This window comes from Streptomyces sp. P17 (assembly GCF_032436805.1).
GTDB lineage: Bacteria > Actinomycetota > Actinomycetes > Streptomycetales > Streptomycetaceae > Streptomyces.
On sequence record NZ_JAVRBF010000001.1, the window covers coordinates 170,098 to 226,067 of the forward strand.

The 55,970-nt window shown below is 70.7% G+C and carries 51 protein-coding genes, 1 tRNA gene and 5 pseudogenes (2 of these 57 only partly in view); 29 read left to right on the top strand and 28 right to left on the bottom strand.

Going from position 1 to position 55,970, the window contains the following annotated elements; genetic code table 11:
- Positions 1-91 carry the 3' portion of an aminotransferase class V-fold PLP-dependent enzyme gene (locus RMT89_RS00795; protein WP_315881922.1) on the top strand. Its footprint begins 1,280 nt before the window's first position, so 91 of the gene's 1,371 nt are visible here — the last part of the coding sequence; its start codon lies off the left edge, out of view; it ends in the stop codon at positions 89-91.
- A complete protein-coding gene (locus tag RMT89_RS00800) occupies positions 88-1,497 on the top strand; it encodes a SidA/IucD/PvdA family monooxygenase (protein ID WP_315881923.1) in 1,410 nt (469 codons plus the stop codon). The genes RMT89_RS00795 and RMT89_RS00800 overlap by 4 nt, the downstream gene beginning before the upstream one ends.
- Before the next feature lie 18 nt (positions 1,498-1,515).
- On the opposite strand, the gene RMT89_RS00805 is transcribed toward RMT89_RS00800, so the two are convergent.
- Positions 1,516-3,312 carry a 5'-nucleotidase C-terminal domain-containing protein gene (locus tag RMT89_RS00805; RefSeq protein ID WP_315881924.1) on the bottom strand — a complete coding sequence of 599 codons (1,797 nt, stop codon included), beginning with the start codon at positions 3,310-3,312 and terminating at the stop codon, positions 1,516-1,518.
- 181 nt (positions 3,313-3,493) lie between these two features.
- Here RMT89_RS00805 and RMT89_RS00810 point away from each other — a divergent pair, with 181 nt between their 5' ends.
- On the top strand, positions 3,494-4,186 hold the full coding sequence (locus RMT89_RS00810; RefSeq protein WP_315881925.1) for an SIMPL domain-containing protein: 693 nt from the start codon (positions 3,494-3,496) through the stop codon (positions 4,184-4,186).
- A 136-nt stretch (positions 4,187-4,322) separates the two neighbouring features.
- Positions 4,323-5,759, top strand: coding sequence for a pyruvate kinase (gene pyk / locus RMT89_RS00815; RefSeq protein WP_315881926.1), 1,437 nt, complete (start codon positions 4,323-4,325; stop codon positions 5,757-5,759).
- Positions 5,760-6,132: 373 nt separating this feature from the next.
- Here pyk and RMT89_RS00825 read toward each other — a convergent pair.
- Positions 6,133-6,215, bottom strand: a tRNA-Leu gene (locus RMT89_RS00825).
- A gap of 101 nt (positions 6,216-6,316) precedes the next feature.
- Here RMT89_RS00825 and RMT89_RS00830 point away from each other — a divergent pair.
- On the top strand, positions 6,317-6,973 hold the full coding sequence (locus RMT89_RS00830) for a response regulator (RefSeq protein ID WP_315881927.1): 657 nt from the start codon (positions 6,317-6,319) through the stop codon (positions 6,971-6,973).
- A 69-nt stretch (positions 6,974-7,042) separates the two neighbouring features.
- Here the strand turns inward: RMT89_RS00830 and RMT89_RS00835 are convergent, their stop codons facing one another.
- From RMT89_RS00835 to RMT89_RS00865, 7 genes are all read right to left on the bottom strand, one after another.
- Positions 7,043-7,759, bottom strand: coding sequence for an ABC transporter ATP-binding protein (locus RMT89_RS00835; RefSeq protein WP_315881928.1), 717 nt, complete (start codon positions 7,757-7,759; stop codon positions 7,043-7,045).
- The gene (locus RMT89_RS00840) at positions 7,756-8,598 is read right to left on the bottom strand and encodes an ABC transporter ATP-binding protein (protein ID WP_315881929.1); all 843 of its coding nucleotides are present in this window, start codon (positions 8,596-8,598) and stop codon (positions 7,756-7,758) included. The genes RMT89_RS00835 and RMT89_RS00840 overlap by 4 nt, the downstream gene beginning before the upstream one ends.
- A gap of 6 nt (positions 8,599-8,604) precedes the next feature.
- A complete protein-coding gene (locus tag RMT89_RS00845) occupies positions 8,605-10,410 on the bottom strand; it encodes an ABC transporter permease subunit (RefSeq protein WP_315881930.1) in 1,806 nt (601 codons plus the stop codon).
- Positions 10,411-10,414: 4 nt separating this feature from the next.
- The gene (locus tag RMT89_RS00850; protein WP_315881931.1) at positions 10,415-11,344 is read right to left on the bottom strand and encodes a branched-chain amino acid ABC transporter permease; all 930 of its coding nucleotides are present in this window, start codon (positions 11,342-11,344) and stop codon (positions 10,415-10,417) included.
- 150 nt (positions 11,345-11,494) lie between these two features.
- Complete coding sequence (locus RMT89_RS00855; protein WP_315881932.1) at positions 11,495-12,724, bottom strand: branched-chain amino acid ABC transporter substrate-binding protein; 1,230 nt, start codon at positions 12,722-12,724, stop codon at positions 11,495-11,497.
- Positions 12,725-14,019: 1,295 nt separating this feature from the next.
- Entirely contained in the window at positions 14,020-14,508 is a 489-nt protein-coding gene (locus RMT89_RS00860; protein ID WP_315881933.1) for a hotdog fold thioesterase, read from the bottom strand.
- A 39-nt stretch (positions 14,509-14,547) separates the two neighbouring features.
- On the bottom strand, positions 14,548-16,827 hold the full coding sequence (locus tag RMT89_RS00865; RefSeq protein ID WP_315881934.1) for an FdhF/YdeP family oxidoreductase: 2,280 nt from the start codon (positions 16,825-16,827) through the stop codon (positions 14,548-14,550).
- Between the two features lie 178 nt (positions 16,828-17,005).
- On the opposite strand from RMT89_RS00865, the gene polA reads away from it, so the two are divergent.
- Positions 17,006-19,732, top strand: a complete 2,727-nt coding sequence (polA, locus tag RMT89_RS00870) for a DNA polymerase I (protein WP_315881935.1) — start codon at positions 17,006-17,008, stop codon at positions 19,730-19,732.
- Between the two features lie 311 nt (positions 19,733-20,043).
- Here polA and RMT89_RS00875 read toward each other — a convergent pair whose 3' ends face one another.
- The gene (locus RMT89_RS00875) at positions 20,044-20,877 is read right to left on the bottom strand and encodes a DUF4184 family protein (protein WP_315881936.1); all 834 of its coding nucleotides are present in this window, start codon (positions 20,875-20,877) and stop codon (positions 20,044-20,046) included.
- 285 nt (positions 20,878-21,162) lie between these two features.
- Between RMT89_RS00875 and RMT89_RS00880 the strand changes: the two genes are divergently transcribed.
- The 3 genes from RMT89_RS00880 to RMT89_RS00890 all read left to right on the top strand — a co-directional run bounded on the left by RMT89_RS00880 (position 21,163) and on the right by RMT89_RS00890 (position 24,151).
- A complete protein-coding gene (locus tag RMT89_RS00880) occupies positions 21,163-22,869 on the top strand; it encodes a lytic murein transglycosylase (RefSeq protein ID WP_315881937.1) in 1,707 nt (568 codons plus the stop codon).
- Positions 22,870-23,002: 133 nt separating this feature from the next.
- The gene (locus tag RMT89_RS00885; protein ID WP_315881938.1) at positions 23,003-23,137 is read left to right on the top strand and encodes an SPW_0924 family protein; all 135 of its coding nucleotides are present in this window, start codon (positions 23,003-23,005) and stop codon (positions 23,135-23,137) included.
- A 21-nt stretch (positions 23,138-23,158) separates the two neighbouring features.
- On the top strand, positions 23,159-24,151 hold the full coding sequence (locus RMT89_RS00890; RefSeq protein ID WP_315881939.1) for a DUF3068 domain-containing protein: 993 nt from the start codon (positions 23,159-23,161) through the stop codon (positions 24,149-24,151).
- Here the strand turns inward: RMT89_RS00890 and hrpB are convergent.
- Positions 24,141-26,690 carry an ATP-dependent helicase HrpB gene (gene hrpB / locus RMT89_RS00895; protein ID WP_315881940.1) on the bottom strand — a complete coding sequence of 850 codons (2,550 nt, stop codon included), beginning with the start codon at positions 26,688-26,690 and terminating at the stop codon, positions 24,141-24,143. The genes RMT89_RS00890 and hrpB overlap by 11 nt on opposite strands.
- Before the next feature lie 4 nt (positions 26,691-26,694).
- The gene (locus tag RMT89_RS00900; RefSeq protein ID WP_315881941.1) at positions 26,695-27,582 is read right to left on the bottom strand and encodes a class I SAM-dependent methyltransferase; all 888 of its coding nucleotides are present in this window, start codon (positions 27,580-27,582) and stop codon (positions 26,695-26,697) included.
- Between the two features lie 319 nt (positions 27,583-27,901).
- On the opposite strand from RMT89_RS00900, the gene rpsA reads away from it, so the two are divergent.
- The 4 genes from rpsA (at position 27,902) to RMT89_RS00920 (ending at position 31,764) form a co-directional block, all read left to right on the top strand.
- The gene (gene rpsA / locus RMT89_RS00905) at positions 27,902-29,404 is read left to right on the top strand and encodes a 30S ribosomal protein S1 (RefSeq protein WP_315881942.1); all 1,503 of its coding nucleotides are present in this window, start codon (positions 27,902-27,904) and stop codon (positions 29,402-29,404) included.
- A 177-nt stretch (positions 29,405-29,581) separates the two neighbouring features.
- Complete coding sequence (locus RMT89_RS00910; RefSeq protein WP_315881943.1) at positions 29,582-30,520, top strand: PAC2 family protein; 939 nt, start codon at positions 29,582-29,584, stop codon at positions 30,518-30,520.
- Positions 30,521-30,724: 204 nt separating this feature from the next.
- Positions 30,725-31,333, top strand: coding sequence for a dephospho-CoA kinase (coaE, locus tag RMT89_RS00915; protein ID WP_315881944.1), 609 nt, complete (start codon positions 30,725-30,727; stop codon positions 31,331-31,333).
- 50 nt (positions 31,334-31,383) lie between these two features.
- Complete coding sequence (locus RMT89_RS00920) at positions 31,384-31,764, top strand: tetratricopeptide repeat protein (RefSeq protein WP_315881945.1); 381 nt, start codon at positions 31,384-31,386, stop codon at positions 31,762-31,764.
- Positions 31,765-31,767: 3 nt separating this feature from the next.
- On the opposite strand, the gene RMT89_RS00925 is transcribed toward RMT89_RS00920, so the two are convergent.
- On the bottom strand, positions 31,768-32,028 hold the full coding sequence (locus RMT89_RS00925) for a DUF6343 family protein (protein WP_315881946.1): 261 nt from the start codon (positions 32,026-32,028) through the stop codon (positions 31,768-31,770).
- A gap of 67 nt (positions 32,029-32,095) precedes the next feature.
- On the opposite strand from RMT89_RS00925, the gene RMT89_RS00930 reads away from it, so the two are divergent.
- Both RMT89_RS00930 and RMT89_RS00935 read left to right on the top strand, forming a co-directional pair.
- Entirely contained in the window at positions 32,096-33,007 is a 912-nt protein-coding gene (locus RMT89_RS00930; RefSeq protein WP_315881947.1) for an acyltransferase domain-containing protein, read from the top strand.
- A 66-nt stretch (positions 33,008-33,073) separates the two neighbouring features.
- Entirely contained in the window at positions 33,074-33,508 is a 435-nt protein-coding gene (locus tag RMT89_RS00935) for a DoxX family protein (RefSeq protein WP_315881948.1), read from the top strand.
- An 83-nt stretch (positions 33,509-33,591) separates the two neighbouring features.
- Here RMT89_RS00935 and RMT89_RS00940 read toward each other — a convergent pair whose 3' ends face one another.
- Positions 33,592-34,104, bottom strand: coding sequence for an RNA-binding S4 domain-containing protein (locus RMT89_RS00940; RefSeq protein ID WP_315881949.1), 513 nt, complete (start codon positions 34,102-34,104; stop codon positions 33,592-33,594).
- 66 nt (positions 34,105-34,170) lie between these two features.
- On the opposite strand from RMT89_RS00940, the gene RMT89_RS00945 reads away from it, so the two are divergent.
- Complete coding sequence (locus tag RMT89_RS00945; RefSeq protein ID WP_315881950.1) at positions 34,171-34,893, top strand: uracil-DNA glycosylase; 723 nt, start codon at positions 34,171-34,173, stop codon at positions 34,891-34,893.
- Here RMT89_RS00945 and RMT89_RS00950 read toward each other — a convergent pair.
- The gene (locus tag RMT89_RS00950) at positions 34,836-35,438 is read right to left on the bottom strand and encodes a GntR family transcriptional regulator (protein WP_315881951.1); all 603 of its coding nucleotides are present in this window, start codon (positions 35,436-35,438) and stop codon (positions 34,836-34,838) included. The genes RMT89_RS00945 and RMT89_RS00950 overlap by 58 nt on opposite strands.
- Positions 35,439-35,512: 74 nt before the next feature.
- Between RMT89_RS00950 and RMT89_RS00955 the strand changes: the two genes are divergently transcribed.
- Complete coding sequence (locus RMT89_RS00955; RefSeq protein WP_315882006.1) at positions 35,513-36,223, top strand: aspartate/glutamate racemase family protein; 711 nt, start codon at positions 35,513-35,515, stop codon at positions 36,221-36,223.
- 1 nt (position 36,224) lies between these two features.
- On the opposite strand, the gene RMT89_RS00960 is transcribed toward RMT89_RS00955, so the two are convergent.
- Positions 36,225-36,668, bottom strand: a complete 444-nt coding sequence (locus RMT89_RS00960; RefSeq protein ID WP_315881952.1) for a GNAT family N-acetyltransferase — start codon at positions 36,666-36,668, stop codon at positions 36,225-36,227.
- Positions 36,665-37,075: a RidA family protein gene (locus tag RMT89_RS00965; RefSeq protein WP_315881953.1), complete on the bottom strand. Its 411-nt coding sequence runs from the start codon at positions 37,073-37,075 to the stop codon at positions 36,665-36,667. Before RMT89_RS00965 ends, RMT89_RS00960 begins: the two co-directional genes overlap by 4 nt.
- Before the next feature lie 145 nt (positions 37,076-37,220).
- Between RMT89_RS00965 and RMT89_RS00970 the strand changes: the two genes are divergently transcribed.
- The 3 genes and pseudogenes from RMT89_RS00970 (at position 37,221) to RMT89_RS00980 (ending at position 40,427) form a co-directional block, all read left to right on the top strand.
- Positions 37,221-37,604, top strand: a complete 384-nt coding sequence (locus RMT89_RS00970) for a hypothetical protein (RefSeq protein ID WP_315881954.1) — start codon at positions 37,221-37,223, stop codon at positions 37,602-37,604.
- A gap of 6 nt (positions 37,605-37,610) precedes the next feature.
- Positions 37,611-38,381 (top strand): annotated as a pseudogene (locus tag RMT89_RS00975) (nucleotidyltransferase family protein).
- A gap of 147 nt (positions 38,382-38,528) precedes the next feature.
- Entirely contained in the window at positions 38,529-40,427 is a 1,899-nt protein-coding gene (locus RMT89_RS00980) for an FUSC family protein (RefSeq protein WP_315881955.1), read from the top strand.
- On the opposite strand, the pseudogene RMT89_RS00985 reads toward RMT89_RS00980, so the two are convergent.
- Positions 40,426-41,358 (bottom strand): annotated as a pseudogene (locus RMT89_RS00985) (endonuclease/exonuclease/phosphatase family protein); the annotation flags it as partial. The gene RMT89_RS00980 and the pseudogene RMT89_RS00985 sit on opposite strands and share 2 nt — an antisense overlap.
- Positions 41,359-41,486: 128 nt before the next feature.
- Between RMT89_RS00985 and RMT89_RS00990 the strand changes: the two are divergent.
- The 3 genes and pseudogenes from RMT89_RS00990 to RMT89_RS01000 form a co-directional block, all read left to right on the top strand.
- Positions 41,487-41,720 (top strand): annotated as a pseudogene (locus RMT89_RS00990) (amidohydrolase); the annotation flags it as partial.
- Between the two features lie 104 nt (positions 41,721-41,824).
- Entirely contained in the window at positions 41,825-42,514 is a 690-nt protein-coding gene (locus tag RMT89_RS00995) for a DUF899 domain-containing protein (RefSeq protein ID WP_315881956.1), read from the top strand.
- A gap of 144 nt (positions 42,515-42,658) precedes the next feature.
- Positions 42,659-42,841, top strand: a complete 183-nt coding sequence (locus tag RMT89_RS01000; protein ID WP_315881957.1) for a hypothetical protein — start codon at positions 42,659-42,661, stop codon at positions 42,839-42,841.
- A gap of 10 nt (positions 42,842-42,851) precedes the next feature.
- Here RMT89_RS01000 and RMT89_RS01005 read toward each other — a convergent pair.
- The 3 genes and pseudogenes from RMT89_RS01005 to RMT89_RS01015 all read right to left on the bottom strand — a co-directional run bounded on the left by RMT89_RS01005 (position 42,852) and on the right by RMT89_RS01015 (position 45,952).
- Positions 42,852-44,712, bottom strand: a pseudogene (locus tag RMT89_RS01005) (ABC transporter ATP-binding protein).
- Positions 44,713-44,927: 215 nt separating this feature from the next.
- On the bottom strand, positions 44,928-45,347 hold the full coding sequence (locus RMT89_RS01010; RefSeq protein ID WP_315882007.1) for a hypothetical protein: 420 nt from the start codon (positions 45,345-45,347) through the stop codon (positions 44,928-44,930).
- Between the two features lie 5 nt (positions 45,348-45,352).
- On the bottom strand, positions 45,353-45,952 hold the full coding sequence (locus RMT89_RS01015) for an ATP-binding protein (protein ID WP_315881958.1): 600 nt from the start codon (positions 45,950-45,952) through the stop codon (positions 45,353-45,355).
- Positions 45,953-46,154: 202 nt separating this feature from the next.
- Here RMT89_RS01015 and RMT89_RS01020 point away from each other — a divergent pair, with 202 nt between their 5' ends.
- Together RMT89_RS01020 and RMT89_RS01025 are read left to right on the top strand one after the other, a co-directional pair.
- The gene (locus tag RMT89_RS01020; RefSeq protein ID WP_315881959.1) at positions 46,155-47,015 is read left to right on the top strand and encodes a helix-turn-helix transcriptional regulator; all 861 of its coding nucleotides are present in this window, start codon (positions 46,155-46,157) and stop codon (positions 47,013-47,015) included.
- The gene (locus RMT89_RS01025) at positions 47,016-47,270 is read left to right on the top strand and encodes a DUF397 domain-containing protein (protein WP_015661207.1); all 255 of its coding nucleotides are present in this window, start codon (positions 47,016-47,018) and stop codon (positions 47,268-47,270) included.
- Between the two features lie 86 nt (positions 47,271-47,356).
- Here RMT89_RS01025 and RMT89_RS01030 read toward each other — a convergent pair whose 3' ends face one another.
- Positions 47,357-47,575: a hypothetical protein gene (locus RMT89_RS01030; protein ID WP_315881960.1), complete on the bottom strand. Its 219-nt coding sequence runs from the start codon at positions 47,573-47,575 to the stop codon at positions 47,357-47,359.
- Between RMT89_RS01030 and RMT89_RS01035 the strand changes: the two are divergent.
- A pseudogene (locus RMT89_RS01035) lies at positions 47,531-47,818 on the top strand (carboxymuconolactone decarboxylase family protein); the annotation flags it as partial. The gene RMT89_RS01030 and the pseudogene RMT89_RS01035 overlap by 45 nt on opposite strands.
- 5 nt (positions 47,819-47,823) lie before the next feature.
- Here the strand turns inward: RMT89_RS01035 and RMT89_RS01040 are convergent.
- The 3 genes from RMT89_RS01040 to RMT89_RS01050 all read right to left on the bottom strand — a co-directional run bounded on the left by RMT89_RS01040 (position 47,824) and on the right by RMT89_RS01050 (position 50,725).
- On the bottom strand, positions 47,824-49,311 hold the full coding sequence (locus RMT89_RS01040) for a glutamate synthase subunit beta (protein ID WP_315881961.1): 1,488 nt from the start codon (positions 49,309-49,311) through the stop codon (positions 47,824-47,826).
- Between the two features lie 91 nt (positions 49,312-49,402).
- Entirely contained in the window at positions 49,403-49,882 is a 480-nt protein-coding gene (locus RMT89_RS01045; RefSeq protein WP_315881962.1) for an anthrone oxygenase family protein, read from the bottom strand.
- A 147-nt stretch (positions 49,883-50,029) separates the two neighbouring features.
- Positions 50,030-50,725: a DUF2293 domain-containing protein gene (locus RMT89_RS01050; protein ID WP_315881963.1), complete on the bottom strand. Its 696-nt coding sequence runs from the start codon at positions 50,723-50,725 to the stop codon at positions 50,030-50,032.
- A gap of 219 nt (positions 50,726-50,944) precedes the next feature.
- Here RMT89_RS01050 and RMT89_RS01055 point away from each other — a divergent pair, with 219 nt between their 5' ends.
- Positions 50,945-51,586, top strand: a complete 642-nt coding sequence (locus RMT89_RS01055) for a uridine kinase (protein WP_315881964.1) — start codon at positions 50,945-50,947, stop codon at positions 51,584-51,586.
- 126 nt (positions 51,587-51,712) lie between these two features.
- Positions 51,713-52,141, top strand: a complete 429-nt coding sequence (locus tag RMT89_RS01060; protein WP_315881965.1) for a CBS domain-containing protein — start codon at positions 51,713-51,715, stop codon at positions 52,139-52,141.
- A 78-nt stretch (positions 52,142-52,219) separates the two neighbouring features.
- Here RMT89_RS01060 and corA read toward each other — a convergent pair whose 3' ends face one another.
- Positions 52,220-53,347, bottom strand: coding sequence for a magnesium/cobalt transporter CorA (gene corA, locus RMT89_RS01065; protein ID WP_315881966.1), 1,128 nt, complete (start codon positions 53,345-53,347; stop codon positions 52,220-52,222).
- A 254-nt stretch (positions 53,348-53,601) separates the two neighbouring features.
- Between corA and RMT89_RS01070 the strand changes: the two genes are divergently transcribed.
- On the top strand, positions 53,602-54,396 hold the full coding sequence (locus RMT89_RS01070) for a methyltransferase (protein WP_315881967.1): 795 nt from the start codon (positions 53,602-53,604) through the stop codon (positions 54,394-54,396).
- 81 nt (positions 54,397-54,477) lie between these two features.
- On the opposite strand, the gene RMT89_RS01075 is transcribed toward RMT89_RS01070, so the two are convergent.
- On the bottom strand, positions 54,478-55,392 hold the full coding sequence (locus tag RMT89_RS01075) for a PfkB family carbohydrate kinase (protein ID WP_315881968.1): 915 nt from the start codon (positions 55,390-55,392) through the stop codon (positions 54,478-54,480).
- On the bottom strand, positions 55,389-55,970 hold the 3' portion of the coding sequence (locus tag RMT89_RS01080) for a pseudouridine-5'-phosphate glycosidase (RefSeq protein ID WP_315881969.1). It continues 327 nt past the right edge of the window; the window shows 582 of its 909 coding nt (coding positions 328-909); its start codon lies beyond the right edge, outside the window; it ends in the stop codon at positions 55,389-55,391. The genes RMT89_RS01075 and RMT89_RS01080 overlap by 4 nt, the downstream gene beginning before the upstream one ends.

Consider the following 55,970-nt stretch of genomic DNA (forward strand, 5'->3'; position numbering starts at 1 on the left):
GTGGCTGAAGGTCACCCTCCTCAACCCCCACACCCGCCCAGACGACCTGGCCGCCCTCCTGAACCTCGTGGAAGGAACCACCCCCCGATGAGCCCCACCCCCGACACACCCCGCGACCTGGTCGGCATCGGCGTCGGCCCGTTCAACCTCTCCCTCGCCGCCCTCGCCCACCCGCTCGCCGAACTCGACACCGTCTTCTATGAACAGCGCCCCGCCTTCGACTGGCACCCGGGCCTGCTGATCGAGGGCGCCACCATCCAGGTCCCGTTCCTCGCCGACCTGGTCACCCTCGTCGACCCCGCCAGCCCCTGGTCGTTCCTCAACTACCTCAGGCACCGCGACCGGCTCTTCCCCTTCTACTTCGCCGAGCGCTTCCATATCCAGCGCGCCGAGTACGACGCCTACTGCCGCTGGGTCTCGGAGAACCTCCCCGCGCTGCACTTCGGCCACCAGGTCGACGCCGTGCGCTTCAACCCCGAACGGGACGTGTTCGAGGTCGACTTCACCCAGCTCGACGCCGACGGGGAGGCGGAGGCGCTGGGCCGCGCGTACACCCGGAACATCGTCCTCGGCATCGGCACCGAGCCGTACGTCCCCGACCCGCTGAGGCCCCTCGTGGAGGCCCCGGGCGTGCCCGTGTTCCACGCCGCCGACTACCTGGACCACCGCGCGGAACTGCTGTCCGCCGAGCACGTCACGATCGTCGGATCGGGACAGTCCGGCGCCGAGATCTTCCTCGACCTGCTCCGCGCCCGGCCCGCGGGCCACGAGCGGCTGCACTGGATCGGCCGTACCGAGGCCTTCGTGCCGATGGAGTACTCCAAGCTCGGCCTGGAGCACTTCACCCCCGACTACACCCGCTACTTCCACGCCCTCGCCGAACCCGTCCGCGACCGGCTCGTCAGCTCGCAGTGGCGGCTCCACAAGGGCATCGACACCGACACCCTCGCCGCCATTCACGACGAGCTCTACCGCCGTACGCTGAACGGCGGTTGGCCGGACACCGTCCTCACCCCGGGCGTCCGCGTCCGCACCGCGGGCCGGGTCGCGACCACCAAGGTCGAACTGCACCTGGAACACATCGAGCAGAACACCCGCGATCGCCTCACCACCGACGCCGTCATCCTCGCCACCGGCTACCGCGAACGCCCTCTGGACCGCATCCTCGCCGGACTCGACCCCTACCTGCGGCGCGACAGCCGCGAACGCCCGCGCGTGGACGAACACTTCCGCCTCGTCCTCGACCCCTCCGTCACCGGGTCGGGCTGCAACGTCCACGTCCAGAACGCCGAACGCCACACCCACGGCGTCGGCACCCCGGACCTCGGCCTCGCCGCCTGGCGCAGCGCGACGATCCTCAACGCCGTGACGGGTAAGGAACCTTACCCGCTGCCCACCCGTACGGGCTTCACCACCTTCGGCCTGGAAACACAGCAGCCCCAGATCCCGTCCGCGCGTCGGCCGAAGGCGCTGACACCACTCCTGGACGGGATCTGAGGCTGAATCAACCAACCGCTAGAACACCGGCGTTCCGTCCCGCGTGAGCTTCCAGTCCACCGAGGCGAAGTCCTTCGGGTCCAGCACACCCTTCGCGGTGACCCACTCGGCGATCCGGGTGCGGATCTCCGTCGACTCGGCCCACAGCTCCTGCGCCGAGGCGACATGCGGGAACGCCCCGCCGCCGTTGGCACGGTAGTTGTTCACCGCGAACACGAACCGCTGCGCATCCTCCAGCGCGGCCCCGTTGTAGGCAAGGTTCTTGATCCGCGAACCCGCCGCCTGGGCGATGTCGATGTCGTACGACAGCCCCGACACGTAGTCGTAGTTGTAGTCCGGGCGGCCGTTCGCGTTGGTCAGCTTCTCCACGTCCACCGCCGCACCGGCCGCCGTCTGCACGAAGTACTCCGCCGAATACTCCAGGTACGCCTTGAGCTGGGCGCCCGTCATCAACTTGGCGACCAGCGTGTTGTCGTACACATACAGGCTCGACAGGTCCCGGATCGTCACGTTGCCCGCCGGGATCGCCGAGGTGCGGGAGAACGGCGAGGCCTGCGCGATCACCGGCAGCGCCGCGTACTCGGTGCCCGCCAGGGCCGCCTTGACCACGTCCTCCTGGACCTTGGTGATCAGGTCGATGATCGGGGCGTCCTTGTAGCGGGCGTCCACGGTGGTCAGCGTCTCGGTGGCGGTGCCGACGACCTGGTTGACGTACGCGACGACCTTCTCGTGCTCGTCGTCGAGCAGCTTGGTGATCTCCGGGTCGTCGGCGACCGTCCTGGAGTCGCGCACGGTCGCCGCGACCGACTCGACCGTCCAGCGGCCCTTGGAGAAGACCAGCTCGATGTCGAACAGCGACAGCCGCTGCGCGTAGCAGAGCGGCTCCGACAGGATCACCGTCTTGCCGGTCTGCTCGTTCGTCACCTTCAGCTCGACGATCTCCGTGTGCGCGTGGCCCACCAGGATCGCGTCGATGCCCGGCACCTTCTGGGCGACCAGCGCGGCCGAGTTCTCGACGTACGGCAGCTGGTCACCGTAGGACGAGGTGCCCGAGGAGCCGGAGTGCGCCGAGACGACCACGACGTCCGCGCCCATCGACCGCAGCTTCGGCACCCACTTCGCCGCCTGCTCCTCAAGACCGGGGAAGGTCATCTTGCCCTGGACATAGGCCTTGTCCCAGATCGCGATGCCGGGATTGGTCAGCCCGAGAACCGCGACCTTGACCGGCGGGGCGCCCTTCACCTGGAACTTCTTCATGAAGTACGGCGGGAAAGCGGGCTTGAGGGTCTTCGCGTCCAAGGCGTTCGCCCCGAGCAGCGGGAAGTCGCACTGCTCCTCGAACTTCCGCAGCGTACGGATGCCGTAGTTGAACTCGTGGTTCCCGAGCGCCACCGCGTCGTAGCCGATGGCGTTCATCGCCTGTGCCATCGGGTGCACCGGACCGCCCTCGGCGGTGATCGGCTCGACCTTGGCGTAGTAGTACGTCAGCGGGGTGCCCTGAATCGTGTCGCCGGCGTCCAGCAGCAGCGTGTTGCGGCGGCCCTTCTCCTCGCGGACCTGCTCGACCAGGGTGGCGATCCGGGCGAGGCCCTTCGCATTGCCCTTGGCGTCGGTGTACTCCGCGTCCTTGAAGTAGTCCCAGTTGAAGATGTTGCCGTGCAGATCGGTCGTGCCCATCACCGTCAGGGAGTACCGCTTGGCGGGCTTCCTCGCCTCCGCGGCCCCGGCCGCCGGAGCCGCGGCCGCGCCGGCGATGGCGACTCCCGCTCCGGTCACGGCCGACTTCTTCAGGAACTTCCGACGGTTCAGGGGCATGTCTCGGTATCTCCTCGGGAAGATGAATGACGCGCGTAGATCCCGGGGTGAAGGCGGACCGACGCGCGTAGATTCTGTCCCGGACATGGCGACCGGCAACAGATCCGCGAGGTTGCGATCTGATGACCTGGGCTGTGAGGTGGCTGTCCGTATCTGACCAAGCGGTGACACAGTGGGGCGTATGACCACGCCCGCTCTGCCCTACGGCACCCCCGACGCCCCGCGCATCGCCGTCCGCGGTGAGGCCCACCTCGAAGTCGACCCCGAGATCGGCCGGATCGGCATCACGGTCGCCTCCCGCGGCAAGGACCGCCGCTCAGCGCTGGAGGACCTCACCCGGCGCAACGCCACCGCCCTCGACCTGGTCAAGTCGTACGGCGAGGCGGTGGAGCGGCTGGAGACCGGCGCCTTCTCCGTGCGGCCCGAGCTCACCAAGCACGGGCGCGGCGAGCGCGTGCGCACCTATCAGGGCACCGTCCATCTCACCGCCGAACTCACCGACTTCACCGCTCTCGGTGAACTCACCACGCGCCTGGCCGACTTGGAGCTCACCCGCGTCGACGGCCCCTGGTGGGACCTGCGCCCCGACTCGCCCGCCCACCGCCGCGCCCGCGAGCAGGCCGTCCGCGAGGCGGTCCAGCGGGCCCGCGAGTACGCCGAGGCGCTGGGCACCTCGCTGGCGGCCCTGGTCGAGATCGCCGACATCGGCGCCGAGGACGGCGGCCCGCGCCCGATGGCGGCCGGCCGTATGCGCGCCATGGCCTTCGCGGAGGCAGCCGAGGACACCGTGACCGCCCTCGACCTCGAACCCCAGCGCCAGCATGTCTCCGCGCAGGTGAATGCGCGATTCACCATGAGGCCGCCGAAGTTGTAGGCCAATTCTCCGAATTACGCTCATCGGAGCGGCCCGCCGCACAATTCAACACTTGTCAATAATCCTTCACGCAAAGGTTGTTGGGTAGTCATGCGCGGCCAATTCACTACCCGCCGGTAAGGCCTAGGCTCGAAACATGCGCCGAGCAAAGATCGTTTGTACTCTGGGGCCCGCCACCGACGCGTACGACCAGATCAAGGAACTGGTCGAGGCCGGAATGGACGTCGCCCGGTTCAACCTCAGCCACGGCGGATACGCCGAGCACGAGGAGCGCTACCAGCGCGTGCGAAAGGCCTCCGACGAGACCGGCCGCAGCGTCGGCCTGCTCGCCGACCTTCAAGGCCCGAAGATCCGCCTCGGCCGCTTCGCCGAAGGACCCGTACTCCTTGAACGCGGCGACTCCTTCACCATCACGGTGGAGGAGGGCGCCGAGGGGAACCGAGACCAGTGCGGCACCACGTACTCCGGCCTCGCCGGTGACGTCACCCCGGGCGAGCGCATCCTCGTCGACGACGGCAAGGTCTGCCTGGAGGTCACCGCCGTCGACGGCCCCCGCGTCCGCACCACGGTGGTCGAGGGCGGCATGGTCTCCGACAACAAGGGCCTGAACCTGCCCGGCGTCGCGGTGTCGGTCCCCGCGCTCTCCGAGAAGGACGAGGCAGACCTCCGCTGGGCGCTGCGCACGGGCTTCGACGTCATCGCGTTGTCCTTCGTCCGTTCCGGCCGCGACATCGAGGACGTCCACCGCATCATGGACGAGGAGGGCCGTCGCCTTCCCGTCATCGCCAAGGTGGAGAAGCCGCAGGCCGTCGAGGCGATCGACGACATCGTCGCCGCCTTCGACGGCATCATGGTCGCCCGCGGCGACCTGGGCGTCGAAATGCCCCTGGAACAGGTCCCGATCGTCCAGAAGCGCGCCATCAAACTGGCGAAGCGCAACGCCAAGCCGGTGATCGTGGCGACCCAGATGCTCGACTCGATGATCGAGAACTCCCGCCCGACGAGGGCGGAGGCGAGCGACGTGGCGAACGCGGTCATCGACGGCACGGACGCGGTGATGCTGTCGGGCGAGACCAGCGTCGGCAAGTACCCGATCGGAACGGTCCGCACGATGGCGAAGATCGTCGAAGCGGCGGAGGAGGACCTCCTCGCCAAGGGCCTCCCCCCACTGACGGACCGCAACAAGCCCCGCACCCAGGGCGGAGCGGTCGCACGTGCGGCAGCCGAGATGGGCGACTTCCTGGGCGCCAAATTCCTCGTCGCCTTCACTCAGTCCGGCGACACGGTCCGCCGCTTGTCTCGTTACAGGTCGCCCATCCCACTCCTGGCCTTCACCCCGGAGCCGGCGACCCGCTCCCAACTCAGCCTCACCTGGGGCGTGGAAACCTTCCTCGGCCCGCACGTCGACTCGACCGACGCCATGGTCGACCAGGTCGACGAACTGCTCCTGAAGTACGGCCGCTGCCAGAAGGGCGACACGGTCGTCATCACCGCGGGCTCGCCTCCCGGGGTGTCGGGCTCCACGAACCTGGTCCGCGTCCACCACATCGGCGAGGACGACAGCCCGAAGTAGCCGCCTCTGTTTAGTACTTGGAGCCTACGTGGGTGTCCATGAGGGCTACTCGTCCATGAGGCCTGTCCATGACTCGGCGCAGGTGATCATGAGGTAGCTGTACGCCTCTTCGTGTAGTTCCCGCCCGTCGCAGCGAGGGCACCTCCTGCTTCCCGGGACACTCGCCACGTTTGGCTCGGTCCATGTGCTTCCAGTAGCCGACGGTGCCGAGCGGGACATTGAAGCGGCGCTCTACGTCTGCGTCGTGACCGCCCTTTGTCGCACGCCAGTACCGTGAAAGTTCATATGGATACTCTGAGTGAGTGATCGCGACCGTGCGCAGCAAAAAGCGGATGTTCACGAGAACGTGGACATCCGCTTCCTGATCACAGGGTGCCGGGTGCGGGATTCGAACCCGCACGCCCTTTCAGGCAATCGCTTTTGAGGCGATCATGTCTGCCCTTCCATCAACCCGGCGGGAGTGGCTGGTCGGAAGCATACCGGGTCACCGTCGGCTGCGGCTGCTGGGTAGGCTGCATAGGCAGCACTACCTGCCCGGCCCGCAACGAGGAGCCCCCGTGACCGCCCCCGAGTCGCCCCAGCCCGTAGACGCGCCCGACGACGACAAGTCGCACGTGCCTCCGCTGACGACCCGTGTCGTCATCGCCGAGGACGAAGCGCTCATCCGGCTCGACCTCAAAGAGATGCTCGAAGAAGAGGGGTACTCCGTCGTCGGTGAGGCGGGCGATGGTGAGCAGGCCATCGAACTGGCCCGGGAGCACCGGCCCGACCTCGTCATCCTCGATGTGAAGATGCCCAAGCTGGACGGTATCTCCGCCGCCGAGAAGATCGCCGAGGAGAGCATCGCCCCGGTCCTCATGCTCACCGCGTTCTCGCAGCGTGACCTGGTGGAGCGGGCCCGGGACGCCGGAGCGATGGCGTACCTGGTCAAGCCGTTCAGCAAGAGCGATGTCGTACCGGCGATCGAGATGGCCGTCTCGCGCTTCACCGAGCTGAAGGAGCTGGAGAAGGAGGTCGCCGACCTCACCCAGCGGCTGGAGACGCGGAAGCTGGTCGACCGGGCCAAGTCGATCCTGCAGACCGAGTACGGCCTGAGTGAGCCGGCTGCCTTCCGGTGGATCCAGAAGACCTCGATGGACCGGCGGATGTCCATGCAGCAGGTCGCCGAGGCCGTCATCCAGGACGCCGACGAGAAGAAGGCCGCCAAGGGCTGAACCCTTCACGGCAGTACGACGAAGGCCCGCACCCCCGGCGCGAGGGGCGCGGGCCTTCGTCGTAGGAACTCAGTCCTCGCCGAGGTAGGCCTTGCGGACCGACTCGTCGTGCAGCAGGTCCTGGCCGGTGCCCGACAGGACGATGTTGCCGACCTCCATGACATGACCCTGGTCGGCGAGCGAGAGCGCCGCCTGGGCGTTCTGCTCGACCAGCAGGATCGTCGTGCCCTGCGACTTCAGCTCGGCGATCGTCGCCATGATCTTCTGCATCATGATCGGCGACAGACCCATGGAGGGCTCGTCGAGCATCAGCAGCTTCGGCTGGGACATCAGGGCACGGCCCATCGCCAGCATCTGCTGCTCACCGCCGGAGAGGGTGCCCGCCGCCTGGTTGCGGCGCTCTCCGAGGATGGGGAACAGGTCGTACGCCTTCTGGATGTCCTTCGCGATGCCCTCCTTGTCGTTCCGGAGGAACGCGCCGAGCTGGAGGTTCTCGAAGATGGTCAGGCGCGGGAAGATGTGCCGGCCCTCGGGGGAGTGGGCCAGGCCCAGCGCGACGATCTTGTGGGCGGGGACGCCGGTGAGCGGTTTGCCCTCGAACAGGATCTTCCCGGAGGTGGGCTTCAGCAGGCCCGACAGGGTGCGCAGGGTCGTCGTCTTGCCGGCGCCGTTGGTGCCGATCAGGGTGACGACCTCGCCCGCGTCGACCTTGAACGAGATGCCCTTGACGGCCTCGATCTTGCCGTACGCGACCCTGAGGTCCTCGACCTCAAGCAGTGCGGTCACTTGTCGGCCCCTTCCGTGGTGCTCTGTGCCTCGGCCGCCGCGACCTCGGCGGCCTCCGCCTCGCCGGGCTCGCCCTCGAAGGGCTCACCGAGGTAGGCGGCGATGACCCGCTCGTCGGCCTGGACGACCTCGGAGGTGCCCTCGACGAGCTTCTCGCCCTGGACCAGGACGGCGACGCGGTCGCACAGGTTGAAGACGAAGCGCATGTCGTGCTCGATGAGGAGGACGGCGATGCCCTTGTCGCGGATGGCGAAGACCAGGTCCTCGGTCGCCCGCGTCTCCTGCGGGTTCATACCGGCCGTCGGCTCGTCCAGGAGCAGCAGACCGGGGTCGGAGGCGAGGGCGCGCGCGATCTCCAGCTTGCGCTGCTCGCCGTAGGGGAGGTTACGGGCGAGGTGGTCGCGCTTGTGGGCGAGGCCGATGAACTCCAGGAGTTCCATGGCCCGTTCCTCGCTGGCCGCCTCCGCCTTCTTGAAGCCGGGCCCGCGCAGCAGCGCCGACCACAGGCCCTCCTTCGTCCGCGTGTGGCGGCCGACGAGGACGTTCTCCAGCACCGTCATGTTGGCGAAGAGACGGATGTTCTGGAACGTACGGGCGATGCCCGCCTTCGTCACCAGGTGCGGCTTGGGCGGCAGCACCGTGCCCTGGTAGGAGACCGTGCCCTCGGTGGGGATGTACAGGCCCGTCAGGCAGTTGAAGAAGGTCGTCTTGCCGGCGCCGTTGGGGCCGATCAGACCGACGATCTCGCCGGCGTTGACCGTGAAGTCGACCGAGCGGACGGCGGTCAGACCGCCGAAGCGCATGGTGACGTCGCGGGCTTCGAGTACAGGTGTCGTCATGGTTCGTTACGCCCCTGCCTTGGTGACGGCCGGTTCGTCGGTCAGCGTCGCTTGTTGTGGTACGTCGAGTTGGCCGGTCTCGTGGAATTCGAGCTGGCGGCGGCGGTTGGCGATGATGCCCTCCGGGCGGAAGCGCATCAGCAGCACCAGCGCGATACCGAAGGCCAGCAGCGACTTGTCCTGGAGGAAGTTGAGCTTCTCCGGGAGCAGGTACAGCAGCGCGGCGCCGAGCAGCGGGCCCGCGACCGTGCCCATGCCGCCGAGGACGACGGCGGCCAGCAGGAACGCCGAGTTGGGCGGCGTGGAACCGGCGAACTGGTACGGCGTCGGCACCACGGAGTAGGTCACGTGGGCGCTGACCGTGCCGGCCAGACCCGCGAGGGCCGCGCCGAGTGCGAACGCGACGAGCTTGACCCGGAATCCGTTGATGCCCATGGCGGTCGCGGCGGTCTCGTCCTCCCGGATGGCGATCCAGGAGCGGCCGATGCGGGAGTCCGCGGCGCGCGTGTAGACGAGGACCACGATGGCCATGATCAGGACCATCAGCAGGTAGTAGTTGGCGAACCGGCCGAGGGTGAAGCCGCCGATGTCGTGCGACTCGCCCAGGTTGAACCCGAAGAAGCTCAGGTCCGGGATGGACGGGATGCCGTTGGGGCCGTTGGTGATGTCCGGGCCGGAGGCGCCGTCCATGTTGTTCACGGCGATACGGAAGATCTCACCGAAGCCCAGGGTGACGATGGCGAGGTAGTCGCCGCGCAGCCGCAGGGTCGGGGCACCGATGAGCACACCGAACAGCAGCGAGGCGGCGGCGCCCGTCAGCGCCGAGGCCCAGAAGGGGAACTGCACGCCGGAGAACCGGGAGAACTCCGAGCCCGAGACCAGCGCGGCGGTGTAGGCGCCGACGCCGAGGAAGGCGACGTAACCGAGGTCCAGCAGGCCGGCGAGGCCGACGACGATGTTCAGGCCGAGCGCGACCGTACCGAAGATCAGGATGTTCACGCCGATGTTGGCGTAGTGGTCGTCGCTCTGGGTGAAGGGGAACGCGATCGCGGCGACGAAGCCCATGGCCAGCGTGAAGCTGCGGTTGTGGGCGACGATCCGGGAGAAGCGGTCCAGCAGACCCGCCGTGTGCAGCGCCCACAGCGAGAAGGAGATCAGGATCAGGTAGCCGACGAACAGCTCGCCGTACTCCGTGCCGATGCCGTAGGTGAAGACGGCCAGGCCGATCACGGTGACGACCGTGATGACCGCCCGCTCGACCCAGGGCGCGAGCGCCTTCGGGGCGGCGATCCGGTCGGGCTTGGTGACGTACGCCTTCAGGTTCTCCTTGGTGTCCTCACCGAGCCGCTCCGGCAGGGCGAAGGCGCCGAGCACGGGGAGCAGGGAGGCGACGGCCGCGATCCAGCCGCCGGGCTCCAGGTTGACCACACCGCCGAGTTCCGCGCAGATGGCGATGACGGTGAACCAGGTGGTGGCGAAGCCGCCGAGCGCGGTGAGCACCAGGGGGGCGTTGTTCCCGGCGGGCAGCAGCCAGCCGAGCCCGGGGATGCCGTACGAGGACAGCGCGAACAGGGCGGTGAGCGCACCGGCGATGAAGGTCAGCCACTGCAGGCCGCCCGGGTAGCCGGTGTAGGTGAGGTTGCCGGGGAACTCGGAGGTCCAGGTCCAGGCGAGGAAGGCCGAGGCGGCGGTGGCGATACCGCCGGCCAGCAGGAGCGCGCGGGCCGCGGCGAGCGGCAGCGCGATCAGACCGCGGGCGGCCGGGGTGGGGGCGGCCGGCGTGTCAGGGGTGGTCTTCTCGATCTCGGTCACGTGATCACGCCCTGTCCGCGACGCGCTCGCCGAGCAGACCCTGTGGCCTGACCAGGAGTACGAGGATGAGGAGGCCGAAGGCCCAGACGTTGGCCCAGCTCTGGCCGCCGAGCTGCTGCATGCCGGGGATCTCGTCGATGTACGCGGAGGCCAGGGTCTCGGCGATACCGAGGACCAGACCGCCGAGCATGGCGCCGTAGATGTTGCCGATGCCGCCGAGGACGGCCGCGGTGAAGGCCTTGAGGCCCATCAGGAAGCCCATGCGGTAGTCGATGTTGCCGTACTTCAGGCCGTAGGCGACGGCGGCGACGGCGGCGAAGAAGCCACCGATCGCGAAGGCGATCACGATGATGCGGTTGGTGTCGATGCCCATCAGCTGGGCGGTGTCCGGGTCCTGCGCGGTGGCCTGCATGGCGCGGCCGGTGCGGCTCTTGCGGACGAAGTACGCCAGGGCCGCCATGCACACGATCGCGGAGAGGATCAGGAAGATGTCGGCGTCCTTGATGGTGATGGAGCCGATGTCACGGGTGGTGTCCAGGCCCGGGAAGGCGATGGCGCGGTCGGCGCCGGGGTAGAAGTTCCGGACGACTTCCTGGAGTGCCAGGGAGAGACCGATGGCGGTGATGAGCGGCGCCAGGCGTGGTGCTCCGCGCAGTGGTCGGTAGGCGAACCGTTCCGCGCCGACGGCGATGAGGACGGCCACGAGGCCACCGCCTATCAGCATCAGCGGGACGGCGACGGCCATCGCGGTGCCGTCGGGAAGGATGTAGAAGTAGACCGTGAAGGCGCCGAAGGCCCCGGTCATGAAGATCTCGCCGTGCGCGAAGTTGATGAGCTGGACGATGCCGTACACCATCGTGTAGCCGATGGCGATCAGCCCGTACATCGAGCCTAGAAGCAGCCCGTTGGCCAGCTGCTGCGGCAGGGTGTTCACCGCATGGCCTCCATGTCGCTGGATGTCGTGTGCACTGGTCGCGTGCAAGGTCGTGGGTGCACTGAACGTGTGCAGGTACTGGGTGTGAGAACGGGCCGCGCGGTCGGGGTCCCCTCCCGCGCGGCCCGCGTTGCTGATGGGCTGCCTGGGTCAGCCGAGGTTGGCGGTGCCGGTCTTCACGGCCTTCCACGCACCCTTTTCGACCTGGTAGACGGTCAGCTGCTTGTTGGTGGTGTCGCCGTACTCGTCGAACGCGACCTTGCCGCTGAGGCCCTCGAAGTCCGACTTCTGGACCTCCTCGACGACCTTGGCACGCAGGTCGTTGATGTCGCCGGGGACCTTGCCGTCGTTGGCGTCCACGACCGCCTTCACGGCCTTGATGATGGCGGTGGTGGCGTCGTAGGAGTAGGCACCGTAGGCGCCGTAGTCACCCTTGTAGCCCTTGGCCTTGTAGGTCTCGATGAACGACTTCGCGGCGGGCAGGGTGTCCGCGGGGACGCCGATCGCGGTCGCGAGGTCGCCCTCGGTGGCCGCGCCGCCGACCTCGATGTAGGTGGTGGCGAACATGCCGTCACCGCCGAACAGCGGGATCTTCACCCCGGCGTCCTTCATCTGCTTGGTGAGCAGCGCGGACTCGTCGTACTGGCCGCCGTAGTAGAGCAGGTCGGCGCCGGAGTTCTTGATCTTGGTGACCAGCGAACCGAAGTCCTTGTCACCGGTGTTGACGCTGTCCGTCTGGACGACCTTGCCGCCGAGCTTCTTGAACTGCTCGTTGAAGATCTTCGCCAGGCCGGCGCCGTAGGTCTGCTTGTCGTCGACGACGAAGGCCTTCTTCTTCTTCAGGCCGTTGTACGCGTAGTCGGCGGCGAAGCTGCCCTGCAGCTCGTCCGTGGTGGCGGTGCGGAAGTAGGTGTCGAACGGACGCTTCTTCTCGCTCTGCCAGTCCTTGCCCTGGGTCAGCTCAGGGGCGGTGTTGGACGGGGAGATCTGGACCATCTTGGCCGAGGCGAAGACCTGCTGCATCGTCTGGGCGACGCCGGAGTTCAGCGGGCCGACGGCGCCGACGGCGGTCTTGTCGCCGGTGATCGCGGTGGCGTTCGACTGGCCGGTGGCCGGCTGCGCCTTGTCGTCGTAGGCCTTCAGCTTGAAGGTCACGCCCGGGACGAGCTTGTTCTTGTTGGCGTCGTCGACGGCGATCTGGGCGCCGTACTGGATGCCGAGGCCGGTGGTGGAGTTCTCACCGGACAGGGGCGCGTCCACGCCGATGGTCAGGGTGGTGGTGTCCCCGCCGCTGTTGTCGCTGCCGCCGTTGTCGTCTCGGGAGCCGCAGGCGGTGAGCGTCAGAGCTCCGGTCGCGAGGACGGAGGTAAGTATCACCAAGGAACGTCGCACAATCAGTCCTTTCCGCAGTCACGCCCGCCCCGGTCAGGGGCGGCGGGTGCCGCGCTGGTACCGAACTCCCGATGGAGCGGTGACTGGCCGTGACTCTAAGCCCGGTATGTGCGGATGGGCATCGGCGTGAGCTTCCTTGTGACTTTCTTGTTATGACGTGGTGGAGGGCGGGCTTCGGCTGAGGGCGCTCTCAGCCGTTTTGGCGGAATATCCACTCAGTCCGCATTCTGAGAACTTGCACTTCCGATTGGCCGTGGGGCCGGTCGCGCGGGTACGGCGTCGCAGGCCGCGTGGAGGAGATCGGAAACGTCCCGCGAGAATGCGCCACCGAAGATGAAACTGTGGCGCTGTATTGCGTGAGTGTTACGCAGCGTTACGTCGAGATAGTGAAAGCCCGCATCCAGGGGCAGTTCCGAACAGTCGGATACGGAAATCCCCACCGTGGTACGGCGAGTTGTGCCTCCCGGCACGGTGAACTCGGGCCGGGGGGTGCTGCGGGCCGTGATCCCGTCGAAGGCGGCGCCGGTAACTCGCAGGGTGACGTCCGGCCCCCGGAGAACCGACACGGCGAACCGGAAACGTCCGCTGGTGGCAGGGGAGTTGGGCTTGTCGAGGGTCCCGGGATAGTCCCACCTGGTGACGTTGACAGGCCAGGCGGCGAGGTCGGAGGGCTCGGACGATTCGGGATCCCCGGGCGCGAGTAGCGGCTGCGTCTGCCGCGGCGGGCGGCGGGGCAGACGTGCGTCGGTCGGCGTCGAATCGGCCGGGGTGGGGGTCCGGGGGGGGGTGCCTGGAGTCGTACGGCGAGCCGGGTGGCCGGGCGTCTGTCGGCGTGGGCGGGTGCGTCTGCCGCGGCGGCGGCGGGGTAGCCGGGCATCGGTCGGCGTCGACCCGGCCGGGGTGGGCGTGCGGGGGTGGTGCCTCGGCCTCCTTGCGGGTGGGGTGCCGACGACCACGGCCTGCCGGGTTCCGGCGGCGGGCCGGGCGTCTGTCGGCGTGGGCGGGTGCGTCTGCCGCGGCGGGCGGCGGGGTAGTCGGGCGTGGGTCGGCGTCGACTCGGCCGGTGTGGGCGTGCGGCGGTGGTGGCTGGGGTCGGCCGTACTGCTGCCTCTGCCGTCGCTGCGGAAACCATGCCGCTGGGCGGCGCCCACCCCGGCGGCGGCGCTGATGGGCTCGGTAGCTGCGGGCAGTCGTGCCGCTGGGGTGGCGCCCGCTGCCGAAGAGAGCGGCACCCTCTTGGCGCAGGGCTACTCCTCGCTCAGCCCCTGCGCGCGGTCAGTCGATCAGCCGGCGGCGCCCACGGGCTCGCCGTCCCCCGGCCGCACATCCCGCAGCAGGCAGGTCAGCCGGGCCGTGCACACCCGCTTGTCGTCCTCGTCGCTGATGACGATCTCGTACGTCGCGGTGGAGCGCCCCCGGTGAACCGGCGTGGCCACCCCCGTCACCAGACCCGACCGCGCCCCTCGATGATGCGTGCAGTTCAGATCGACACCCACGGCGATCTTCGAAGACCCCCCGTGCAACATCGACCCCACAGACCCCAAAGTCTCCGCCAGGACCGCGGACGCACCTCCGTGCAGCAACCCGTACGGCTGCGTGTTCCCCTCCACCGGCATCGTCCCGACCACCCGCTCCGCCGACGCCTCCAGGATCTGCACGCCCATCCGCGTCCCCAGATGCCCCGCCGAGAACAGCGCCGGCAGATCCACCCCGAGCGCGGCGTACTCGTCAATGACCTCTTGCGGGAACTTCACCTGCTGTTGCTCGCCCATGGGGTCGGACTCCGTTCGTCGTCGGTGCTGAGCAAACGCTCAGTCGGTCGCCGATTGTTCCAGACGCACCACGACGGACTTGCTGGCCGGGGTGTTACTGGTGTCCGCGGTGGCATCCAGCGGCACCAGCACATTGGTCTCGGGGTAGTACGCCGCCGCACACCCCCGAGCCGTCGGATAGAGCACGACCCGGAACCCGGGAGCCCTCCGCTCGACCCCGTCCTTCCACTCACTGACCAGATCGACGTACGACCCGTCCGCGACCCCGAGCGCCGAGGCGTCCTCGGGATGCACCAGCACCACCCGCCGGCCGTTCTTGATCCCCCGGTAACGGTCGTCGAGTCCATAGATCGTGGTGTTGTACTGGTCGTGCGACCGCAGCGTCTGCAGCAACAGCCGCCCCTCGGGCAGCTCCGGATACTCGACCGGCGCCGCCGTGAAGTTCGCCTTCCCGGTCGCCGTCGGAAACCGCCGCTCGTCACGCGGAGCGTGCGGCAGCGCGAACCCACCGGGATGCGCCACGCGCGCGTTGAAGTCCTCGAACCCCGGGACGACCCGCGCGATGCGATCACGGATCGTCGCGTAGTCCTTCTCGAATTCCTCCCACGGCACGCGGCTGTCCGAGCCGAGCACCCGCCGCGCCAGCCGGCACACGATCGCCGGCTCGGACAGCAGCTGGGCACTCGCCGGCTCCAGCCGCCCGCGCGAGGCATGCACCATGCCCATGGAGTCCTCGACGGTCACGAACTGCTCGCCACTGCCCTGAAGATCACGCTCGGTCCGCCCCAGCGTCGGCAGGATCAGCGCCCGCGCCCCCGTGACCGCATGCGAACGGTTCAGCTTGGTCGACACATGCACCGTCAGCCGCGCCCGCCGCATCGCCGCCTCGGTCACCTCCGTGTCGGGCGACGCCGACACGAAGTTGCCGCCCATCGCGAAGAAGACCTTCGCCTTGTCGTCCCGCATCGCGCGGATCGCCCGTACGACGTCATAGCCGTGCTCCCGCGGCGGCGCGAACCCGAACTCCTCCTCCAGGGCGTCCAGGAAGGCCGGGGCGGGCCGCTCGAAGATGCCCATCGTGCGGTCGCCCTGCACGTTGGAGTGGCCGCGCACCGGGCACACGCCCGCGCCCGGGCGCCCGATGTTGCCGCGCAGAAGCAGGAAGTTGACCACCTCGCGGATGGTCGGCACGGCGTGCTTGTGCTGGGTCAGACCCATCGCCCAGCAGACGATCGTCCGCTCGGAGGCGAGGATCATGCCCAGCGCCCGCTCGATGTCCGTGCGGGCGAGGCCGGTCGCCGCGAGCGTCTGGTCCCAGTCGGCGGCCCGCGCTTGCGCGGCGAACTCCTCGTAACCGTGCGTGTGTTCGCGCACGAACTCCTCGTCGACCGCGCCGTCCGTCTCCAGGACCAGCTTGTTGAGGAGCCGGAACAGCGCCTGGTCCCCGCCGATGCGGATCTGCAGGAACAGATCGGTGAGGGAGGCGCCCTTGAGCATGCCCTGCGGGGTCTGCGGGTTCTTGAACCGCTCAAGGCCGGCCTCGGGCAGCGGGTTGACGCTGATCACCTTGGCGCCGTTCGCCTTGGCCTTCTCCAGCGCGGAGAGCATCCGGGGGTGGTTCGTGCCGGGGTTCTGGCCGGCCACGATGATCAGGTCGGCCTGGTAGAGGTCCTCCAGCAGCACGCTGCCCTTGCCGACGCCGATGGTCTCGTTCAGCGCGGAGCCCGAGGACTCGTGGCACATGTTCGAGCAGTCCGGCAGATTGTTGGTGCCGAACTCGCGGGCGAACAGTTGATAGAGGAACGCCGCCTCGTTGCTCGTGCGCCCCGAGGTGTAGAAGAGGGCCTCGTCCGGGGAGCCGAGGGCGGTCAGCTCCTCGGCGACGATGTCGAAGGCGCGCTCCCAGGTGACCGGCTCGTAGTGGTCGCCGCCCTCGGGGAGATACATGGGGTGGGTCAGCCGACCCTGCTGCCCCAGCCAGTAGCCGCTGCGGGTCGCCAGATCGGCGACGGAGTGCGCGGCGAAGAACTCCGGGGTCACCCGGCGCAGGGTGGCCTCCTCGGCGACCGCCTTCGCGCCGTTCTCACAGAACTCCGCGGTGTGCCGGTGCTCCGGCTCCGGCCAGGCGCAGCCCGGGCAGTCGAAGCCGTCCTTCTGATTGACCCGCAGCAGCGTCAGCGCGGTCCGCTTCACGCCCATCTGCTGCTGGGCGATGCGCAGGGTGTGCCCGATGGCGGGAAGCCCCGCCGCCGCGTGCTTCGGCTCGGCGACCTGCGGCGCGTCCTGAACCGGATCACCCTTGGGCGGCTTCGTCGCCATCGCACGCTCTCCTTACGACTGCGTATGTGAGGTACGTCTCCGATCCTCGCACGTGTCAGTGACAACGCCCGAGCCCGGGTTCGCCGGAGGGCGCGAGCAAGGGTTGCGGCAAGCGCCCGGGCACCGCCGATCCGGCCGTGGGCCCCGACTGTCAGTGCGGCGTGGCAGGATCGGGGACGTGGCAGAGACAGCATCGAAGAAGACCGAGACGACCCCAGGCGGCAACCGTCCGCGCCTGATGCTCATGGACGGGCATTCCCTGGCCTACCGCGCGTTCTTCGCGCTGCCCGCGGAGAACTTCACGACGGCGACGGGCCAGCCGACGAACGCGATCTACGGCTTCGCGTCGATGCTGGCCAACACGCTGCGCGACGAGTCGCCCACGCACTTCGCGGTCGCCTTCGACGTGTCCCGCAAGACCTGGCGCTCCGAGGAGTTCACGGAGTACAAGGCGAACCGTTCCAAGACCCCGGACGAGTTCAAGGGCCAGGTCGAGCTGATCGGCGAGCTGCTCGACGCGATGCACGCCGAGCGCTTCGCGGTCGAGGGGTACGAGGCGGACGACGTCATCGCCACCCTCGCCACCCAGGCCGAGGCCGAGGGCTTCGAGGTGCTGATCGTCACCGGCGACCGGGACAACTTCCAGTTGATCACCGAGAACGTCACCGTGCTGTACCCGACGAAGGGCGTCTCCGAGCTGACCCGGTTCACCCCGGAGAAGGTCTTCGAGAAGTACGGGTTGACGCCCGCGCAGTACCCCGACTTCGCGGCCCTGCGCGGCGACCCGTCCGACAATCTGCCGGGCATCCCGGGCGTCGGTGAGAAGACCGCCGCGAAGTGGATCAACCAGTTCGGCTCGTTCGCGGAGCTGGTCGAGCGCGTCGACGAGGTCAAGGGCAAGGCGGGCCAGAACCTCCGTGACCACCTGGAGGCGGTCAAGCTCAACCGCCGTCTGACCGAGATGGTGCGCACCGTCGAGCTGCCCAAGACCGTCACCGACCTGGAGCGGGCCGCGTACGACCGCAAGGCCGTCGCGATGGTCCTGGACACCCTGGAGATCCGTAACCCGTCCCTGCGGGAGCGGCTGCTCGCGGTCGACCCCGGTGCCGAGGAGGCCGAGGAGACCTCGGTCGTCGCGGCCGGCGTGGAGCTGGACGGCAAGGTGCTGGGCACCGGCGAGCTGGCCCCGTGGCTGGCCGAGCACGGCACCGCGCCGCTCGGTGTCGCCACCGTCGACACCTGGGCGCTCGGCACCGGCTCGGTGGCCGAGGTCGCGCTGGCGACGGCCGGGGGTCCGGCGGCCTGGTTCGACCCGTCCCAGCTGGACGAGGCCGACGAGACGGCGTTCGCGGGTTGGCTGGCCGACGCCGGCCGCCCCAAGATCTTCCACAACGCCAAGGGCGCGATGCGCGTCTTCGCCGAGCACGGCTGGACCGTGGACGGCGTGACCATGGACACCGCCCTCGCCGCATACCTGGTCAAGCCCGGCCGCCGCTCCTTCGACCTGGACGCGCTGTCCCTGGAGTATCTGCACCGCGAGCTGGCCCCCGCCGCCGCTGCCGACGGCCAGCTCGCCTTCGGCGCGGACGACGGCGCCGAGGCCGAGGCGCTCATGGTCCAGGCTCGCGCCGTCCTCGACCTCGGCGAGGCCTTCGAGGGCCGGCTCCAGGAGGTCGGCGCGGCCGATCTGCTCCGTGACATGGAGCTGCCCACCTCCGAGCTGCTGGCCCGTATGGAGCGGCACGGCATCGCGGCCGACCGCGCCCACCTGGAAGCCATGGAACAGATGTTCGCGGGCGCCGTACAGCAGGCGGTGAAGGAGGCGCACGCGGCAGCCGGACACGAGTTCAACCTCGGCTCGCCCAAGCAGCTCCAGGAGGTCCTCTTCGGTGAGCTGGGCCTGCCGAAGACGAAGAAGACCAAGACCGGCTACACCACCGACGCCGACGCCCTGGCCTGGCTCGCGAGCCAGACGGACAACGAACTCCCGGTGATCATGCTCCGCCACCGTGAGCAGGCGAAGCTCCGGGTCACGGTCGAGGGCCTGATCAAGACGATCGCGGCGGACGGCCGGATCCACACCACCTTCAACCAGACGGTCGCCGCGACCGGCCGGCTCTCCTCGACGGACCCGAACCTCCAGAACATCCCGGTCCGCACCGACGAGGGCCGCGCGATCCGCCGGGGCTTCGTGGTCGGCGAGGGCTTCGAGTCCCTGATGACGGCGGACTACAGCCAGATCGAGCTGCGCGTGATGGCCCACCTGTCCGCCGACGAGGGGCTGATCGAGGCGTTCACCTCGGGGGAGGACCTGCACACCACGGCCGCCTCCCAGGTCTTCGCCGTGGAGCCGGCCGCGGTGGACGCGGAGATGCGCCGCAAGATCAAGGCGATGTCCTACGGCCTGGCGTACGGCCTCTCGGCCTTCGGCCTCTCCCAGCAGCTGAACATCGAGGCCGGCGAGGCCCGCGCCCTGATGGACGCCTACTTCGAGCGCTTCGGCGGCGTACGCGACTACCTGCGCCGAGCCGTCGACGAGGCGAGGGCGACGGGCTACACGGCGACCCTCTTCGGCCGCCGCCGCTACCTCCCCGACCTCAACAGCGACAACCGCCAGCGCCGGGAGGCGGCCGAGCGGATGGCCCTGAACGCCCCGATCCAGGGTACGGCGGCCGACATCGTCAAGATCGCCATGCTCAAGGTCGACGCAGCCCTGCGCGAGGCCGGCCTCAAGTCCCGCATGCTCCTCCAGGTCCACGACGAAATCGTTCTGGAGATCGCCCCGGGCGAGCGCGAAAAGGCCGAGGCACTGGTCCGTGAGCAGATGTCGAACGCGGTCACCCTGGACGTCCCGCTGGGCGTCTCAGTGGGTTCGGGCGCGGACTGGGAGTCGGCGGCGCACTGAGAACCAGGGGAGCGATGGCTCCATGAGGGGCGCGGGGAACTGCGCGACCAGCCACAGAAGACCCGCGCCCCGACAACAACAGCAAGCAGGCAGACGTGAACGAACCATCACCCACGTGGCCCCTGCAAAGACGCCGCCACCCACCCAGGCCCGTCAGGATGCGGGCATGGGCATACGCATACCCTCGCTCCACCGCCGGACGGCACACGCGGCTGACGCCAGCACCCCCCGCATCCCCACCGACCTGCGGGCAACCCTCCTCCTCTGGGCAGAGCTCACCCGGCCCGCACGGCCACGCCCCCTGCGCAGAGTCACCGTATTTGTGGCGTCCGCTGTGCGGGCGCCCCGGCAGGACGCCACACCCTGACCCCCACCGCGTACACCAGCACCCCCAGCACCAGTCCCGCGCCCGCCCCGAAACACAGCGTCGGAACCAGTTCCCAGGGCTTCGCGACCGACCCCCAGTACGCCCACCAGCGCACCGCCCGCTGCACCGCGAACACCGTCGCGCAGCCGAAGAGCACGCCCCCGGCGACCCACCGGTCCCGCGAGGACAGCGCCGGCACCCCGACCGGCGAAACGCCCCCCGGAATTCGCCGTAGCGCGGCCACGAATGACCCCGCGATGACGACCGCCGCCACCGCCGAACCGCCGTACTGCAGATACCAGTACAAGGGGGACCCGGCGAATGACTCCCCCAGGAGGGGGAAGAGCCGTATCCCCCACCGGTCGAGATGCGTGAACGCGTCCCACACGACATGGGTGAGCGCGCCGAGGACCGCGGAGACGTACCACCACAGCACCAGATCCGGCCGCACGCGCGCGCGTGGCGCACCGCAGCGCAGCAGCGCGGCGACCCGCCCCTGCCGGGCCGGCGGCAGCAACGCCACCAGCGGCTCGCGCACCAGCAGCCACAGCCCCACCAGCGCCCAGATGATGGCCACATCCACCGTGAACACGCCCGTGAAGGAGTGCGTGACGTCGCCGAACTCCATCGCGCCGGGCACCGCGCTCGCCGCGTAGTAGGTCACGTCGGGACCGAACGACCCCGCCACGAGGACGGCGGGTACCAGCCGGCCCCGGCCCGTTCCGTCGGTGCGCACGGCGGGCAGAACGGCCGCCGCATGACTCAGGGTGAACGGCACCGACGCTCCTCACTGGCGGATGTGATCGACCCGGCCAGTATCACGCATGGCCAACTGGTGAATATCGGACGCGAACGGGTGCCCGTGGCGCGGAAGTTGTCGTAGGGTCACTTGGGTTGGCGCGCGGGGAGCGCGGTCGACGCACGGACAAAAACGGACGGATGCTCGCGGGGCCACCACCGAACGGCCGCACGAGCGCAACCCCCACGGCGGGTCGTTCGTCACAACAGGGCGACGGGACAGACAGAGACGGGCGCTCGGGCGTCCACGGGAGGGGTTCACTCTATGTCGGCGCAATTCGGCAGGAGGCTGTACAAAGGTGCGGCCACCGCCGCCGTGGCCGCTCTTGCGGTAGCGGCGCTGTCCGGCTCCCAGGCTCCCGGAGTGACGGTCGACGACCAGGGCAGACGGACGACGTCCGACACCCGGCCCACTCCCGACGCCGCCGACGACAGCGCGACCGGCAACTCCCCGTACTACACGGACCTGCCGCCCCTCGACAGCCCCAAGCCCTCGCCGAGCGCGGGCGGCACGGGCACCGGAAGCACCGACTCCGAGTCCGGGATACCCGCGACCGTCCTGGACGCCTACAAGCAGGCCGCCGCCTCGCTCCAGGAGTCCAAGCCCGGCTGCAACCTGCCCTGGGAGCTGCTCGCCGCGATCGGCTACGTCGAGTCGGGCCACGCCCGCGGCGGCCGGGTGAGCGCCGACGGCACCACGACCTCCCCGATCCTCGGCCCGCAGCTCAACGGCAACGGCTTCGCGAACATCAGCGACACCGACGACGGCGCCTACGACGGGGACAGTTCGTACGACCGTGCCGTGGGCCCGATGCAGTTCATCCCGTCCACCTGGGCGTGGGCAGGCCGCGACGGCAACGGCGACGGTGAGAAGGACCCGAACAACGTCTACGACGCGGCCCTCGCCGCAGGGCGCTATCTGTGCCGCTTCGACTGGGACCTGTCCAACGGATCCGACCTCAGGAGCGCGATCCTCAGCTACAACAACTCGACGGACTACCTGAACACCGTCCTGGCGTGGCTGGAGCACTACCGCAAGGGCGTCGACGAGATCCCCGACGGCACCGGCACCCTTCCCGAGGACCGCAGCGACCACAACGGCGGGGCCCAGACCCAGCCGTCGCCTCCGGCCTCGCGGCCGCCGAACACGACGCCGCCCACCACGCCCCCGGGCACAAAGCCCCCCACGACACCGCCGAGCACGCCCCCGCCCTCGACACCGCCCACGACGCCTCCGGGGACCCCTACCGACAGGGTGCACCACCTGGAGGACGCCGGCACCGCCAAGCTCACCGCGAGGACGGGCGACGCCTTCGGCGAGAGGATCAGCACCCGTGCCGAGACCTCGGCCGGCAAGGGCGTCGGCAAGGTGCGGATACGCTTCACCATCGTCGGCGACACCGACGCCACCTTCAGCGGCGGCGAGAAGTACGCCACGGCCCTCACGAACAGCAGCGGTACGGCCGTGGCGCCCGCGCTCCAGGCGGGTGAGGAGACCGGCGACTTCATCGTCCGCGCCACCGTCGTGGGCCGCTCCATCGCCGGCCTCGACTACACGGCCACGGTCACCGAACGCGTCGCCGACGCCCTCGCCCGTACCGCCGACACCGCGCTGACCTGCACCCCGGGCGGCGAGTTCGCGGACCAGGTGGAGGTGAAGGCCACCTACCAGGGCGCCGCAGCGGACGGGGTCGCGGCCACCGCCACGCTGATCAAGTCGGCGGACGACCCGGCCGAGAACGACAAGGGCCCCTACTTCAGGGACGCCGAGGGCAATCCGGTACGCACCCTGACCGGCCTGGAGACGGACGCAGCCGGCCTGCTGAAGCTGCCGAAGCTGTACGCCGACGACTCCACCGGCACCTTCCTGCTCCGCATCAACACCGCGGGCGGCGCGACGCTGACGGTCGAACTGACCGTGGCGGCCGCGGAGTCGCCGTCGCCCACCCCGTCGGCGAGCCCCAGCGCATAAGGACGGCCCGGACGGTGCCCCTCCAGCCCGGGAGGGGCGCCGTCGTCGTGTGCAACGTGTTCTCATCTCGCCCGCCCGTTGCTACGGTGCCGGACCTGACGAGGTATCAGCTCCGGCCCCGTGGGGAGGCACCGTGCGCGCCCTGATCGCCGCCGCGACCGGTCTCGCCGTCGCGCTCGCCCTGGTGTTCACGCTCACCGCGCTGGGCTCGCCGGCCGGCGAGACCTCCCCCGAGCCGCTGCTGACGACGGTGCCCGCACACCCGTAACCGCCCGGGAGGGAGGCCGAGATGCGCCGCAAGGCCAGTCTGGTCCTGCTCGCGTTCGCCGTGTTCTTCGCCGCGCTGTCCCCGATGCTGCGCTGGTACGCCTTCCCGCGCCTGGCCAAGATCCCCGCGAACCAGTACCAGGACATGGTCCTGGAGGCGAAGGACGCCACCCTGCTCGACTACGGCACGATGAAGGCGAAGAAGGTCTCCAAGGTCACCATCGTGCAGACCCTGAAGGGGAATGTGGAGGCCTCCGAGCGGATCGAGAAGACGGCGGGCCGGGACGTGGTCGTCTGGGACGGCCTCTCCTATGTCCAGGGCCCCGACGGCAAGATGGTCTCCCAGATCCCCGAGCGCTATATCTTCGACGCCCACACCCAGGAACCCGTCCACGCCCCCGGCGAGATGGTCGACGGCGACCCGGTGCGCCGCGAGGGCATCGAGTTCAAGTGGCCGTTCCTGACGGAGAAACGGTCCTACGAGTACTTCGACGCCCAGACCCGCACCTCCGCGCCCATCTACTACCGGGGTACCGAGGACTTCCGCGGCCTCGAGGTCTACTACTTCGAGCAGACCATCCCGTGGACGAAGGTGCCGTTCCCCAAGAAGCTGCCCGTCGGCGGAGTGACACCGGAGTCCCTCGACGAGACCGGCACCACCCGCTGGTACACCACGGTCCGCAAGTTCTGGGTCGAACCCCTCACCGGCGCCCCCGTCTACGGCGAGGAGATCCACAAGGAGGAACTCCGCGGCGGCAGCCTCCTCGGCGACCGCGACAAGGTCACGGCGTTCTCCGGCCATGTGAAGATGCGCGAGGACTACATCGACTACACGGTCGACCTGGTCAAGTCCAACCGCACCCTGGTCCTCCTGATGACGTCGTACCTGCCGTGGGGCTTCCTGACGCTCGGCATCCTCCTGCTGGCCCTGTCCCTCTACTTGGAGGCCCGCAGCCGCCGCCCGGCGGATCCGGCCCCGGGGGAGACGGTCGAACCGGAACCGGTCAACGCCTGAGCCGCGCTGTTGTATGCCGGGTGGGCTCGGCCGTCGCCGGGTCCTCGGGCCACGGATGCTTCGGATAGCGGCCGCGCAGCTCGGCTCGTACGCCCTTGTAGCCCTCCTTCCAGAAGGAGGCGAGGTCGGCGGTGACGGCGGCGGGACGGCCGGCGGGGGAGAGGAGATGGACGAGGACCGGAACTCCGGCGAGGGACGGCGACTCGTGCAGGCCGAACATCTCCTGCAACTTCACGGCGAGGACGGGCTGTTCGGGGTTCGTGTAGTCGATCCGGATTCTGGACCCACTGGGGACGGTGAGGCGTTCGGGCGCCAGCTCGTCCAGCCGTGCCGCCTCGCCCGAGGCCCAGGGCAGCAGCCGGCCCAGGCCCGCCCCCGCGTCGATCCGCGCAAGGTCCGCCCGCCGCCGGGAACGGCTCAGCTCCGGCTCCAGCCATTCCTCCACGCGCGCGTGCAGCGCAGCGTCGGAGACGTCGGGCCAGGAGTCGCCCACGTGCAGATGGAGAAACGCCAGCCGCTGTCGCAGGACGAGCGCGTCCGGCGACCACCGCAGCAGGCCGAGTCCCTCCTGTCGCAGTCCGTCCAGAAGGGCATCGCGTACGAGGGAGGCGTCGGCGTGCTTGAGCGGACGTACCGCCAGCTCGATCGCGCCCAGGCGTTCCACCCGGCGCGCGACCACGTCCCCGTCGGCCCAGTGGACCTCCTCGCCCTCCGTATACAGAGGAGCGGCCGCCGAGCGAGCCGTCTCCTCGTCCACCACGGCGGCGAGCTGCACGCGTGCGTGTCCCTTGCCGACGGGCCGGTCCGCCGCGGCGACGGCGATCCAGGGGGCGCCGTGCAGGGGTGAGCGGTCGGGGAGGTCGGCCCTGGTCCCGGAGGCCATGAGGTAGGAGCCGCCGTCGAGCTTGGCGACGCGCTCGGGGAAGGCCAGGGCGGCGACGACCCCGGCGAGCCGGTCGGCGGAGAGGGCCGCGTCCTGATCGAGGGTGCCGGGTCCGAACTCGGCGTCCGCCCGCGACCCGCGGTCCTGGGCGTGCGGGCGGGAAACCTCGCCGGCGGCGGCTCGCAGCCGCCGCACCTCGCTGCGCCACCGCCCCGAGTACGCGTCACCCCCGTGCCGAGCAGCCCTCCAGGCCGCCGCCAGATCATCGCCGTACTCCCGCGGCGCCTCCTCCGACAGCAGAGCCACCACCTCGGCACCCGCACCGGAGGTGTCCAGCAGGGCCCGCCCCAGACGCGGGTGCAACCCGAGCCGGGCCAGCCTCAGCCCCCGCTCCGTGGCCCGGCCCTGGGAATCCACGGCCCCCACCGCCGCCAAGGCGGTTCGCGCCGCCGCCATCGCGCCCGCCGGCGGCGGATCCAGCAGCGCAAGCCCTGTGGCTGCCGGATCTCCCCAGCACGCCGTCTGCAACGCGAACGCCGTCAGGTCCGCCACCTTGATCTCGGGGGAGGGGAAGCGCGGCAGACGCGCGTCCTCCGCCTCCGCCCAGCAGCGGTACACCGCACCCGGCGCCTCACGACCGGCCCGGCCCGCCCGCTGCCGCCCCGCCGCCTGCGAGGCCCGTACCGTCGTCAGCGCGCTCAGGCCGCGCGCGTGGTCGACGCGCGGCTCCCGCGCAAGACCGGAGTCGACCACGACCCGGACCCCGGGGACCGTCAGCGAGGACTCCGCCACGGACGTCGCCAGCACCACCCGGCGCCGCTCCGCAGGGGCGAGCACCGCGTCCTGCACCGCCGCCGGGGCGCGACCGTGCACCTGGAGCACCTCCACACCGCCCAGGCCGCCGAGCTGTCCGGCCACCCGCGCGATCTCCCCCACACCGGGCAGGAAACACAGCACGTCCCCGTCCCGCTCGGCCAGCGCCCGCCGCACCACCGACGCCACATGCGTCAGCAGCGCCGGGTCCACCCGCATCCCGTGCGGCGGCCGCACCGGACGCGCAGGCGGCGCCCACACCACCTCCACCGGATACGAGACACCCTCCGCCTCGACCACCGGCGCGCCGCCCAGCAGCCGGGCCCAGCCCTGAGCGTCCGTCGTCGCCGACGCGGCCACCAGCCGCAGCTCCGGCCGCAGCGCCTGCCGTACGTCCCACAGGAAGGCCGCCGTCGTGTCCGCGTCCAGATGCCGTTCGTGGCACTCGTCCAGGACCACGACGTCGACGCTCGCGAGTTCCTGGTCGCGCTGGAGGCGCTGCAGCAGCACACCCGTCGTGACGACCTCCACGCGTGCGTGCCGTCCGACGACCCGCTCCCCGCGCACGGTGTAGCCGACGCTCCCGCCGACCTTCTCACCGAGCAGCCACGCCATCCGCCGGGCGGCGGCGCGGGCGGCGATACGGCGCGGCTCCGCGACGACGACCCGCCGGGCGGGCGCGGCAGCGTCCAGCAGCCCCGCCAGCGCCGGCGGGACGAGGGTCGTCTTGCCGGTGCCGGGCGGGGCGACGAGGACCGCGGTGCCGTGCGCCTCCAGGGCGTCGGTCAGAGAGGGAAGGGCACCGCGTACGGGAAGGGCGTCCAGGGCGTCGTAACGGATCACGCACTCAGTCTCGTACGCAGACGAAGATCGCCGTCCCCGGGATCAGATTCCCGCGCAGCGGGGACCAGCCGCCCCACTCCGCGGTGTTCCAGGCCGGCCACTCCGGCTCCACCAGGTCGACCAGGCGGAGGTCCGCCGCCACGAGGTCCCGGACGCGGTCGCCGATCGTCCGGTGGTGCTCGACGTACACCGCGCGCCCCTCCTCGTCCTGCTCGACGTACGGCGTGCGGTCGAAGTACGAGGCGGAGACCGTGAGGCCCTCGGGGCCCGGCTCGTCGGGGAAGGCCCAGCGGATCGGGTGAGTCACGGAGAAGACGAAACGGCCGCCCGGGCGCAGCACCCGGCGCACCTCGCGCAGCACCTGCACCGGGTCGGCGACGAAGGGCAGCGCCCCGTACGCCGAGCAGGCCAGGTCGAAGGTGGCGTCGGCGAAGGGGAGGGCGCCCGCGTCCGCGCAGACCAAGGGGAAGGAGCCGCCGATCCGCAGCGCGTGCTGGAGCTGGCGGTGGGAGAGGTCCAGGGCGACCGGGCGGGCGCCCTGCGCGGCCAGCCAGCGCGCGCACTGGGCCGCGCCGGCCCCGATCTCCAGGACGTCCCTGCCCTTCAGCTCCTCCGGCGGGCCGAGCAGCTCCGCCTCCACCTCGTCCAGGCCCTCGGGGCCCCAGACGAAGCGGTCGTCGCCGAGGAAGGTGCCGTGCTCGACCTGGTACTCGTCCGCGTTGCGGTCCCACCAGCCCCGGTTCGCCCGGGAACTCTCCGCGACGTCGGCGGCACGCCGAGTGGCCTCCGGCTCGGCTTCCGACCCGGACGCGGCCTCGATGGATACGGGCTCTTGGATGATCGGCTCCCTCGTCGTACTCTTCCGTCCAAACCCCGTCCCCGGCGGTGTCACGAAAGGGGCGTCGTGGGCCCTGCGTGGCCTCGGGAGACAGGTTTTGTGCCGGGTATGCGGCGATCCGCCCCGGGTGTGCGCCTTCGCGCATTGACCCTGCCCGGCTGCCCCCGTATGCTACAAGTTGCGCTGCGGGCCTGCGCACCTCAGACGTAGCAGGCTGCGCTCGCATCTGTTGTATGTCCCCTCGGTTGTCGAGGCGCCATCACCAGTTACCTGGTGAGGCGCTTCCTTGGCTGTCCGGCTTCTTCAGAGCGATACGGGCTCCCGGCGTAGCAGTACCTACGACTTCAATGTCCGTACCGGAGCCCTTTCCCACATGACGAGCAGCACCGAGACCACCGCCACCACCCCGCAGGTAGCGGTCAACGACATCGGTAACGAGGAAGCCTTCCTCGCCGCGATCGACGAGACGATCAAGTACTTCAACGACGGCGACATCGTCGACGGCGTCATCGTGAAGGTCGACCGGGACGAGGTCCTGCTCGACATCGGTTACAAGACCGAAGGCGTTATCCCGAGCCGCGAGCTCTCCATCAAGCACGACGTCGACCCCAACGAGGTCGTCGCCGTGGGCGATGAGATCGAGGCCCTTGTCCTCCAGAAGGAGGACAAGGAAGGCCGCCTCATCCTGTCCAAGAAGCGCGCTCAGTACGAGCGTGCCTGGGGCACGATCGAGAAGATCAAGGAAGAGGACGGGATCGTCACCGGCACCGTCATCGAGGTCGTCAAGGGTGGTCTCATCCTCGACATCGGCCTCCGTGGCTTCCTCCCGGCCTCCCTGGTCGAGATGCGCCGCGTTCGCGACCTCCAGCCGTACGTCGGCAAGGAGCTTGAGGCCAAGATCATCGAGCTGGACAAGAACCGCAACAACGTGGTCCTGTCCCGCCGTGCCTGGCTGGAGCAGACCCAGTCCGAGGTCCGCCAGACGTTCCTCACCACCCTCCAGAAGGGTCAGGTCCGTTCCGGCGTCGTCTCCTCGATCGTCAACTTCGGTGCCTTCGTGGACCTGGGTGGCGTCGACGGTCTGGTTCACGTCTCCGAGCTGTCCTGGAAGCACATCGACCACCCGTCCGAGGTTGTCGAGGTCGGCCAGGAAGTCACCGTCGAGGTTCTCGACGTCGACATGGACCGTGAGCGTGTCTCCCTGTCGCTGAAGGCGACCCAGGAAGACCCGTGGCAGCAGTTCGCCCGTACCCACCAGATCGGCCAGGTCGTGCCCGGCAAGGTCACGAAGCTGGTTCCGTTCGGTGCGTTCGTCCGCGTGGACGAGGGCATCGAGGGTCTGGTCCACATCTCCGAGTTGGCCGAGCGCCACGTGGAGATCCCGGAGCAGGTCGTCCAGGTCAACGACGAGATCTTCGTCAAGGTCATCGACATCGACCTTGAGCGTCGTCGTATCAGCCTCTCGCTGAAGCAGGCCAACGAGTCCTTCGGTGCCGACCCGGCGTCGGTCGAGTTCGACCCGACCCTGTACGGCATGGCCGCGTCCTACGACGACCAGGGCAACTACATCTACCCCGAGGGCTTCGACCCCGAGACCAACGACTGGCTCGAGGGGTACGAGAAGCAGCGCGAGGAGTGGGAGCGCCAGTACGCCGAGGCGCAGACCCGCTTCGAGCAGCACCAGCAGCAGGTCATCAAGTCCCGCGAGGCCGACGCCGCTGCTGCGGCCGAGGGCGGCGAGACGGCGGGTGCGGCTCCGGCCGCGTCCGGTGGCGGCGGTTCGTACTCCTCCGAGGGCCCGGACAACTCCGGTGCGCTTGCCTCGGACGAGGCGCTGGCCGCGCTGCGTGAGAAGCTCGCCGGTGGCCAGAGCTGAGCTGACGCTCACTGAGCAGTAGCTCCTGACAGAGGGGCCGTACCTTTCGGGGTGCGGCCCCTTTGGCATGCCCTGACGGCCCTGTCCATACCGTCAAGATCACGATTCCTCGTTCTCCGGGAATGCCCACGCCCGCAAGGGCGTTGTTGAGTGTGAACACGAGGAGGAGCGGTCACTGTGCTTGATCCGCAGGATTTGTACGCATGGGATCCGAAGGGCCTGACTGTCGTCGACATGGCGCTGGCGCAGGAGTCCGCGGGCCTGGTCATGCTCTACCACTTCGACGGATACATCGACGCGGGCGAGACCGGCGACCAGATCGTCGACCGGCTGCTCGACTCGCTGCCCCACCAACTCGTGGCCCGGTTCGACCACGACCGGCTCGTGGACTACCGCGCCCGCCGCCCGTTGCTGACGTTCAAGCGCGACCGCTGGACCGACTACGAGGTTCCGGCCATCGAGGTACGGCTCGTCCAGGACGCCACCGGAGCGCCCTTCCTGCTGCTGTCCGGCCCCGAGCCGGACGTGGAGTGGGAGCGCTTCGCCGCCGCCGTCCAGCAGGTCGTGGAGCGGCTCGGTGTCCGGCTGTCCGTGAACTTCCACGGGATCCCCATGGGCGTCCCGCACACCCGCCCTGTCGGCCTCACCCCGCACGGCAACCGCACCGACCTCGTCCCGGGTCACCGCAGCCCCTTCGAGGAGGCGCAGGTGCCGGGCAGCGCCGAGTCGCTGCTGGAGTACCGCCTGATGGAGGCGGGCCACGAGGTCCTCGGCGTCGCCGCGCACGTGCCGCACTACATCGCGCGTTCCCCGTACCCGGACGCCGCCCTGACCGTCCTGGAGTCCATCACGGCCGCGACCGGCCTGGTCCTCCCGGGCATCGCGCACGCCCTGCGCACCGACGCCCACCGCACCCAGACCGAGATCGACCGCCAGATCCAGGAGGGCGACGAGGAACTGGTGGCGCTGGTCCAGGGCCTTGAGCACCAGTACGACGCGGCGGCGGGGGCCGAGACACGGGGCAACATGCTCGCCGAGCCCGTGGAGATCCCGTCGGCGGACGAGATCGGGCGCGAGTTCGAGCGGTTCCTGGCGGAGCGGGAAGGCGACAACTAGGGGGTGTTTTGAAAGTCCTGTGCGGTGCCCGCGGTGCCCGCGGTGTTCGGTGCGTGCCCTCGGCGTGCCGGACGAAGGCCCTCGTACTGGACGTACTTGGGTCTTTGGCCGGTGCGGCGAGGGTGCGTGCCGGGCGCCGTGGGTGCTGTGCGGGACTTTCAAAACACCCCCTAGGCCCGCTCGGGCAGGCCCTAAGCTTCGGCCATGCTGAAAGTTGGCCTGACCGGCGGTATCGGTGCCGGCAAGAGCGAGGTGTCACGGCTGCTCGTGGCCTGCGGTGCCGTGCTGATCGACGCGGACCGTATCGCGCGGGAGGTCGTGGCGCCGGGGACGCCCGGGCTCGCCGCCGTGGTGGAGGCCTTCGGCGAGGAGGTGCTGGCGGAGGATGGGAGCCTGGACCGCCCCAAGCTGGGCTCCATCGTCTTCGCCGACCCCGACAAGCTCGCTGTACTGAACTCGATCGTGCACCCCTTGGTGGGCGCCCGCTCCCGCGAGCTGGAGCAGGCGGCCGCCGGGGACGCGGTCGTCGTCCATGACGTCCCGCTGCTGACGGAGAACGGCCTGGCGCCGCTGTACGACGTCGTGGTCGTCGTCGACGCCGACCCCGAAACCCAGCTCGACCGGCTGGTGAGGCTGCGCGGGATGACCGAGGAGGACGCCCGCGCGAGGATGGCCGCCCAGGCGACGCGGGAGAAGCGCCGGGAGATCGCCGACATCGTCATCGACAACGACGTACCGCTGGAAGAGCTGCAGCGGCGGGTACGGGAAGTGTGGGACGAGTTGAAGCACAGGGCCCAGACGCCTCAGGAATAGCGGCCCCTCCTGGGGGCGTTGAAGCCCTTCAGTGAGGGAAGGACTCTGCCGTGCCCGAGACCAGCGGTTCGACCGGACGCACTCCGGAGACGCATGTCATCGATTTCCGTGCCGCCGAGCATCTGCTCGCCGCGCGGGACCCGCGGGGCGCGGTGAAGCTGCTCGACGGTGTCATCGCCGCGCACCCCGAGAACACCGCCGCGCGGCTGCTGCGCGCGCGTGCCTTCTTCGCGGCCGCGCAACTGCGGCCCGCCGAGCTGGAGTTCACCATCGTCCTGGAGCGCGAGCCGGACAACGCGTTCGCGCACTTCGCGCTCGCCCGCACCTATGAGCGGCAGGGGCGGCGTGACCAGGCCGTACGCCACTTCCGGCTGGCGGCAGCGCTGGACCCCAACCCGCAGTACAGGAAGGCGGCGCGGTTCGAGTCCTGAGCGTCAGCGGCGGTCGGGCGGGTTGTACGGCGGGACGTCCCGGCCGGGCTGGTAGTGCGGGCCCTGGCGGATGTGCCGGACGATGAAGAACATGTCCACGGCGACGACCAGCGCCAGGACCCCGCAGGCCACCGCCCAGCCGGTACGGCCGGCCAGCGCGAAGGCGACCGTGCCGAAGACCGCCCAGACCAGCCCCCACACACTCAGCCAGAACCGCGTGCGCAGCGCACTGCGCGCGGTCGTGGGTTCACTGCCCGTACGCATCGGGATCACCACTCCTCCTTCGGAACGTACTCTCCGAGGAGCCGTTCACAAAGAGGGGGTATGTGTCGTGCCGCTGCCGGATGCCGACGATCTGCCCGAGACCCTGATCGACCTCGCCGTACCCCACGAGGACATCGGCGCCCTCGTCCGCATGCGGCGAAGGGTCACCGACGATCCCGAGCTCAGACAGTTCCTGGAGGCGTCGGTCGAGGAGCTCGTCCGGGACATGGGGACCATCGGCGCGCGGGTCGAGCTGCCCGAGCTGGACTGGCCCGCGGGGCCCTTGCAGCGCTGTTTCCCCGCGTACGTCTTCGTCGCCGCGCTGCCCTACACGCGCGCGTACCACCGCGAGCGCGGTGTCCCCGCCGAGGTGACCCGGCGCACCCTCGCCGACCTCGGCCGGAACATGGCCGTCCACCGTCGGCGGTACGGCCGGGCGGGCGTACAGGCCCCGAGATGGCTGGCCCATCACTTCCGTGGGGAGCTGTACCAGCTGGGGCGGCTCCAGTTCGAGCGGACGCGCACCGGGCAGATGTTCGCCGCGGACGGTCTGGACCCGGACACGCCCTGCCTGAACCTCCACATCCCCGACTTCCACGGCCCGCTGACCCCGGCCGCCTGCGACCGCTCCCTGGAGCTGGCCCGGGAGTTCTTCGCCCGGCACTTTCCCGAGGAGCGGTACTCGGCCGCGATGTGCCACTCCTGGCTGCTCGATCCGCAGCTCAAGCGGTATCTGCCGGCCGATTCCAACCTCGTGCGCTTCCAGGGGCGGTTCCGGATCGGCCGTGCCGACGGCGAGGAGGCCGATACCGAGCCGGTGCAGTTCGTGTTCGGCGACCCCGATCTGCCGGTCGAGGGGCTGCCGCGGCGGACGGCGGTGGAGCGGGCGGTGGGGGACCATCTGCGGGCGGGCGGTCACTGGTACATCGGGCACGGATGGTTCCCGATTCAGGGCCCAACTTCGGCCGGGTGGCGATGAGTTTCGGAGCGTCCCGCGGTCTGTCTCTGTGACCGCGACACCAACCGCCGTACACAGGAGAGCCCGATGTCCGAGACCACCGCTCCCGTCCCCGTCATCGCCGAGTCCGCGACCGCCCGTGGGCGCCGTGCCCGGATCGCCCTGCGCGGGCTGCAGATCCTGCTTGCGCTGTTCTTCGCCTTCGCGAGTGCACTGCCGAAGCTGATCGCGCACTCCACGGCCGTCGAGACCTTCGACGAGCTGGGCTGGGGCAGCGCGGGCATGTACACCATCGGCGCCCTCGAACTCGCCGGAGCCATCGCCCTGTTGATCCCGGTGCTGCAGTCGGTGGCGGGGATCGCGCTGAGCGCGCTGATGGTCGGCGCGTTCGTCGTCACGCTCACCGCCTTCGACGGGGAGAACGCGGCCACGCCGCTCATCCTGATCATTCCGCTCGCCCTGATCGCCTGGGCGCGGCGCGGCCACAACGCGGAGCTGCTGCGGCTGGTGCGGCGCGCGTGACACCCGGCGTACGTACGGTGACGGCTGCGTCCGAGGGCCCCGGGCCCGGATCGGACGCGGCCGCTGCCGTACGTCCGTCCCTGTCAGCGCGCTCCGGGGCGGCTGCCCTTCTCCAGGGCGCGCAGGCGTTCCAGCTCGCGGCGGTCCCGCTTGGTGGGGCGGCCGGCGCCGCGGTCGCGGATGCCGGCCGGGGCGACGGCCTCGCGGGGTGGGGGCGGCGGGGAGTTGTCGACGTAGCACTGGACCGCGACCGGGGCGCCGACCCGCTTGCGGATCAGACGCTTGACCACGACGATCCGCTCCCGGCCCTCGTGCCGCAGCCGCACCTCGTCGCCGACGCGCACGGAGTGGGCGGGCTTGACCCGCTCGCCGTTCACCCGCACATGACCGCCCTTGCAGGCGGCGGCGCCCGCCGAACGCGTCTTGATCAGCCGTACCGCCCAGATCCAGCTGTCGACGCGCACGCTCTCACCGGACTGCGGCCCGGCCGCCTTCGCGGCGGCCACGGCGGCGGCGGTCCCCGCATCCACGGCCGGAGAGGCCCCGTCGGCCGGTGCCGCGCCGCCGCTCTTGTCCTCGTCACCCTCGGAAGCCATGTCTCTGACCTTAGTCGTTGAGCCGGACGGCCGACCTGGCCTTTTCGCCGGGCTTACGGTGGAGCCATGGACGCCCTCGTCGAACTCGACCGGCGGATCGCGGGCTGCCGGGCCTGTCCTCGGCTGGTGGCCTGGCGGGAGGAGGTGGCCCGGACCAAGCGGGCCGCCTTCGTCGAGCAGACGTACTGGGGGCGCCCGGTGCCGGGATTCGGCCCGCCGGACGCCCGGCTGCTGATCGTCGGCCTCGCCCCGGCCGCGCACGGCGGAAACCGCACAGGGCGGATGTTCACCGGCGACCGCTCCGGGGACGTGCTGTACCAGGTGCTGTACGACGTGGGCCTCGCCTCGCAGCCCACCGCGGTCGCCGCCGACGACGGACTTGAGCTGTACGGCGTCCGCGTGACCTCGCCCGTGCACTGCGCCCCGCCCGCCAACAAGCCCACGCCCGAGGAGCGCGACACCTGCAGGCCCTGGCTGGTGCAGGAGCTGCGGCTGCTGCGGCCGACGCTGCGGTCGGTCGTGGTGCTCGGCGCGTTCGGCTGGCAGGCGGTGCTGCCCGCGCTGGCGGCGGCGGGCTGGACGATTCCGCCGCCTCGGCCGGCTTTCGGGCACGGGGTGCGGGTGCCGCTCGACGGGCTCGGCCTCTTCGGCTGCTTCCACGTCAGCCAGCGCAACACCTTCACCGGCCGGCTCACGCCCGCGATGCTGCGGGAGGTGCTGCGGACGGCGGCTCAGGAGGCGGGCCTGCCGGAGTCGTCGCCGAACAGGTGCCGGACCGTCGACTCGTAGTTGGCCCGGACGTGGCTCAGCGCGTGCGCCCGGGCGCGGTCCGGGTCGCCGGAGGCGATGGCCTCGTACAACTCGCGGTGCTCGGTGAGGAGTTGGGGCCACTCCTCGTTGCGCCGGGTGAGCCAGCGCAGGCGGCCGTCGACGGGTTCCATGACCGCGATCAGCAGGCTGTTGCCCGCCAGGGCGAGGATGCGGTCGTGGAACCGGGTGTTGACGTCGGTGATCGTCTCGGCGTCCCCGGCCCCGGCGGCGGCGCTCGTCAGCAGCTCCCGCAGTTCGGCGAGCGCCTCCGGGGTCGCCCGGGACGCGGCCAGGCCCGCCGCGTACACCTCCAACGCCTCGCGCAGCTCGAAGAGTTCCTTGACGTCGGTCGGGGTCAGCCGCCGTACGACCGTGCGGCGCGCGGACTCGAAGAGGACGAAGCCCTCGGCGACCAAGGGCGTCAACCCCAAGGCGCTGTGGGCGTTCCTGCCGGCGGCGGGGGTCGCGGCGGTGCTGGCGCTGGTGAAGACGTTCAGTGATGTGGCGCCGTACTCGTGGTTCATCGGTACCGCGCTGGCGGCGGGCCTGTATCTGGTGCTGTGCCGCGGTGAGCGCGCCGGAAGGGAGGGCTGAGCGGGTGCGGATCGTCGTCACCAACTGCAACACCACGCAGGAGATGACCGAGGAGATCGTACGAGGTGCCCGGGCCGCCGCAGGCCCGGGCACCACCGTGACCGGACTGACCCCGTCCTGGGGACCGGAGTCGGCGGAGGGCTGGCTGGACAGTTACCTGTCGGCGGCGGCGGTGCTGGACGCGCTGCGGACGTACGAGGGTCCTTGTGACGCCGTGGTCATGGCCGGGTTCGGCGAGCACGGGCGCGAAGGCGCAAGGGAGTTGGTGGACGTCCCCGTCGTGGACATCACGGAGGCCGCGGCGCATCTGGCGTGTCTGCTGGGGCGGCGGTACGGGGTAGTCACCACGCTGGAACGGTCGTGCGGCCAGATCGAGGACAGCCTGGAGCTGGCCGGGGTCGGGCGGAACTGCGTGGGCGTGGTCGGCACCGGGCTCGGGGTCCTCGAACTGGAGGACGCCGAGCGCACGCAGGCCGCGCTTCTGACGGCGGCCGAACGGGTGCGCGGCGCCGGGGCCGAGGTGCTGGTACTGGGATGCGCCGGGATGACGGGGCTGCAGCGGGTGGTGGCGGAGAAGCTGGGGCTTCCGGTGGTGGACGGGGTCGGCGTGGCGGTACGGCTGGCGGAGTCGCTGGTGGCACTGGGGCTGACGGCGAGCAGGGCGGGGGCGTATGCGCGGCCGCTGCCGAAGCGGAGGGGCTGGGGGCGGCCGTGAGCTACGGCTTCCAGACGTACCGTACGTCCGGCTCGCGCTCCTCGTTGTCGCTGCCGTCGGTGTACTCGACGGCGACGAAGCCGTGGCGCTCGTGGAAGCGGTGGGCGGGCTTGTTGATCTGGAAGGTCCAGAGATTCAGCCCCTGCGGGCTGAGCTCCTTGGCGAGTTGGACGAACCGGTCGCCGAGGCCACGCCCGCGCCAGTCGGGTGCGAGGTGGAGCTGGGAGAGAAGCTCGCCGTGGAGAACCATGACGCCGACGAGTGCGCCACCGGCTTCAGCCACCCACGTGTCCTGCCGGGGGACGACGAACTCCCGGAAGTGGTCGCGCACTTCGTCGTCCGAGTGTGGCCGTACGACGGTCGGCAGCGCGGCATTGAAGGAGCGCAGCCACACGTCGGCGACGGCGGAGGCGTCTTCGGCGGTGGCCTTGCGCAGGGTGATCACCGGCCATCCTCCGGTACGACCGCGGTGGCCGTGATCTCCACCAGTTGCCCGGTGTAGCCGAGGCAGGCGACCCCGATGAGCGTGGACGAGTGTGGTCCGGTACTGAGGCCGGATGCCTCGACGACCTCCCACACGGAGGACAGCACGGAGGTCTCGCTGCTGACGACGTACACATCGGTCGACAGCACATGCGCCAAGTCGCTCCCGACCGCCGCCAGTTGCGCTTCGAGATTGGCGATCACCTGCTGGGCCTGCCGTGCCGGATCCCCCTCACCGACGATCTTCCCCTCGGCGTCCAGCGGCACGGAACCGGCGAGAAAGGCGAGCTTGGTACCGGCCTCGACGACGGAGGCGTGGGAGTAGGTCGGGGGAGGGAAGAGGGCGGGGTTGGTGACGCGCTGGATCACGGCGGCTCCCGGGGCTGTACGGCGAACGGCGGACAACCCACCGATCTTCGGGTGCGGGACCGGGTACCGCATCCGATTTTCTGGAGCGGGCCGACGGATAACCGTTCGACAGCTCCGGCGCGGCCCGCAACCCTGGTGCCCAGCCATGTCACGCACCGTCCACCACGTCCCGACCCGCCACCGCACCGGCCCGCCCTACTGGCCGCACGGCACCACCGGCCCCTGCACGGTCCACTCGCTCGCGGAACTCCGTTACTCCCGCCAGGAGTTGTCGCGCGCCAGGCGTGAGGGCCGCCGCCCCAGGCCGAAGGCGGTGCTGCGGAGCTTCGCCGCGTACACGTACCCGAGAGGCCTGGGCCAGCGCTGGACGAGCCCGTACGAGTCGATGGCGCGAGCGGAGCTCAGGTCGTTCCGTACGACGGCCCTCAAGCACCTAAGAGCAGCCCCCGCCGGCACCCTCGGCACAGTGGCCGAAGCCCTGGATCACCCACCCACCCGTCATCGTCACCGCGACCTCTGGGAGGCCTGAGCGACCATGCCCGACTGTCTCGACTCGACGGCCGGGCGCCTGGCCGCCCTGCCCGCCGTGCGGGCGGTAGCCCTCGGCGGCTCCCGCGCTCAGGGCATGGAACGCCCGGACAGCGACTGGGACTTGGCGATCTACTACCGAGGCCCCTTCGACCCGGCCGACCTGCGTGCGCTGGGCTGGGAGGGCGAGGTCTCGGACCTCGGCGCCTGGGGCGGCGGCGTCTTCAACGGAGGCGCCTGGCTGACGATCGGCGGCCACCGCGTGGACGTCCACTACCGCGACCTCGATGTCGTGGAACATGAACTCGCGGAGGCGCGACAGGGGCGCTTCCGGGTGGAACCGCTGCTGTTCCATCTGGCCGGGATCCGAGCTACTCGGTGGTCGCGGAACTGGCGATCAACCGGGTGCTGCGCGGGGAGCTGCCGCGGCCGGCGGCGTAACCCGGAGAAGCTCCGGCACACGGCGAGCGAGCGCTGGTACGGCACGGCCCGGGCCACGCTGGCCTACGCCGAGGCCAACCATGCCGGGGCGGGCCGTCGCACCGAGCTCGCGGGCGCCATCGCCACCGCCGCGGCGCAGACCGGCCACGCGGTGCTGGCGGCGCGCGGGGAGTGGGTGACCAACGAGAAGCGGCTGCTGGACCGCGCCGGGCTGCGGGGTGTCGACGACGTCATCGGGGCTCTGGGAGCGGGGCGTGACCCCTTGAGCGGGGTGACGGCCGAAGCGGGGCGGCTGTTCGAGCGGGCGATGGAGGCCGCGCCGCCATTGCGTTCATAAAGAACATGGCATTACCAAGCATTGTCACACGGGGGTAATACGCCCGTTCCTCGATCTCCAAGTTCGCGATCTACCGTCGAGCCACACCACAAAGCCCGGCCACCGTCGCCCGAAGGCACACCCCGCCCTCGTCCTGACAGGAGCCCTGTGTCACGCCCCGTGTTTGTCCTGCCTCCCTGGCTCGGCCATGCTTTTCGTGCTCAGCGGGGGCCCGTTCCGTGGAGTGCGGTGGGGCGGGGTGGGCTGGCGGCGGGGCCTCTGCTGGCTGCCGTACTTGCCGGTCAGGCCTCCGTCGGGGTCGTTGCCGCCATCGGCGCCATGCTCGCCGGGATCAACGACCGGCCGGGCAGTCGACGGGCGGCCGTCCGGCGGATGGGCGTGCCTGCGGTCGCGGGCGCCTGCGGGCTGCTGGTCGGGACCTACGGCGGAGAGAGCATGGGGGCCGTCGGGCTCACTCTGCTGCTCACCCTTGTCGGGCTGGTCGCCGGCGGTGTCAGTGCCGTCGGGCCCGTCGCCTCCGGTGCGGGTACCCAGTTGCTCGTCGCTTCCGCGATCGGGGCCGGGATGCCGTTGCCGGAGACGGGGTGGCAGCGGGCGCTCGCCTTTCTCGGCGGGGCCGGGTGGCTGCTGCTGCTGCGGCTCGTGCTGCCGAGCCCCGGGTCCTTCGTCGGGGACTTCCGGTTCGACGGGGAGCGGGATGCCGTCGCGTCCGTCTATGACGCCGTCGCCGATCTGCTCGGGGCCGCGGGGACCAGCGGCGCCAACGCTCGGCGCGTCGCCCTCACCGCCGCGCTCGATCATGCTCAGGACGCCCTCACCGGGCCCCGGCTGCGGCGGTACGCCTCCTCCTCCGCCGAGCGGCGGCTGCACGCGCAGTACGCCGCCGCCCTTCCCCTCGCCGAAGCCGCCACCGCGCTCGCCTGGGCGGGGGAGGCCGTACCGGCGCGGGCCGCCGAAGGGCCCCGGCGGCTCGCCTCCGCCGTACGCGCCAACACGCCCACCGGGCCACTGCCCGCCCCGTCCCGGAGCGCGCCCGCGCTGCGTGCCCTGGACGACGCGCTGCTGCATGCCGCCGACGCCTTCGACCGGGCCGGGGGCGGGGACGATCTGCACACCCGTCGGCGGTCCGTCTCGTCGCTGGTCCGCACCGTGTTCGGTGCCGGAGGGCGGGAGTACGGGCTTCGGGTCGCCCTGTGCTTCGGGGCCGGCTCCGCGGTGGCGCAGGCACTGTACTACTCGCGCTGGTACGGGCAGCACACGCACTGGTACTGGCTGCCCGCCACCGTCGTCTTCCTCGTCAAGCCCGATCTCGGGCCGCTGGTGTCCAGGGTGCTGTGCAGGGCCGCCGGGACCGTGCTCGGGGCCCTGCTCTTCGCCGGGTTCGCCGCCGTGCTGCCCCGGCCGGAGGGGCTCATCGCGCTGGTCGCCGTCTGCGGTGCGCTCATCCCCGTCGCCACGCGGCACTTCGCCGCCCAGACCGCCGTCGTCACGCTCCTCGTCCTCGCGCTGGTCATGGTCGGGGGTGAGCCGCAGGCCTCCGCCGGACGGATCGGGGAGACGCTGCTGGCCTGCGCGATCGTGCTCGTCGTAGGGCATCTGCCGATGCCCGGGCAACGGGGTGGGGGAGTGCGGGCGCGGCTCGGGGCGGCGGAGAACGCGGCGCGGGCGTATCTCGCACATGTGCTGAGCGAGACCGGGAGTCGCGAGACCGGGAGTTGGGGTGCCGACAGCCGCTTCGTCGACAGTGCCGAGAGTGTCGACAGTCGCGGCACCGACAGCCGCTCCACCCGCTGGACCCTCCGCCGCGAGGCCTACCGCACGCTCGCCGAGGCCCGTGCCGCCATCGCGCTCGCCGCCGCCGAACTCCCCCCGATCGCCCGGCACTCGGAGGGCACGGAGGAGGTGGCCGGTGCTCTCGAACGGCTCGTGGACACCACCACCGCGTGCGCCGTCCACCTCGACGACTCGGGCCGGCTCGCACCCCGGTACGCCCAGGAGCTCGCCGGGGCGCTGGACGAGCTCGCGGTGCTGCGAAGGGCTGGCTGACCCGTACCCACACCGGAGCGTGGTCCGACCCGGGCTCCCCGCGGCGCTCCGCCGGGTCCGGGCCGACCGACGGCAGGCGCGGGGCGTCCACGCCGGGCAGGCCCGTGCCGGCCTCCGTCACGCGGTGGACCAGGCGGTGGCTCAGCAGCACGTGGTCGATCAGCTCGCGGCGGCCGGCACTGATACGGGAGAAGCGCTGCTCGGCGGGGATCAGCGGCCCGATGTTCCGCAGGCGGACCGCGTCGCCCCGGTCAGGCGCCTCGAAGCCCGGTGTGCCGATCTCCGAGCCGGGCGGGCCCAGCAGAATCTGGGTCGTGGCCGCCCGGACCTCGTCGTTCAGATCGCCGAGGACCGCCACGTCCCGCTCCCGGCCCCCGCCCGCGAGCAGCTCGTCCGCGAGCGCGCGCAGCGCCGTCGCCTCCGCCGCCCGCCGGTAGAGCGCGTACGCCCCGAAACGGGCCCGCTCGCCCTCGTCCCGCGGCTGGAAGCGGTCCCCGGGGTAGGTCAGCAGCTTCGACTTCAGATGGCAGACCGCTACGCGCCGGGCCCCCGGCTCCACCGCCAGGAAGCCCCGGCCCGCCTCCCGTGTCTCCCCGCCCGTGTCGTCCAGCTGGACCGGCCGCAGCTTCGGCGGGAACGCCGTCGTGGCGGCCAGCACCCGCAACGGCACCCTGCTGATGAAGCCGACCCGGATCCCCCGCCCGTCGGGGTGTTCGGAGAGCGCCGTGTGCCAGTCGCCGCCCACCATCCCGACCAGGTCCCGCAGCGCCGCCGGATCGCCGGCCTCCTGGACGCCGAGCAGCGTCGGGTCGAGCTCCGTGATCACGGCGGCCAGGGCGGCCGGCTTCGTCTCGTGGGCGGCCTTGTCCTTGGGGCCCGCCGGGTCGCCGGGCAGGAAGAGGTTCTCCAGGTTCCAGGTGCCGAGGAGCATGCCGGGCCCCTTTCCGGAAGCCGTTGTGGTGAGGCCGGAGTGCTCGTTCCGCCGAGGCCGCGACAGAGCGGTGACGACATGCGCGGATCGGCTCACACCACGCGTGTACGCCGTCGTACGTTGGCGGCATGACGCCAACCGTCGCCGATCTCATCATCACCGGATGCACCGTCCTTCTGCACGACGATCAAGAGCGGAGCCGGTTCGAGGAGGATGCCGCGATCGTCGTACGGGACGGGGTGGTCGAGGCCGTCACGGGCGCGGCCGAGGTGGTGGACCGGCCCGCCGTGGAACGGCTCGACGCCCGTGGCCAGGTCGCTCTGCCCGGGCTGGTCAACTGCCATACGCACGCGCCGATGGTCGGAGGGAATCTTGTGACGCAGCGATAGAGACTTGTGCCGCAGCGATGAGTTCCGCCCCTCCCGCCGGTCACCACCCAGAACGGACCGTCGTACAGGAGGGGCCCATGTCGCTTCCGGAGATCGTCTCGCGCGCCGAATGGCGTGCGGCGCGTGAGGAGTTACTGGTCAGGGAGAAGGCGGCCACGCGCGCGCGTGACGCGCTCAACGCCGAGCGGCGCCGGCTGCCCATGGTCGAGATCGACACGGAGTACGTCTTCGAGGGCGGCGACGGCAAGGCCACCCTGCTCGACCTCTTCGAGGGACGGCACCAACTCGTCGTCTACCACTTCATGTTCGCGCCCGAGTGGGAGGCGGGCTGCCGCAGCTGCTCGGCCTTCCTGGACCAGGTCGGGCATCTCGCCCATCTGCGGGCCCACGGCACCTCGTTCGTGGCCGTCTCCAGGGCGCCGTACACCAGGATCCTGCCGTTCAAGGCGCGGATGGGCTGGACGGTGCCCTGGTTCTCGTCGTACGGCAATGACTTCAACCGCGACTTCGAGGTGACCCGGGAGCACGAGGGGGAACTCGTCGAGCGGCCCGGCGTGAGCTGCTTCCTCAGGGACCGCGACCGGGTGTTCCACACCTACTCGACGAACGAGCGCGGACTCGAGGGTCTTGGCTCGACCACCAGCTTCCTGGACCTGACCGCGCTGGGACGGCAGGAGGAGTGGGAGGAACCCGAGGGGCGGGCGTCGTCCCTGGGGGCGCCTGCGGGAAGTGAACGCATCCGGTATCACGATGAGTACGAGGATTGACGCGGAACGTAACAACAGGTGAGACGCGGCTCACATTTTGCCGTGGACAAGTGTCAACTATGTCTCAGTCCCGTCACTTGGCGAGGCGTTCACCCGCCCGTTGGCGTTTAACTCTTCGAGTACAGCGCTAGATGGAGGTGCAGGGTGAACGGGCGAACGGTGCTCGAACGCTTTCCCGCCGGTAGTCCGCGAGGGTCGTGGCCGGCGGAGGAGTTCGCGCAGGCGAGGCGTCGGGAAGGCCTGGACGCCGAGGTCGTGATGGATCTGGCGACGGACACCTTCCTGGTGATCGTGCGCAGTGACGGGGTCCTCGACGCGGCCGCCTGAGGTCCTGAGGTCAGCCCGCCTTCGGGGCGGGCACCCGCATCGTGAACTGTTCCGCCTGGAGCGCGTACAGCTCCGCGTAGAGACCGCCGTCGGCCAGCAGCTCGTCGGGCGTGCCGGACTCCACCAGCCGGCCCTGGTCGAGGACATGCACCAGATCGGCGTGGCGCACGGACGCCAGCCGGTGGGTGATCAGCACGACCGTCTGCCCGGCCGCGGCCAGGGCACGGATCTTGTCGAAAACCTCCAGCTCGGCCCGGGCGTCCAGGGCGGCCGTCGGCTCGTCCACGACCAGGATCCGGCCGCGCCGATAGGCGGCCCGGGCGATCCCCAGCCGCTGCCACTGTCCGCCGGACAGCTCATGGCCGCCGTTGAACTGCCGGGCCAGCAGCGTGTCCAGGCCGCGCGGCAGATCGGCCACCACCTCCTCGGCCCCGGCCGCGGCCACCGCCTCCGCGAGACGCTCCTCGGTCAGCGGCGCCGCCGGCCGTCCTACGGCGACATTGACCCGCGCGGTGAACGGCCACCGCTTGAAGTCCTGGGCCACCATCGCGATGCGCTCGGCGAGCTGGTGCCGGTCGGCGCCGGCCGCGTCGACGTCGTCCCACAGGATCCGGCCCCGGTCCGGGGTGTACAGGCCCGCGAGCAGCTTGACCAGGGTGGTCTTTCCGGAGCCGTTCTCGCCGACCAGCGCCACGATCCGGCCCAGCGGCAGGGTGAGGGTGACATCGTCCAGGGCCGGGCGGGCGGACTCACCCGGGTAGCTGAAGGTGACGTTCTCGAACCGGATCTCCCGCGGATCCTCCGGCAGCGGCTCCCCGCCGACCGGGATGGCCCGTTCGGCCGCCTCGACGTACAGCCGTTGCAGATCGCCCACGAACAGGGCCTCCTCGTGCAACTGGTTGATCTCCAGCACCAGGCTGTCCAGGCTGGCCGAGCCGGTCCGGATGGCGATCACCGCGGTGCCGACCACGGACAGCGCCATCGCCCCGGCCAGCAGCAGCCCGCCGAGTGTCGCGTACGTCGCCGCCGTGGCCAGGCCCGTCCAGGCCGCCGCGATCAGCCCGGTGCGGGCGGCGAGGCGGGCCAGCCGTGCCTGCTCCGCCTCCGCGGTCTCCGACATGGCCCGGTAGTGATGCAGCAGGAACGGGCCGACGCCGTGCACCCGGATCTCCGGGGCGGCGGCCGGTTCGGTGAGCAGTCCGCTGATCAGATGGCCGGCGCGGGCGTGCTGCACCCAGGTGTGGAACGACTCGTAGCGGCGCCGGGCGTTCGACAGGGCGCTCCAGGCGCTGGGCAGCGTCATGGTGGCGAGCAGCGGGAGCAGGGCCGGGTGCAGCACGGTCAGCACACCGGCGGCCGCGATCAGCGAGATCATCGCGTTCGCCACCCGGGCGCTGTAGGAGATCATGCGCCGGGCCGACGAGGCGCCGTACTGGGCGGTGTCCAGCAGCTTGTGGAAGGCGTGGTCCTCGATCGCGGCCAGCTCCACGGCGGCGGCCCGCTCCAGATAGAGCTCGGTGGCCACGCGCTCCACCTTCGGCTCCAGCCGCGGTGGCGTACGTGGACGCGGCCCGCAGCAGCGCGCCGACCAGCATCACGGCAGCCATGACGACCAGTGCCGGTACGGCTCCCCGCAGCCGGTCCTCGATCGCGCCCTCGCCGATCAGCCGCCCCAGCACGCTGTTCACGGCGAGCAGACTGACGGCCTGCATCAGCCCCCGGCCGACCTCGGCCGCGAGCACGGTCCGCGCGGCTGCCCGGTCGGCCTGCCAGGCGAGCCGGAAACTGGAGACCAGCAGCCCGGGCAGGCGCGTGACCATGGACCGGAAGTTCAACTCCAAGAACGCGTCACGGTGCTGATTCCACCCCATGTCGTACCGCAGCGGCCCACCAAAGAGCAGCTGCTCGGACGCGGACACCTTCCCCACGGAGCCTCCCCCGATCGCCGCAGGGCCACTATGGCGGCGTGGAGGGCTGGGGGCCAGGGCGCAAACGGGGAGTACTGGGAGCGCCCCAATGGGGCGCGGGGAACGGCGCGACCAGCCACAACGGACCCGCAGACAAAGAACCCGCCCCCCGCGGAGCGCTACGCGCTGACTTGCCGAGCCCAGGAAGGCGTAGTCCCCGTAAGCCGGCACAACGCCAGATACAGCGGAATCGGCGGCGTATAGGGCACAGCCCCCTCCGACCGGTGGATCAGCCGCACCGCGTCCGGAACCACCGCCCCCGTCACATACCGGGTCGGCGACGGCCACTCCAGCGCGTAATCGGAGTCCGCCGGAACGATCCACCACCAGTACGCGTCATCGGCGTAGACACACCCCACCTGAGGCAGTCGGGGCAGGATGAGCGGCCCGAGACGAGCGGGTACGGCCACCGCGTCGAACCCCAGCGGCGCAGTCATACCTTCCGGAACCGCCAACTTCGACGGCTCGGCCCGCGGAGCGAACCCGCGGCGAAGTCGGACCAGTGTGTCCAAGCTCAGTACCTGACCGCCGCCGGACATGACGCTCACGCAGGCCCCCCGTCCTCGTCGTCGCCGTCGGAACCCCCGGCGGGGCCTGGCTTCGGCCGGGCCCCCCAGCCCAGGTCGTTGCGCGGCCCGGTGTCCGCGCGAGGCGTGTCCGCCTTGCGCGGCAGTTCCGCCCAGACCAGCAGTCCGGGCCCGTGCTCATGGGCGCCCCAGGAGTGACAGAGGGCGTCGACCAGGAGCAATCCCCTCCCGTGCTCCTCGTCGCCGCGCTGTGCCGCGGGGTGGGGCTCACCCGGTGCGCACCCTTGGTCGCGCACGGCTATTCGCACCACTTCGTCGCCGTCGTGGAGCTCGCAGACGATGTGCCTGCTCGCGGTGTGCACGATGGCGTTGGTGACGAGTTCGGAGACCACGAGGGCCGCCGTGTCGCAGGTGTCCTCGCAGACCGACCAGCCGGTCAGCCGGGCCCTCGTCAGGCGTCTGGCCTGCGCGGGGGAACCCGGATGTGCGGCCAGCTCAAAGCGGAACCGGCGCTCGGCGGGACCCCGCTGGGGGCCTACCGCCGTGGCGGCACCGAGGCCGAGCAGGCCTGCGGCGGCGTCTGTTCCTAAGGGCGCGGACGGAATCACGCTTGCCACTATCGCCCCGCCGTGAACACTTGGCAAGTGTCACTCTGAAAATTGCAGAGTGCTGTGTGCGGCGGTGGATGGCCGTGGCACACTGCTCGCAACAGCATGTCGAGCGGCGCCAATTGGGATCGCCGGAGGTCTGCCCAGATCTTCGAATAGGTCTTCGAGTGGCGCCGCAGGGCTGTCAGGATTCATTGGTGGAGGTGGGAGCGTGAGCGAGCCGCGGTCCGCGCCGACGGTCGGCCAGGTCGTCCTCGGCCGGCGCCTGCTGGACCTGCGGGAACGCGCCGGGCTCAAGCGTGAGGAGGCCGCCCGCGTCCTGCGTGTCGCCCCCGCCACCGTCCGCCGGATGGAGATGGCCGAGGTCGCCCTCAAGATCCCGTACCTCCAGCTGCTGCTGAAGGCCTACGGGGTCGGCGACGAGGAGGCCGAGGCCTTTGTGCAGCTGGCCGAGGACGCCAACAAGCCCGGCTGGTGGCAGCGGTTCCACGACATCCTGCCGAACTGGTTCTCGATGTACGTCAGCCTGGAGGGGGCCGCGAGCCTCATCCGGTCCTACGAGCCCCACTTCGTGCCCGGGCTGATGCAGACCGAGGACTACGCGCGTGGGGTGCTGAGATCGGGCGCCATCGGCCAGACCAAGCCCGACGACATCGAGCGCCATGTGGCGCTGCGCATGCAACGCCAGGAACTGCTCACCCGTCCTGACGCCCCCCGGTTCTGGGTCGTCATGGACGAGACCGTGCTGCGCCGCCGGATCGGCGGTCCGGAGGTGATGCGTGCCCAGATCGACCGGCTGCTGGAGCTGACGAAGCTGCCCAATGTGACGCTGCAGGTCGCTCCGTTCGAGAACGGGCCGCACCCCGGCACGTACGGGCCCTTCGTGCTGTTCCGATTTGCCATGTCAGAACTGCCGGACATGGTCTACAGCGAGTACCTGACCGGCGCCGTCTACCTCGACGCGCGCCCCGAGGTGGCGACCCACCTGGAGGTCATGGACCGCATGGCGGCGCAGGCCGCTACGGCACATCGCACGAAGGAGATCCTCCGGGATCTCCGCAAGGAGCTGTGAATGGATCGCATCAAGCCGCGCATACCCGTCTACAACGGCATGCCCGCCCGGGAGTTGGGCAGCGAGGGCTGGCACAAGCCGTGGAGCGGCGGCAACGGCGGCAACTGCCTGGAGGCGATGAAGCTGGCCGACGGAAGGATCGCCGTCCGCCAGTCGACCGACCCGGACGGTCCGGCGCTGATCTACACCACCGACGAGATGACGGCCTTCATCGAAGGCGCCAAGGCGGGGGTGGCCGACTTCCTGCTCTCCTGAGACGTGTGTCCTTTTGCTGCTGCAATGACCTTATGGCGACACTGAGTTGATGAACGACCGCTGGTGGGGGCCGACTTGAGCAGGTCTCAGAACCAGGACATGATCCGGCGCGGGGCGTCCACCACACGGCTGACGACAACCACCGGAATCGGCGGCTGCCCGGCCTTGCTGGGGCTGAGGTTCAGTCCGTAGGAGATCTGCTCGATCGACGGCGGTCCGACCGCGAGGTTGCGCCGGACCGCCTGGGCGGACGACTCCTCACCAACGACGCCCGCAAGGCGGGTGAGACCGAGGACCGGCTGCACATGGTGGCGGTCTGGCGGGAGGCCCGCCACTTCTTCACGGAGCGCGAGCAGGCGGCGCTGGCCCTGACGGAGGCGGTGACGCTGATCTCCGACGCCGGTGTCCCGGACGCCGTCTACGCCGAGGCCGCGGCCCACTTCGACGAGGAGGAGCCGGCCCGGGTGCTGGCCCTGATCTTCACCATCAACACCTGGAACCGGGTGGCGCTGTCGACGGGGAAGGTGGCGGGGACGGACGAGCGGTAATCGCCTCACACCACCATGGGCCGGTCGTACGGCGATATCGGCGCCGGCAGCCGCGAGCTCCCCGTCAGATGACGGTCGACCGCCGCGGCCACCGCCCGTCCCTCCGCTATCGCCCACACGATCAGCGACTGGCCCCGGGCGGCGTCGCCCGCGGCGAACACGCCGGGGATGTTCGTGGCGAAGCCGGCGTCCCGCGCGATCGTGCCGCGGGGCTCCAGCTCAAGACCCAGCTGCCCGATCAGCCCGTCCTCCTGGTCGGGCCCGGAGAACCCGAGCGCGAGCAGCACCAGATCGGCCGGAATGGCCCGCCCGGTCCCCGGCACCGGCCGACGGTTCGAGTCGACCTCGACCAGGTGCAGCGACCGTACATGCCCCTGCGCGTCCCCCGTGAAGCGCAGCGTCGACGCCGCGAACAGCCGTGCGTCCGCGTCCGCCGCGGGGGCCGTCCGCAGCTCCCGCGCCTCCTCGTGCGCCGCCGAGAGCCGGTAGATCTTGGGATACGTCGGCCAGGGCTCGGCGTCCTCGTCGCGCTCGGCGCCGGGCTGGGCGTAGATGTCTAGCTGGGTCACGGACGCGGCGCCCTCCCGCACCGCCGTGCCCAGGCAGTCGGCGCCGGTGTCCCCGCCGCCGACGATGACGACGCGCTTCCCGGCGGCGGACATCGGCGAGGTCTCGATATCGCCCTCGCACACCCGGTTGGCCAGCGGCAGATACTCCATGGCCTGCTGGATCCCGGCCAACTCCCGTCCGGGCACGTCCAGTTCACGCCACGCGGTCGCCCCGGTGGCGAGCACCACGGCGTCGTACCGCGTCCGCAGCTCGTCCGCCCCGATGTCCCGCCCGACCGCCGCGGACGTACGGAACTTGGTCCCCTCGGCCCGCATCTGCTCGATACGCCGCTCCAGTTGGACCTTCTCCATCTTGAACTCGGGGATGCCGTACCGCATCAGCCCGCCGATCCGGTCGTCCTTCTCGTACACGGCGACCGTGTGCCCGGCCCGGGTCAGCTGCTGTGCCGCCGCGAGCCCCGTGGGTCCCGACCCGATCACCGCGACCGTCCGCCCCGACAGCCGGTCCGGCGGCCTGGGCGGCGCGAACCCCAGCTCCCAGGCCCGGTCGGCGATGGCGCACTCGACGTTCTTGATGGTGACCGCGGGCTGGTTGATGGCGAGCACACACCCCGCCTCGCACGGCGCCGGGCACAACCGCCCGGTGAACTCGGGAAAGTTGTTGGTGGCGTGCAGCCGGTCGGCGGCCGCCCGCCAGTCCTCCCGGGACACCAGATCGTTCCACTCGGGGATCAGATTGCCGAGCGGACAGGCCTCGTGGCAGAACGGGATCCCGCAGTCCATGCACCGGTCGGCCTGCTTGCTGATGATGGGCAGCAGCGCCCCGGGGACATACACCTCGTCCCAGTCCCGGACCCGCTCCTCGACGGGCCGGCGGGGCCGGTCCTGGCGGGGCGTGGTCATGAATCCCTTGGGATCGGCCATGGCCGTCTCCCTTGCGTGCGGAGTGGGGCCGTGCGTGATCGGGCGGCACTCTTCCGGCCACGATACGTCTCATCAGCCCCTTGCGCTTCGCTCAGGTGAGGGCCAGTACGTAGGAGATGGCGGCGCCGGCCGAGGCGACCATGCGGACGTGGTTCCAGGCCGTCCACTCGCGCACGTAGGTGGTCCAGTACGCGGCGGCCTCGCGGGTGCCCGCCTCCATCTTCATCAGCGCGTCGTTGCGGGGCACGTTGGCGACCATGGTCACCCCGAACGAGCCGAACAGATACAGCGCGCTGCCCAGCAGCAGCTCCACGGTCCCCTCGTCCGGCCACAGCACGAACGTCACCACCGCGAGCACGGCGCACAGCACCGCCGAGCCGATGAACACCAGCATGAACGCCGGGGTCACCGCGGCCACATTGATCGCCTGCATGGCCGCGACGCCCTGCCCGGGCGGCAGCGCGGCGAGCCCCTTCATCACGAAGGTGGAGAACGCGCAGAACACCCCGGCCACCAGACCGGTTCCCAGCACACCCAGCACGGTCAGTACGAAGTACGGCCCATCGATCATGACGACGTCAACTCCCCAGTCCCGCCGAGATCATTCCCGGCACCGCCCGTCACCACAAGTGAAATCCTCTGCGTGGCCGTATCCCATGGCCGAGCGCCGCGGGGGCATAAGCGAGAGTCCAGGGTGGCTCCGGTGGGTGGGGCGCGGTCAGCCCGCCTTCGCCTCCGGCTGCCGCCACTGCCTCAGCACGGTCTCCACCGCCGCCGCGATCCTCCGCCGGGCCTCGTGCCGCGGCACCCCGCTCATCAGCAACTGGTCGTACGGCGTGTCCATATGCCGCACGGACGCCACGACCGCCGAGGTCACCGCCCCCTCGGACAGTGCCCGCCCCGCCGCGCTCCGGCCCACCCGTCCGCTGCCCCGCACCGAGGCGTGCGCGGCTGTCGCGGCCGCCTGGTCCGGCGGGCACCCCGGGAACAGCCGCCGTATCTCCGCCGCGAACGCCTCCGCGAACCGCACGTCCTCGGCCGCCCTGCGCCGCGCGTCCCGCAGCCGCCGGCGCCGCCTCGCCTCGGCGTCCGCGAGACACCGCTCCTCGGCCCGGGCAAGACCCGCCTCCTCCACGAGGACGCCCTGCCGCTCATAGCGCCCCTTGCGCCGGTTGAACCGCACCACCACCGCCGACAGCGCGCTCTCCTCCCGGGACCGGCGGGTCAGCGCGGTGTCACCGCGCGGGAGGAAGACCAGGTGCCCGAGGTCCGCGCAGTCGAGACACCGGGGCGCCCCGTCCTCCAGCACGAGCAGCGACAGCGGGCCGCCCCGGCACTCCGCGCAGTGCCGCCGCCTGATCGGCTGGATGACGAGAGGTCCGCTGCGGTGCGGGGGAGTTGCCAGGTGCTCCATACGCGGTTCATTCCCCTCGACGTGCACGGACATCACCCTCTGTCCGCCCCGATGTGCACCGACACCGACCCCTGTCCGCCCCGATGTGCACCGACACCGACCCCTGTCCGCCCCGACGTGCACCGACACCGACCCCTGTCCCCCCCGACGTGCACCGACACCGACCCCTGTCCCCCCCGACGTACACCGACACCGACCCCTGTCCGCCCCTGACGCATCATGGGCCCTGTGCGACTCGAAGCGATCACCTGGGAACGGCTCGGCGACCTCCTCGCCGAGCGGCTGCTCGACCTGAAGCCCGCCGACGGCAGCCCCTGGCCGCGCATCGCCTTCGACGGCGCCCCCGCGGCCCGCCCGGGGGACCTCGCGGAACGCGTCGCCGAAGCCCTGCGCACCCGCGGTCGCCCCTCGCTGATCGTCGGCGCCGAGGGCTTCCTGCGCCCCGCCTCGATCCGCCTGGAGCACGGACACCGGGACGTGGAGGCCTACTACGACGGCTGGCTGGACACCCGCGCCCTGTGGCGCGAGGTCTTCGGCCCCCTCGAACCCGGCGGCGACGGCCGCGTCCTGCCCGACCTCTGGGACCCCGTCACCGACCGCGCCACCCGCAACCCGTACGTCCCCCTCCCGCCCGGCGGCGCCCTGTTGATGCACGGCCCGCTGCTGCTTCGGCACTGGTTCCCCTTCGACCTGACCGTCCACGTCCTCCTCTCCCCGGGCGCCCTGCGCCGCCGAACCCCCGAACCCGACCACTGGACCCTCCCCGCCTTCGCCCGCTACGAGGACGAGACCGACCCGGCCGCCACCGCCGATGTCCTGGTCCGCGCCGACGACCCCCGGCATCCGGCCTGGAGCGGCTGACCGGGAGAGGACGCCTGGTCCCGCCGGTGGAGGTGCGGTCGCTGTCCGGCGCGGCGAGAATGTAGGGCGCCGGGACTAGCGGTGCGTCCTGCGCCGCGCCGGCCGTCCGGCACCGGGAGGTACCCCATGACCACTGCCGGAGACATCATGCACCGCGGAGCCCAGTGGATCCCGGCGCACGAGACCCTGGACCGCGCCGCCCAGCTGATGCGCGACCTCGGCGTCGGAGCCCTGCCCATCAGCGACTCCAACGAACGGCTCTGCGGCATCATCACCGACCGCGACATCGTCGTCGGCTGCGTGGCCATGGGACACGACCCCGCCAAGGTCACCGCCGGCGAGATGGCCCAGGGCACCCCGCGCTGGATCGAGGCGGACGCCGACGTCGGCGATGTGCTCCGGGAGATGCAGGAGCACCAGATCCGCCGGCTCCCTGTCATCGAGAACAAGCGCCTGGTCGGCATGATCAGCGAGGCCGACCTGGCCCAGCATCTGACGGAGGACCAGATCGGCACCTGGGCCGAGAGCGTCTACGCCAGGACCCGGGCGCACTGACCGCACCTGCCCCGCTCGCACACCCCCTGGCCCCTCGCCCCTCGCACCTCGCGGCGTCGCCGGGGCGAGGGCGTCTGCTCACAACCAGCCGTTGCGCCGGAAGCCGCGGTACAGCGTCAGACATGCCACGGCTATCACGCTTATGACCAGCGGGTAGCCGAACTTCCAGTGCAGCTCCGGCATGTGGTCGAAATTCATGCCGTAGACCCCGCAGACCATCGTCGGGACGGCGACCAGCGCGGCCCAGGCCGTGATCTTCCGCATGTCCTCGTTCTGGGCGACCGTGACCTGCGCGAGATGGGCCTGGAGGATCGAGTTGAGCAGCTCGTCGAAGGAGGCGATCTGCTCCTTGACCCGCAGCAGATGATCGGTGACGTCGCGGAAGTACGCCTGTATCTCCGGGTCGACCACCCGTATCGGGCGGGTGGTGAGCTCCTCCAGCGGTCGCGTGAGCGGCGCCACCGCCCGCTTCAGCTCCAGGAGTTCACGCTTGAGCTGGTAGATCCGGCCGGGGTCGACCCGGGCGCCGGCCTCCGCGAAGACATCCGTCTCCACCTGGTCGATGTCCGCCTGCACCGAGTCGGCCACGCTCAGATAGTCGTCGACCACATGGTCCGCGACGGCATGCAGCACCGCGGCCGGGCCCTTGGCGAGCTGCTCGGGCTCGGACTCCAGCTCCTCGCGCAGCGGACCCAGCGAGCCGTGCCGCCCGTGCCGCACGGTGATCACGAAGTCATGGCCGGTGAAGACCATGATCTCGCCGGTGTTCACGACCTCGCTCGTCGCCGTGAGCTCCTCGTGCTCGACGTAGCAGACCGTCTTGAACACCGCGAACAGCGTCTCGTCGTAGCGCTCCAGCTTCGGACGCTGATGGGCCTCGACCGCGTCCTCGACGGCCAGTGGATGCAGTTCGAAGAGCTCGGCGATGCCCGCGAACTCCTGGTCCGTCGGTTCGTGCAGACCGAGCCAGACGAAACCGTCGCCGTGCTTGCGCACCCGCTGCACGATGTCGACCAGGTCGCCGCTCTCGGGAACCCTCCGGCCCTCGCGATAGCTCACGCAGTTCACCACGGAGGAGCCCAGCGGGGAGCGAGCCGGGTGGCTCAGGTCGACGCGGCGGCGCCGCCGGGCCAGCCGCGCCACCCTGCGCAGGCCGCCGACCTTGCCGAGGCTCGTTGCCTTCCGCAGATTTCCTGCCATGGACATCTGGATCTCCTTGCGTGCCGTGCGTGGATCTCCTCGCGCCGCTCTCCCGCGCTGGTCGCGCCAGTCTGCCAGTTCGGCGTGAGAGCCGGGTAAGCCTGTGGGAGCAGCGCATTCCGCTTGGTTCCCGGCTGTGGACAAAGCCGGTTCGGCCGGGTCGGCCCGCTGCTGCCGGAGCCCGTTCGGCCATGCCGCGAACGGGGTCCGGGTGCGCGTCGACCACTCCGGACAAGAGGGATGACTGGGATGATCGCGGCATGACGCGATCCGACGGGTATCTCCTGGACAACCGGCAGAGCGAGGCGGGCGAACGCTTCGACGCCTTCGCCGCACTCTTCGATCCGACGACCTTCCGGCACTTCGAAGCCTTCGGCATCGGGTCCGGCTGGCGCTGCTGGGAGGTCGGCGCCGGCGGCACCTCGGTGGTGTCGTGGCTGGCCAAGAAGGTCGGACCGACCGGACGGGTGGTGGCAACGGACATCGACACCTCGCGGGTCGCCGCGGCCGCCCGGCCGCCCGTCGAGGTGCGCGTCCACGACGTCGGAACCGAGGAGCCGCCCGGGGAGGGCTTCGATCTGGTGCATGCCCGGCTCGTCCTCGTTCATGTCCCCGACCGCGAAAGGGCGTTGCGGTCGATGCTCACCGCCCTGCGGCCCGGCGGACGGCTGCTGGTCGAGGACGCCGATCCCGCCCTTCAGCCCCTGGTCTGCCCCGACGAACACGGCCCCCACCAGCAGTTGGCGAACCGGCTGCGGCAGGGCTTCCGGAAACTGCTCGCCGATCGTGGCGCCGACCTCTCCTACGGGCGCAGGCTGCCGCGTCTGCTGCGGGAGGCGGGGCTGCAGCGGGTTCAGGCCGACGCCTACTTCCCGTTGACCTCGCCCGCCTGCGCCGCCCTGGAGTCCGCCACGATCCGCCAGATCCGCGATCAGCTCGTCTCGGCGGGCTTCGCGACCCACGAGGACATCGACCGCCACCTGGCCAACGTCGCCTCAGGAGGCATGGACCTGGCCACGGCCCCGATGATCTCGGCGTGGGGGCGCAAGGCGTAAACGCGGAGGGCGAGTTGACAGCAGGCCCGGTACGCCGGTGCTCTTCCGCCCGCCGCCGCGGGTCGTAGCAGGCCCGTACCGTCAGTCGGTCCCCGGCGGTCTGCCTCCCACCCGCTCCACCGCAAGCGCCCCCGCCCGGCACCCCGCGCGCGCCGCCTCCTCCGGCTCGGCGCCCCGGAGCAGGGCGGCGAGGAACGCGCCGGTGAAGGCGTCGCCCGCCCCCGTGGTGTCCGTCGGGGTCGCCGGCGCCGCGGGCACCTGGGCGCACACCGTGCCGCCCCGCGCCACCAGCGCACCGGCCGCGCCCTGCTTGACGACCACCAGCGGGACATGGCGGCTCAACTTGGCCGCCGCGTCCGCCGCGTCGGGCAGCCCCGTCAGCAGACAGGCCTCGTCACGGCTGGGCAGCAGGACGTCGACGCCGTCGACGAGCTCCAGGAAACGGTCCACCCCCAGCTCCACCAGGAACCCGGCCGAGGCCGGGTCCAGGCTCACCGGCACACCACGCGTGCGTGCCGACGCGAGGGCCGCCGCCACCAGCGCACGGCTCGGCTCGGAGAACAGCAGATAGCCCGACAGATGCAGTCGGGCGACCCCGTCGAGCAGCGCGTCCGACCAGTCACCGACGTCCAGCCGAAGCGAGGCGCCACTGTCCGTCAGAAACGTCCGCTCGGCCGCAGCGCCCGTGTCCACCAGGCAGATCACCGTGCCGGTCGGCGCCAGCGGATCGACGACGAGACACGGCCGTACCCCGCAGGCGGCCAGCTCCCGCTCGTGCCAGGCCGCCGCCTCCACGCCCACCCGTCCGAGCAGCCGTACCTCCGCGTCCGAGCGGTACGCGGCCCAGCAGGCCACATTGGCGCCCGCGCCGCCCGGCACGGTACGGATGACGGCGGCCGTGTCCGTGCCCGAGGCGAGCGGTCCCCGGTGCCGGGCGATCACGTCCGTGACGACATCGCCGACGACCAGCAGGGCACCGCCTCGCGCCGTCGTCACGCCCGGGCCCAGGCCGCCGCGATCCGCGCCGCCAGCCGTACGTTGCCGCGCACCGCCGCAAGATTGGCACTGAGCGAGGCGCCCTCGGTGCGTCGCACCAGGTAGTCGAGCAGGAACGGGGTGACCGCCTGACCGGTGACACCCTCCTCCTCGCACGCGTGCAGCGCGTCGGCGAGCACACGCGCGTGCAGCCCGGGATCGAGCTGCTCGCACTCCGGTACGGGGTTGGCGACGATCAGCGCCGACTCCGGGCCGTCCAGCCCGTCCTGAGCCCGCATCACCTCCGCCACCTCCTCGGGCGAGCGCACCGTCCAGTCCACCGGATGGCCGGAGTCCGACAGATAGAAGCCGGGGAAGCGGTCCGTGCCGTACCCGGCGACCGCCACACCCAGCGTCTCCAGGCGCTGGAGTGTCGCCGGCACGTCCAGGATGGACTTCACGCCCGCGCAGACCACCGTGATCCGGGTGCGTGCCAGCAGGCCCAGGTCGGCCGACTCGTCCTGCGTCACCGTCCACTCCCGGTGCACTCCGCCGAGCCCGCCCGTCGCGAACACCCGTACCCCCGCAAGGGCCGCCAG

Coding starts and splice junctions, on each gene's coding strand:
- RMT89_RS00800 (WP_315881923.1), top strand. CDS start 88: ATGAGCCCCACCCCCGACACACCCCGCGACCTGGTCGGCATCGGCGTC.
- RMT89_RS00805 (WP_315881924.1), bottom strand. CDS start 3,312: ATGCCCCTGAACCGTCGGAAGTTCCTGAAGAAGTCGGCCGTGACCGGA.
- RMT89_RS00810 (WP_315881925.1), top strand. CDS start 3,494: ATGACCACGCCCGCTCTGCCCTACGGCACCCCCGACGCCCCGCGCATC.
- pyk (WP_315881926.1), top strand. CDS start 4,323: ATGCGCCGAGCAAAGATCGTTTGTACTCTGGGGCCCGCCACCGACGCG.
- RMT89_RS00840 (WP_315881929.1), bottom strand. CDS start 8,598: ATGACGACACCTGTACTCGAAGCCCGCGACGTCACCATGCGCTTCGGC.
- RMT89_RS00860 (WP_315881933.1), bottom strand. CDS start 14,508: ATGGGCGAGCAACAGCAGGTGAAGTTCCCGCAAGAGGTCATTGACGAG.
- RMT89_RS00865 (WP_315881934.1), bottom strand. CDS start 16,827: ATGGCGACGAAGCCGCCCAAGGGTGATCCGGTTCAGGACGCGCCGCAG.
- RMT89_RS00880 (WP_315881937.1), top strand. CDS start 21,163: ATGTCGGCGCAATTCGGCAGGAGGCTGTACAAAGGTGCGGCCACCGCC.
- RMT89_RS00890 (WP_315881939.1), top strand. CDS start 23,159: ATGCGCCGCAAGGCCAGTCTGGTCCTGCTCGCGTTCGCCGTGTTCTTC.
- rpsA (WP_315881942.1), top strand. CDS start 27,902: ATGACGAGCAGCACCGAGACCACCGCCACCACCCCGCAGGTAGCGGTC.
- coaE (WP_315881944.1), top strand. CDS start 30,725: ATGCTGAAAGTTGGCCTGACCGGCGGTATCGGTGCCGGCAAGAGCGAG.
- RMT89_RS00925 (WP_315881946.1), bottom strand. CDS start 32,028: ATGCGTACGGGCAGTGAACCCACGACCGCGCGCAGTGCGCTGCGCACG.
- RMT89_RS00935 (WP_315881948.1), top strand. CDS start 33,074: ATGTCCGAGACCACCGCTCCCGTCCCCGTCATCGCCGAGTCCGCGACC.
- RMT89_RS00940 (WP_315881949.1), bottom strand. CDS start 34,104: ATGGCTTCCGAGGGTGACGAGGACAAGAGCGGCGGCGCGGCACCGGCC.
- RMT89_RS00945 (WP_315881950.1), top strand. CDS start 34,171: ATGGACGCCCTCGTCGAACTCGACCGGCGGATCGCGGGCTGCCGGGCC.
- RMT89_RS00950 (WP_315881951.1), bottom strand. CDS start 35,438: ATGAACCACGAGTACGGCGCCACATCACTGAACGTCTTCACCAGCGCC.
- RMT89_RS00970 (WP_315881954.1), top strand. CDS start 37,221: ATGTCACGCACCGTCCACCACGTCCCGACCCGCCACCGCACCGGCCCG.
- RMT89_RS00995 (WP_315881956.1), top strand. CDS start 41,825: ATGTCGCTTCCGGAGATCGTCTCGCGCGCCGAATGGCGTGCGGCGCGT.
- RMT89_RS01010 (WP_315882007.1), bottom strand. CDS start 45,347: ATGTCCGGCGGCGGTCAGGTACTGAGCTTGGACACACTGGTCCGACTT.
- RMT89_RS01025 (WP_015661207.1), top strand. CDS start 47,016: ATGGATCGCATCAAGCCGCGCATACCCGTCTACAACGGCATGCCCGCC.
- RMT89_RS01040 (WP_315881961.1), bottom strand. CDS start 49,311: ATGGCCGATCCCAAGGGATTCATGACCACGCCCCGCCAGGACCGGCCC.
- RMT89_RS01045 (WP_315881962.1), bottom strand. CDS start 49,882: ATGATCGATGGGCCGTACTTCGTACTGACCGTGCTGGGTGTGCTGGGA.
- RMT89_RS01050 (WP_315881963.1), bottom strand. CDS start 50,725: ATGGAGCACCTGGCAACTCCCCCGCACCGCAGCGGACCTCTCGTCATC.
- RMT89_RS01055 (WP_315881964.1), top strand. CDS start 50,945: ATGGGCCCTGTGCGACTCGAAGCGATCACCTGGGAACGGCTCGGCGAC.
- RMT89_RS01060 (WP_315881965.1), top strand. CDS start 51,713: ATGACCACTGCCGGAGACATCATGCACCGCGGAGCCCAGTGGATCCCG.
- corA (WP_315881966.1), bottom strand. CDS start 53,347: ATGTCCATGGCAGGAAATCTGCGGAAGGCAACGAGCCTCGGCAAGGTC.
- RMT89_RS01070 (WP_315881967.1), top strand. CDS start 53,602: ATGACGCGATCCGACGGGTATCTCCTGGACAACCGGCAGAGCGAGGCG.